General features: G+C 62.3%; 60 protein-coding genes, 1 tRNA gene and 2 pseudogenes (1 of these 63 running past the window's edge). 29 read left to right on the top strand and 34 right to left on the bottom strand.

What is annotated here, in order from left to right; genetic code table 11:
• Window positions 1-84: 84 nt before the first annotated feature.
• The 3 genes from AC0L3O_RS10920 (at window position 85) to AC0L3O_RS10910 (ending at window position 1,191) form a co-directional block, all read left to right on the top strand.
• Window positions 85-336: a hypothetical protein gene (locus tag AC0L3O_RS10920; protein WP_198032772.1), complete on the top strand. Its 252-nt coding sequence runs from the start codon at window positions 85-87 to the stop codon at window positions 334-336.
• Between the two features lie 204 nt (window positions 337-540).
• Window positions 541-867 (top strand): hypothetical protein, encoded by a 327-nt coding sequence (locus AC0L3O_RS10915; RefSeq protein WP_023797104.1) that lies wholly within the window; start codon window positions 541-543, stop codon window positions 865-867.
• Window positions 868-948: 81 nt separating this feature from the next.
• A complete protein-coding gene (locus AC0L3O_RS10910; protein WP_027153471.1) occupies window positions 949-1,191 on the top strand; it encodes a YMGG-like glycine zipper-containing protein in 243 nt (80 codons plus the stop codon).
• Between the two features lie 167 nt (window positions 1,192-1,358).
• On the opposite strand, the gene AC0L3O_RS10905 is transcribed toward AC0L3O_RS10910, so the two are convergent.
• The 4 genes from AC0L3O_RS10905 to xylF form a co-directional block, all read right to left on the bottom strand.
• Complete coding sequence (locus tag AC0L3O_RS10905) at window positions 1,359-3,002, bottom strand: CHASE domain-containing protein (protein WP_023797102.1); 1,644 nt, start codon at window positions 3,000-3,002, stop codon at window positions 1,359-1,361.
• A 113-nt stretch (window positions 3,003-3,115) separates the two neighbouring features.
• On the bottom strand, window positions 3,116-3,910 hold the full coding sequence (locus AC0L3O_RS10900; protein WP_473535680.1) for an ATP-binding cassette domain-containing protein: 795 nt from the start codon (window positions 3,908-3,910) through the stop codon (window positions 3,116-3,118).
• A 93-nt stretch (window positions 3,911-4,003) separates the two neighbouring features.
• A complete protein-coding gene (locus AC0L3O_RS10895; protein ID WP_473535681.1) occupies window positions 4,004-5,323 on the bottom strand; it encodes a sugar ABC transporter permease in 1,320 nt (439 codons plus the stop codon).
• A gap of 141 nt (window positions 5,324-5,464) precedes the next feature.
• Complete coding sequence (gene xylF / locus AC0L3O_RS10890; RefSeq protein WP_473535682.1) at window positions 5,465-6,505, bottom strand: D-xylose ABC transporter substrate-binding protein; 1,041 nt, start codon at window positions 6,503-6,505, stop codon at window positions 5,465-5,467.
• 264 nt (window positions 6,506-6,769) lie between these two features.
• Between xylF and AC0L3O_RS10885 the strand changes: the two genes are divergently transcribed.
• Window positions 6,770-8,017 carry an ROK family protein gene (locus AC0L3O_RS10885; protein ID WP_473535683.1) on the top strand — a complete coding sequence of 416 codons (1,248 nt, stop codon included), beginning with the start codon at window positions 6,770-6,772 and terminating at the stop codon, window positions 8,015-8,017.
• A gap of 269 nt (window positions 8,018-8,286) precedes the next feature.
• On the opposite strand, the gene phoB is transcribed toward AC0L3O_RS10885, so the two are convergent.
• The 6 genes from phoB to AC0L3O_RS10855 form a co-directional block, all read right to left on the bottom strand.
• The gene (phoB, locus tag AC0L3O_RS10880; RefSeq protein WP_031254097.1) at window positions 8,287-8,976 is read right to left on the bottom strand and encodes a phosphate regulon transcriptional regulator PhoB; all 690 of its coding nucleotides are present in this window, start codon (window positions 8,974-8,976) and stop codon (window positions 8,287-8,289) included.
• A gap of 16 nt (window positions 8,977-8,992) precedes the next feature.
• Window positions 8,993-9,700, bottom strand: coding sequence for a phosphate signaling complex protein PhoU (gene phoU / locus AC0L3O_RS10875; protein ID WP_023797095.1), 708 nt, complete (start codon window positions 9,698-9,700; stop codon window positions 8,993-8,995).
• Between the two features lie 35 nt (window positions 9,701-9,735).
• Window positions 9,736-10,551: a phosphate ABC transporter ATP-binding protein PstB gene (gene pstB / locus AC0L3O_RS10870; protein WP_023797094.1), complete on the bottom strand. Its 816-nt coding sequence runs from the start codon at window positions 10,549-10,551 to the stop codon at window positions 9,736-9,738.
• Between the two features lie 12 nt (window positions 10,552-10,563).
• The gene (gene pstA / locus AC0L3O_RS10865; RefSeq protein WP_128175411.1) at window positions 10,564-12,177 is read right to left on the bottom strand and encodes a phosphate ABC transporter permease PstA; all 1,614 of its coding nucleotides are present in this window, start codon (window positions 12,175-12,177) and stop codon (window positions 10,564-10,566) included.
• A complete protein-coding gene (gene pstC, locus AC0L3O_RS10860) occupies window positions 12,170-13,558 on the bottom strand; it encodes a phosphate ABC transporter permease subunit PstC (RefSeq protein WP_473615536.1) in 1,389 nt (462 codons plus the stop codon). Before pstC ends, pstA begins: the two co-directional genes overlap by 8 nt.
• A gap of 119 nt (window positions 13,559-13,677) precedes the next feature.
• Window positions 13,678-14,682 carry a PstS family phosphate ABC transporter substrate-binding protein gene (locus tag AC0L3O_RS10855; protein WP_023797091.1) on the bottom strand — a complete coding sequence of 335 codons (1,005 nt, stop codon included), beginning with the start codon at window positions 14,680-14,682 and terminating at the stop codon, window positions 13,678-13,680.
• A gap of 776 nt (window positions 14,683-15,458) precedes the next feature.
• Between AC0L3O_RS10855 and AC0L3O_RS10850 the strand changes: the two genes are divergently transcribed.
• The 3 genes from AC0L3O_RS10850 to AC0L3O_RS10840 all read left to right on the top strand — a co-directional run bounded on the left by AC0L3O_RS10850 (window position 15,459) and on the right by AC0L3O_RS10840 (window position 17,822).
• A complete protein-coding gene (locus AC0L3O_RS10850) occupies window positions 15,459-15,821 on the top strand; it encodes a hypothetical protein (protein WP_473615534.1) in 363 nt (120 codons plus the stop codon).
• Between the two features lie 332 nt (window positions 15,822-16,153).
• Window positions 16,154-16,411, top strand: a complete 258-nt coding sequence (locus AC0L3O_RS10845; RefSeq protein WP_473535686.1) for a hypothetical protein — start codon at window positions 16,154-16,156, stop codon at window positions 16,409-16,411.
• Between the two features lie 526 nt (window positions 16,412-16,937).
• Entirely contained in the window at window positions 16,938-17,822 is an 885-nt protein-coding gene (locus AC0L3O_RS10840) for a hypothetical protein (protein WP_473615533.1), read from the top strand.
• 463 nt (window positions 17,823-18,285) lie between these two features.
• Here AC0L3O_RS10840 and AC0L3O_RS10835 read toward each other — a convergent pair whose 3' ends face one another.
• From AC0L3O_RS10835 to AC0L3O_RS10805, 7 genes and pseudogenes are all read right to left on the bottom strand, one after another.
• Window positions 18,286-19,194, bottom strand: coding sequence for a glutathione S-transferase family protein (locus tag AC0L3O_RS10835; protein ID WP_473535688.1), 909 nt, complete (start codon window positions 19,192-19,194; stop codon window positions 18,286-18,288).
• Between the two features lie 27 nt (window positions 19,195-19,221).
• Window positions 19,222-19,803 carry a VOC family protein gene (locus AC0L3O_RS10830; protein ID WP_473535689.1) on the bottom strand — a complete coding sequence of 194 codons (582 nt, stop codon included), beginning with the start codon at window positions 19,801-19,803 and terminating at the stop codon, window positions 19,222-19,224.
• 185 nt (window positions 19,804-19,988) lie between these two features.
• Window positions 19,989-20,408: a type II toxin-antitoxin system HicB family antitoxin gene (locus AC0L3O_RS10825; RefSeq protein ID WP_473615532.1), complete on the bottom strand. Its 420-nt coding sequence runs from the start codon at window positions 20,406-20,408 to the stop codon at window positions 19,989-19,991.
• Between the two features lie 5 nt (window positions 20,409-20,413).
• A pseudogene (locus AC0L3O_RS10820) lies at window positions 20,414-20,547 on the bottom strand (type II toxin-antitoxin system HicA family toxin).
• Between the two features lie 94 nt (window positions 20,548-20,641).
• Window positions 20,642-20,716: transfer RNA gene (locus AC0L3O_RS10815), tRNA-Glu, on the bottom strand.
• Window positions 20,717-20,806: 90 nt separating this feature from the next.
• Window positions 20,807-21,213: pseudogene (locus tag AC0L3O_RS10810) on the bottom strand (VOC family protein).
• Complete coding sequence (locus AC0L3O_RS10805; protein ID WP_473615530.1) at window positions 21,210-21,587, bottom strand: fimbrial protein; 378 nt, start codon at window positions 21,585-21,587, stop codon at window positions 21,210-21,212. Before AC0L3O_RS10805 ends, AC0L3O_RS10810 begins: the two are co-directional and overlap by 4 nt.
• A 26-nt stretch (window positions 21,588-21,613) precedes the next feature.
• On the opposite strand from AC0L3O_RS10805, the gene AC0L3O_RS10800 reads away from it, so the two are divergent.
• From AC0L3O_RS10800 to AC0L3O_RS10790, 3 genes are all read left to right on the top strand, one after another.
• Window positions 21,614-22,696 (top strand): RluA family pseudouridine synthase, encoded by a 1,083-nt coding sequence (locus tag AC0L3O_RS10800; protein WP_473615529.1) that lies wholly within the window; start codon window positions 21,614-21,616, stop codon window positions 22,694-22,696.
• A gap of 207 nt (window positions 22,697-22,903) precedes the next feature.
• Entirely contained in the window at window positions 22,904-23,815 is a 912-nt protein-coding gene (gene rpoH / locus AC0L3O_RS10795) for an RNA polymerase sigma factor RpoH (RefSeq protein WP_023797074.1), read from the top strand.
• A gap of 390 nt (window positions 23,816-24,205) precedes the next feature.
• Complete coding sequence (locus AC0L3O_RS10790; protein ID WP_473615528.1) at window positions 24,206-24,613, top strand: hypothetical protein; 408 nt, start codon at window positions 24,206-24,208, stop codon at window positions 24,611-24,613.
• 133 nt (window positions 24,614-24,746) lie between these two features.
• Here the strand turns inward: AC0L3O_RS10790 and AC0L3O_RS10785 are convergent, their stop codons facing one another.
• The 4 genes from AC0L3O_RS10785 to AC0L3O_RS10770 form a co-directional block, all read right to left on the bottom strand.
• Window positions 24,747-25,619: an MBL fold metallo-hydrolase gene (locus AC0L3O_RS10785; RefSeq protein WP_473615526.1), complete on the bottom strand. Its 873-nt coding sequence runs from the start codon at window positions 25,617-25,619 to the stop codon at window positions 24,747-24,749.
• Window positions 25,620-25,764: 145 nt separating this feature from the next.
• The gene (locus AC0L3O_RS10780) at window positions 25,765-26,424 is read right to left on the bottom strand and encodes a peroxiredoxin (protein ID WP_077380501.1); all 660 of its coding nucleotides are present in this window, start codon (window positions 26,422-26,424) and stop codon (window positions 25,765-25,767) included.
• Between the two features lie 211 nt (window positions 26,425-26,635).
• A complete protein-coding gene (locus AC0L3O_RS10775; RefSeq protein WP_128175400.1) occupies window positions 26,636-27,001 on the bottom strand; it encodes a cell division protein ZapA in 366 nt (121 codons plus the stop codon).
• An 11-nt stretch (window positions 27,002-27,012) separates the two neighbouring features.
• Window positions 27,013-27,285 (bottom strand): DUF4164 domain-containing protein, encoded by a 273-nt coding sequence (locus AC0L3O_RS10770; protein ID WP_023797069.1) that lies wholly within the window; start codon window positions 27,283-27,285, stop codon window positions 27,013-27,015.
• 304 nt (window positions 27,286-27,589) lie between these two features.
• On the opposite strand from AC0L3O_RS10770, the gene tkt reads away from it, so the two are divergent.
• The 6 genes from tkt to AC0L3O_RS10740 all read left to right on the top strand — a co-directional run bounded on the left by tkt (window position 27,590) and on the right by AC0L3O_RS10740 (window position 36,248).
• Window positions 27,590-29,581 (top strand): transketolase, encoded by a 1,992-nt coding sequence (gene tkt, locus AC0L3O_RS10765; protein ID WP_473615525.1) that lies wholly within the window; start codon window positions 27,590-27,592, stop codon window positions 29,579-29,581.
• Between the two features lie 157 nt (window positions 29,582-29,738).
• Window positions 29,739-30,749, top strand: coding sequence for a type I glyceraldehyde-3-phosphate dehydrogenase (gene gap / locus AC0L3O_RS10760; protein ID WP_287238264.1), 1,011 nt, complete (start codon window positions 29,739-29,741; stop codon window positions 30,747-30,749).
• 252 nt (window positions 30,750-31,001) lie between these two features.
• Window positions 31,002-32,891, top strand: a complete 1,890-nt coding sequence (locus AC0L3O_RS10755; protein WP_419695009.1) for a potassium/proton antiporter — start codon at window positions 31,002-31,004, stop codon at window positions 32,889-32,891.
• A 109-nt stretch (window positions 32,892-33,000) separates the two neighbouring features.
• Window positions 33,001-34,197, top strand: coding sequence for a phosphoglycerate kinase (locus AC0L3O_RS10750; RefSeq protein WP_473615523.1), 1,197 nt, complete (start codon window positions 33,001-33,003; stop codon window positions 34,195-34,197).
• 160 nt (window positions 34,198-34,357) lie between these two features.
• Window positions 34,358-35,383, top strand: coding sequence for a class I fructose-bisphosphate aldolase (locus AC0L3O_RS10745; protein ID WP_091593288.1), 1,026 nt, complete (start codon window positions 34,358-34,360; stop codon window positions 35,381-35,383).
• A 133-nt stretch (window positions 35,384-35,516) separates the two neighbouring features.
• Entirely contained in the window at window positions 35,517-36,248 is a 732-nt protein-coding gene (locus tag AC0L3O_RS10740; RefSeq protein ID WP_473615522.1) for an SGNH/GDSL hydrolase family protein, read from the top strand.
• Between the two features lie 141 nt (window positions 36,249-36,389).
• Here the strand turns inward: AC0L3O_RS10740 and AC0L3O_RS10735 are convergent, their stop codons facing one another.
• Window positions 36,390-36,551 (bottom strand): hypothetical protein, encoded by a 162-nt coding sequence (locus AC0L3O_RS10735; RefSeq protein ID WP_473615521.1) that lies wholly within the window; start codon window positions 36,549-36,551, stop codon window positions 36,390-36,392.
• A gap of 160 nt (window positions 36,552-36,711) precedes the next feature.
• A complete protein-coding gene (locus AC0L3O_RS10730) occupies window positions 36,712-37,683 on the bottom strand; it encodes a ring-cleaving dioxygenase (RefSeq protein WP_473615519.1) in 972 nt (323 codons plus the stop codon).
• Window positions 37,684-37,940: 257 nt separating this feature from the next.
• On the opposite strand from AC0L3O_RS10730, the gene AC0L3O_RS10725 reads away from it, so the two are divergent.
• From AC0L3O_RS10725 to AC0L3O_RS10705, 5 genes are all read left to right on the top strand, one after another.
• The gene (locus AC0L3O_RS10725) at window positions 37,941-38,108 is read left to right on the top strand and encodes a hypothetical protein (RefSeq protein WP_082982284.1); all 168 of its coding nucleotides are present in this window, start codon (window positions 37,941-37,943) and stop codon (window positions 38,106-38,108) included.
• 83 nt (window positions 38,109-38,191) lie between these two features.
• Window positions 38,192-38,794 (top strand): DJ-1/PfpI family protein, encoded by a 603-nt coding sequence (locus tag AC0L3O_RS10720; RefSeq protein ID WP_473615518.1) that lies wholly within the window; start codon window positions 38,192-38,194, stop codon window positions 38,792-38,794.
• A gap of 53 nt (window positions 38,795-38,847) precedes the next feature.
• Window positions 38,848-39,213, top strand: coding sequence for a VOC family protein (locus tag AC0L3O_RS10715; protein WP_473615517.1), 366 nt, complete (start codon window positions 38,848-38,850; stop codon window positions 39,211-39,213).
• 7 nt (window positions 39,214-39,220) lie between these two features.
• Window positions 39,221-39,631 (top strand): hypothetical protein, encoded by a 411-nt coding sequence (locus AC0L3O_RS10710; protein WP_473615516.1) that lies wholly within the window; start codon window positions 39,221-39,223, stop codon window positions 39,629-39,631.
• Between the two features lie 70 nt (window positions 39,632-39,701).
• Window positions 39,702-40,421, top strand: coding sequence for a helix-turn-helix transcriptional regulator (locus tag AC0L3O_RS10705; RefSeq protein ID WP_023797058.1), 720 nt, complete (start codon window positions 39,702-39,704; stop codon window positions 40,419-40,421).
• Window positions 40,422-40,583: 162 nt separating this feature from the next.
• Here AC0L3O_RS10705 and AC0L3O_RS10700 read toward each other — a convergent pair whose 3' ends face one another.
• Window positions 40,584-41,279 (bottom strand): DUF1013 domain-containing protein, encoded by a 696-nt coding sequence (locus AC0L3O_RS10700; RefSeq protein ID WP_027152980.1) that lies wholly within the window; start codon window positions 41,277-41,279, stop codon window positions 40,584-40,586.
• 345 nt (window positions 41,280-41,624) lie between these two features.
• On the opposite strand from AC0L3O_RS10700, the gene AC0L3O_RS10695 reads away from it, so the two are divergent.
• Window positions 41,625-42,044 carry a LysE family transporter gene (locus tag AC0L3O_RS10695; protein ID WP_473615515.1) on the top strand — a complete coding sequence of 140 codons (420 nt, stop codon included), beginning with the start codon at window positions 41,625-41,627 and terminating at the stop codon, window positions 42,042-42,044.
• A 32-nt stretch (window positions 42,045-42,076) separates the two neighbouring features.
• Entirely contained in the window at window positions 42,077-42,241 is a 165-nt protein-coding gene (locus tag AC0L3O_RS10690; protein WP_473615513.1) for a hypothetical protein, read from the top strand.
• Between the two features lie 35 nt (window positions 42,242-42,276).
• Here the strand turns inward: AC0L3O_RS10690 and AC0L3O_RS10685 are convergent, their stop codons facing one another.
• The 3 genes from AC0L3O_RS10685 to AC0L3O_RS10675 form a co-directional block, all read right to left on the bottom strand.
• The gene (locus AC0L3O_RS10685; RefSeq protein WP_473615512.1) at window positions 42,277-43,380 is read right to left on the bottom strand and encodes a helix-turn-helix transcriptional regulator; all 1,104 of its coding nucleotides are present in this window, start codon (window positions 43,378-43,380) and stop codon (window positions 42,277-42,279) included.
• Between the two features lie 267 nt (window positions 43,381-43,647).
• Window positions 43,648-43,788 carry a DUF1127 domain-containing protein gene (locus AC0L3O_RS10680; protein WP_023797054.1) on the bottom strand — a complete coding sequence of 47 codons (141 nt, stop codon included), beginning with the start codon at window positions 43,786-43,788 and terminating at the stop codon, window positions 43,648-43,650.
• A 132-nt stretch (window positions 43,789-43,920) separates the two neighbouring features.
• Window positions 43,921-44,934, bottom strand: coding sequence for an NAD(P)H-quinone oxidoreductase (locus tag AC0L3O_RS10675; protein ID WP_091593305.1), 1,014 nt, complete (start codon window positions 44,932-44,934; stop codon window positions 43,921-43,923).
• Window positions 44,935-45,128: 194 nt separating this feature from the next.
• Between AC0L3O_RS10675 and AC0L3O_RS10670 the strand changes: the two genes are divergently transcribed.
• The 3 genes from AC0L3O_RS10670 to AC0L3O_RS10660 all read left to right on the top strand — a co-directional run bounded on the left by AC0L3O_RS10670 (window position 45,129) and on the right by AC0L3O_RS10660 (window position 46,974).
• Window positions 45,129-45,323: a DUF1192 domain-containing protein gene (locus AC0L3O_RS10670; protein WP_023797052.1), complete on the top strand. Its 195-nt coding sequence runs from the start codon at window positions 45,129-45,131 to the stop codon at window positions 45,321-45,323.
• Window positions 45,324-45,407: 84 nt separating this feature from the next.
• Window positions 45,408-46,655, top strand: coding sequence for an MFS transporter (locus tag AC0L3O_RS10665; protein WP_023797051.1), 1,248 nt, complete (start codon window positions 45,408-45,410; stop codon window positions 46,653-46,655).
• A gap of 31 nt (window positions 46,656-46,686) precedes the next feature.
• On the top strand, window positions 46,687-46,974 hold the full coding sequence (locus AC0L3O_RS10660; protein ID WP_027152975.1) for an ArsR/SmtB family transcription factor: 288 nt from the start codon (window positions 46,687-46,689) through the stop codon (window positions 46,972-46,974).
• 106 nt (window positions 46,975-47,080) lie between these two features.
• Here the strand turns inward: AC0L3O_RS10660 and AC0L3O_RS10655 are convergent, their stop codons facing one another.
• The 4 genes from AC0L3O_RS10655 to AC0L3O_RS10640 form a co-directional block, all read right to left on the bottom strand.
• Window positions 47,081-47,689: a glutathione S-transferase family protein gene (locus AC0L3O_RS10655; protein ID WP_473615511.1), complete on the bottom strand. Its 609-nt coding sequence runs from the start codon at window positions 47,687-47,689 to the stop codon at window positions 47,081-47,083.
• Window positions 47,689-48,189 carry an SRPBCC family protein gene (locus AC0L3O_RS10650; protein ID WP_287234272.1) on the bottom strand — a complete coding sequence of 167 codons (501 nt, stop codon included), beginning with the start codon at window positions 48,187-48,189 and terminating at the stop codon, window positions 47,689-47,691. The genes AC0L3O_RS10655 and AC0L3O_RS10650 overlap by 1 nt, the downstream gene beginning before the upstream one ends.
• Before the next feature lie 10 nt (window positions 48,190-48,199).
• Window positions 48,200-48,544 (bottom strand): ArsR/SmtB family transcription factor, encoded by a 345-nt coding sequence (locus AC0L3O_RS10645; protein ID WP_027152973.1) that lies wholly within the window; start codon window positions 48,542-48,544, stop codon window positions 48,200-48,202.
• Window positions 48,545-48,858: 314 nt separating this feature from the next.
• Window positions 48,859-49,740: an alpha/beta fold hydrolase gene (locus AC0L3O_RS10640; RefSeq protein WP_473615509.1), complete on the bottom strand. Its 882-nt coding sequence runs from the start codon at window positions 49,738-49,740 to the stop codon at window positions 48,859-48,861.
• 100 nt (window positions 49,741-49,840) lie between these two features.
• Between AC0L3O_RS10640 and AC0L3O_RS10635 the strand changes: the two genes are divergently transcribed.
• Together AC0L3O_RS10635 and AC0L3O_RS10630 are read left to right on the top strand one after the other, a co-directional pair.
• On the top strand, window positions 49,841-50,368 hold the full coding sequence (locus AC0L3O_RS10635) for a winged helix-turn-helix transcriptional regulator (protein ID WP_236368879.1): 528 nt from the start codon (window positions 49,841-49,843) through the stop codon (window positions 50,366-50,368).
• Between the two features lie 79 nt (window positions 50,369-50,447).
• The gene (locus tag AC0L3O_RS10630; RefSeq protein ID WP_023797044.1) at window positions 50,448-50,681 is read left to right on the top strand and encodes a hypothetical protein; all 234 of its coding nucleotides are present in this window, start codon (window positions 50,448-50,450) and stop codon (window positions 50,679-50,681) included.
• Between the two features lie 145 nt (window positions 50,682-50,826).
• Here the strand turns inward: AC0L3O_RS10630 and AC0L3O_RS10625 are convergent, their stop codons facing one another.
• The 3 genes from AC0L3O_RS10625 to AC0L3O_RS10615 form a co-directional block, all read right to left on the bottom strand.
• Window positions 50,827-51,228, bottom strand: a complete 402-nt coding sequence (locus AC0L3O_RS10625; protein ID WP_091593310.1) for a hypothetical protein — start codon at window positions 51,226-51,228, stop codon at window positions 50,827-50,829.
• A gap of 243 nt (window positions 51,229-51,471) precedes the next feature.
• On the bottom strand, window positions 51,472-51,654 hold the full coding sequence (rpmF, locus tag AC0L3O_RS10620) for a 50S ribosomal protein L32 (protein WP_006203806.1): 183 nt from the start codon (window positions 51,652-51,654) through the stop codon (window positions 51,472-51,474).
• Between the two features lie 137 nt (window positions 51,655-51,791).
• Window positions 51,792-52,562: a biosynthetic peptidoglycan transglycosylase gene (locus tag AC0L3O_RS10615; RefSeq protein ID WP_473615508.1), complete on the bottom strand. Its 771-nt coding sequence runs from the start codon at window positions 52,560-52,562 to the stop codon at window positions 51,792-51,794.
• A 79-nt stretch (window positions 52,563-52,641) separates the two neighbouring features.
• Here AC0L3O_RS10615 and AC0L3O_RS10610 point away from each other — a divergent pair, with 79 nt between their 5' ends.
• A protein-coding gene (locus tag AC0L3O_RS10610; protein WP_128170591.1) for a polyprenyl synthetase family protein crosses the window boundary here: on the top strand, window positions 52,642-53,019 show its 5' end (the start). The gene runs 540 nt beyond the window's last position; only the first 378 of its 918 coding nucleotides appear in the window; the start codon lies at window positions 52,642-52,644; the stop codon falls past the right edge of the window.

Raw genomic sequence — 53,019 nt, 5'->3', positions numbered from 1 at the left:
CGGCGGGTGGGGTGTGGGGGCCATGAGGGGTGGGGATTGATACCAGCCGCGCCGGCTTTAACCATCTGTTCACCATAAGGTTCGATGCTGTTTTTCTCAGGCACCACTCCGCACGACGTTTTCGATCGCAGTTTGCTGCGCACTACAGGAGAAATGGCTTTGACGGTTGCCGACATCAACAGGCTGGAACAGGCCGCACGCGTTTCGATGAGCGGGTTTCAGGATATCGAAGCATCCGCAATGCGGTCGCCCCGTGATTCCCTGCCGATTCCCGGCCTCGCCGCAATCGGGCTAGCTGCAGTGGTCGTCCTGGCCGCCGCGTTCCAGTTGGTCTGATGCATTCGCGCAGAAGCAGGCCCCTCGGGCCTGAACCAAGGGTGTGCAGTGGTTTTGCGATAACAATTTTAAGCAAAGCGTCGGACGCAAAGCGGCCGGCGGCTCGTGCTTGCCTGATGTCGGCCTGTTCTCCATGGTCGCGCGGGCCTGTATCGCCGGAACTTTGGCGGATGTGGCCCGTTCTATGGCGGGAGGACCGTCGCCATGGAACATATCGCTGCCGTGCTGCTGGTCATCGGCTGTTCGAACACGATGACCGAGTGCCGCGAACTGCCCGTATCGGTGAGCGTTTTCGAAACCGCTCAGGAGTGCACCGCGGCGCGTCCGTTTGCCATGGGCGATGTGCAGGGTCAGGCTCCGCGCATCATTGCCAAATGCCTTTCCGTCGATCCGGCACTTGAGGATGACTACGACCGGATCGTCTGGAACGTACGCCCGGACGGCACCCTCGACGCTTCCGTGGAGATTTCCGACCTCGAGCTTGCCTCGAGCGGCGCGCGCCCCGAAAAAGATTCTCTTAGCCAACAATGAAATCGAGCAGGGCAAAACACTTTTTCGCGTGATAAATGACGGGCGGAGCTACAAGTGAGGACAAAGGCGAGGAGTGACCCTATGCGGAAGATGATTATTGCCATGGTTGCCGCAATCGCGGTCAGCGGTTGCAGCACCACCGAACAGGATGTCGGCGTCGGCGCCGGTGTCGGCGCTCTGGCCGGCGGCCTGATTGACGGCGGCAAGGGTGCGCTGGTGGGCGCAGCCATCGGTGCCGGTACCGGCCTGCTGGTGCGCAACCTGCGCAATGGCTATTGCCAGTACCGCGACAACCGTGGACGTCTGTTTACGGCGCGCTGCTGATCCGTTTCAAACGCAAGAGGCATTGGAAGCGGAGACCGGACGAGCCGGTCTCTGTTTACTTGGACGCTGTATTTTGGGACGCTGTATTTGGCACGCTGTATTTGGCACGCTGTATTTGGGGCGCTGCATTTGGGCGCCTTTGAAATCGGTCGGTTTGCGGCAGTGTTTCAGTCCGACAGCGGGATCCTGATTTCCACGCTTAGCCCGCTATCGTGAAAATCGCGATTGATCGTACCGCGCAATTCGCGCGTCACGTTCAGATCGATCAGCTTGGTGCCAAAACCTGTTTTGACCGGTGGTTCGAGCTTCTTCTTGCCGGCTTCGCGCCAATTGAGAACCAACGTTCGGTCGCTCCTGTGGCCTTCGACCGACCAGTCGACTTTGAGCGACCAGTCGCCGTTCCTGGTAATGGCCGAATTGCCGGTTTCGCCATATTTTAGCGCGTTCGTCGCCAGTTCGTGAAAGGTCAGGCCGAGCGCTTGCGTCGTCGTCTCGTCGAGCAACACCTCTGGCCCCGACAATATCCCGTCAGGAAGCTCCTTGCCGAACACCTGGCCAAGCTCGATGCGCAAGAGATCGCCAAGATCGGCCTTCTGCCAGCGCGAGCGCGTCAGCATGTCCTGAGAAGCCGCCATCGCTTGCAGCCGGGCCGAAAAAGAAGACGAGAACTCGTGGACGTCGGTGGCATGCGATGCCGTCTGGCGCGCGATCGCCAGCACCCGCGTGATCGAGTTCTTGATGCGGTGCTTCATCTCCTGCAGCATCAGGTCTTTTTCGAGCAGGCTCTTTTCCGTCGTCTCATGAAGCAGCGAGACCGCGTCATAGGCCCGCTCCTGATAGCGGGCCACCAGCGCGATGGTGCCCGCGAGCAGCAGCCCGAACAGGCCGAGCATCACCGGAATGGCGCGCGAGGACGGTTGCGAGAAGGCGCTTGTCGGCCTGAACAGGACGGTCCATGGACGTCCGGCGATGGTGAGTTCGCGAGAAACCAGCAACCTGTCTCCGAAGCCCGACGCCGGCGGCGTTTCCGACTGGAACAAAAGATGGTCGGCATCCACCTTGCCGTCATAGATTTCGATGTTGACCGGCAGCAGCGGCGTCCGGCTGAGCGCGGTCTGGAACAGGTCGCGGGCGCGGAACGCCGCATAAAGCAAGCCTGTTGTCGAGGATCTGGACGCATCGATGCCGTCCGCCGCGGTTTCGATGTTGAGCCGCACGAAGACCAGGAAGCCGGTGAAGGTCTGCGCAGCACCTGTTTCCTGGCCTAGCTGCACGCGCCCGCTCGCGTGCTGCTGGTTGTCGGCCATCGCCCTTTCGATCGCCTCGCGCCGCACCGGTTCGGTGAACATGTCGTAGCCGATGCCGGATTGATTGGAAGGGTCCAGCGGCTCGAACAGCGTGATGGGCGCACGCCATGGCAGCGTCGTCGTGGCCGGATAGATCGCATCGCTGACGCCATAGTCGTGCAGGATAGCACGCTCGACCGCTGCCTCGTCGCCGGCTCTCACCAGCCGGAGAAAGCCGATGCCGCGCAGGCCGGCGAAATTGTCGTTGATACCCAGCGCATCGAAGAACGCCTTGAACTCGCCCCGCGAAATGTCACCATTGCGAGCCTCGAACAGCGCATGTGTCGATCGCAGCAGTGACAGATGCAGGTCGATGCGGCTATCGATCCGGTTGAGGGCGTCGTCCGCCGTCGCCTCGAATTTGATGCGCGCCGCTTCCTGGGTGGCGAAATAGGCGAATCCCGCCATTGTCAGGCTGATCAGCGCGACGGCAATGAACGCGACGATCGGGAAGAACTTCTTCAAATTGCTGCTGCGACCCATGGTTTCCCATCTTATGGGCAAGTCCCCGTGGCAACACAATGGCGCGGCCAAACCATCATGACGGCTGGCATATCACATGACAGGTATTTGACGCTTCAGGCGGCGATCTTCAGCGCGCCTGGTCCCGGAATGGCGCCGGGCGGGCACTTGCCCAGAATGATCATGCCGAGCACCTCGTCCTGAGTCACGTCGCCGGTGCGCGCCGTTCCAACGACCCGGCCATTCTTTATGACGCAGACGCGGTCGGCAAGCTCGAACACATCGTGGATGTCATGGCTGATCAGGAAGATGCCGATGCCGTCGGCCTTGAGCTGCATGACCAGTTCGCCGACCTGCGCCGTTTCCTGCGGTCCCAGTGCCGCCGTCGGCTCATCCATGATCAGGATGCGGGCGTTGAACAGGATGGCGCGCGCGATCGCCACCGACTGCCGCTGGCCGCCCGAAAGCTTGACCACCGGCTCCTTGAAACGCTGGAAGCGGGGATTGAGCCTGCCCATCACCTTGCGCGCCTCGGCCTCCATGGCGCCATCGTCGAGCGTGCCCCAGCCGGTCATCAGCTCGCGGCCGAGGAACAGGTTGGCGGCGGCGTCGACATTGTCGGCGAGCGCCAGCGTCTGGTAGATCGTCTCGATGCCGTATTTCTTGGCGTCGCGCGGATTGGCGATCGAAGCCTCCTCGCCATTGACGAAGATTTGGCCCGAATCGCGCTTGTAGGCGCCGGACAGGATCTTGATCAGGGTCGACTTTCCCGCACCGTTGTGGCCGAGCAGCGCCACGACCTCGCCCGGGAAAAGGTCGATCGACGCATCGTCGACGGCGCGAATGCCGCCGAAGGCAATCGAGATGTTGCGCATGTCGATCAGTGGCGTGGGAGCAGTCGTGTCAGCCATGATCGTTCCTTTCCATGGTTTTGCCGAGCATGATGCTGGACCGAAACGGATGTCCACTTTTCGCTGATTCGGACCTTCGGCTCGGGATCATGCTCAGACCCGCTTGCGGTAGACGGTGTCGAGCCAGACGGCGACGACCAGCACGGCGCCGACGACGACGCTCTGAAGCGGCGAATCGATGCCGAGCAACACCATGCCGGACTGCAGCGACTGCATCAGAAGCGCGCCCAGCATGGCGCCGAGCACCGTGCCGGAGCCGCCGGCCAGCGACGTGCCGCCGATGACGGCTGCTGCGATGACCAAGAGTTCGTCCAGCGTGCCCAGCGCATTGGTCGCCGCATTGAGGCGGGCCGAAGCAATTGCCGCGCTGATCGCGGCCAGAACGCCCATGATCATGAACACTTTCATGGTCACCCAGCGCGTGTTGATGCCGGCGAGTTCCGCCGCTTCCGGGTTGCCGCCGATGGCAAAGACGTAGCGGCCGAAACGGGTGCGCCGGGTGATGAAGGTCATGACGATGCCGACTGCGACCGCGATCAGCACCGGTATGGCGATGCCATGGGCGAGGAACAGCCCGCCTTCGGGGATGGTGATGCCGTTCCGCTGGGCGTATTGGCGAACGATGCCGATCGGCCAGGGGTAGGAATTGGCGATCCAGACGGCGCCGAGGATGGCGGCGCAGGCGACAACACCAAGCAGGCTCTCCGCCCAGACCGGGCGCAACGGAAACTTGAAGCGCTTGCGCTGCGACCGGCCGTTGAGCAGCATCAAGGCGACGGCCACACAGGCGAGAATGCCGACGATCCAGCTCGCGGTCGCCCCGATCGAGCCACGCGGCCCGCCACCCATCAGCTGGAACGTGGCATCGAGCGGCGCGACGGTGCGCCCGCTCGTCATCAGCCACGCCATGCCGCGCCAGATCAGCAGGCCGCCCAGCGTCACGATGAAGGCCGGAACCTCGAGATAGGCGATGATGAAGCCCTGAAGCGCGCCGATCATGAGGCCGAGCGCCACGCCGGCAGCCAGTGCGATGACCCATATCCAGGGATTTCCAAGCTGGAATCCCATGACGCGGATGAGGAATTCTGCCTGCGCAACGCCCATCACCATGCCGATGACGCCTTCGACGGAGCCGACCGAAAGATCGATGTTGCGCATCACGATGACCAGCACCATGCCGGTCGCCATGATCGCGACCGAGGAAGTCTGCACCGACAGGTTCCAGAGATTGCGCGGCGTGAGGAACAGCCCGCCCGACAGGATGTGGATTCCAACCCAGATGATCAGCAGCGCGCCGACCATGCCGAGCATGCGTATGTCGAGCTCGGTCGCCTTGAGGAAGCGGCCGAAGGGGCTGAGCTCGGATTCACGCGCCCGATCAGCAACCGGCGTGTTGGAAGTCGTGTCGGTCATGATGTCCTCCCACCGTTGCCGTCTGCCGCGGATGCCGGAAGCAGCTTAGAAATTACCCGCGAGACGCGGAAAAACAACTCTTTTGAAAAAAACGCCGCGGCGTGAAGCCGCGGCGTTTCAGGTTTTTTTGGCGAAGGCGGATCAGTTGCAGACCGGGACGGTGCCCGCCGCCACGCCGGCGCAGACCTCTTCCTGCTTGATCCAGCCGGCGTCGATGACGACGTTGAGATTGTCCTTGGTGATGGCAACCGGCGTCAGGAACAGCGACTTGACGACATTGCCGCCCGGCGTGGTGAAATCCTTGACGCCGGCAATGTCTGTCATCGGCTTGCCGTCGGCCAGCTGCGAGGCGATCTCGGCGGCGTTCTTGCCGAGCTCGCGCGCGTCTTTCCACACCGATACGGTCTGTGTGCCGAGCGCGATACGGTTCAGCGCGGCATGGTCGCCGTCCTGGCCCGAAACCGGGACGGATCCGGCCAGGCCTTGCGCCGTCAGCGCCGCGACGACGCCACCGGCGGTGCCGTCATTGGCGGCAACCACCGCATCGACCTTGTTGTCGTTGGCGGTCAGGAACTGTTCCATGTTCTTCTGGGCGTTGGCGGGAAGCCAGCCGTCCGTATAAGCCTCGCCGACATTCTTGATCTTGCCGCTGTCGATGGCATCCTTGAGCACTTCCATGGAACCGGCGAACAGGAAATCGGCATTAGGGTCGGCGCCCGAGCCCTTGATGAAGACGTAATTGCCTTCCGGCGCCACCTTGAACACTTCGCGGGCCTGCATGCGGCCGACTTCCTGGTTGTCGAAGGTCAGATAGAAGACGTCCTTGTTCTCGATCAGCCGGTCATAGCCGACGACCGGAATGCCTTCGTCCAGCGCCTTCTGCACCGCCGGACCGATGGCCGAGGCATCCTGCGCAAGGATGATCAGCGCGTTGGCGCCCTGCGAGATCAGGCTTTCGACGTCGGTCAGCTGCTTGCCTGGATTGGACTGTGCGTCAGCGGAGATATATTTGTCGCCGTCGGCCTCGATCGCCGCCTTCATGGCGGCTTCGTCGGTCTTCCAACGCTCTTCCTGGAAGTTCGACCACGAAACGCCAATGACCTTGTCCTTGGCCTGCGCGGCCGACGCGAGCGTCAGCGACATGGCGACCCCCGCCAGAATGGCGGCTGCGAATCTCTTCATGATATTCCTCCCTGCGCCGCGTAGGGCGCGACCAACTGGCCCGAAGGCCGGCACAAAGGCTCTATTTTTTCGAGCCTCGAAAAAATACTGGTCCAACGCCGAAGCACTGTCAACACCAATTCTGATGGATTTTGACGTCCTGTCGGGCTTTTTTTCGAGGCTCGGAATAAATAATGACAGCCCCTTCTGCTTCTGCCAGTATTTGTCCGGCATACCGACGGCTTCCGATTCATGAGCGGCCGCGGCAATGAGGAGGAAAAAAAAATGTCGGTGGGAATCCGTCATGACGATCTGCGCCGGCGCAACCGGGCGATGGTGATTTCGGCCGTGCGCCGGGCAGGCCAGCCGTCGCGGACCGAGATCGCCGCGACCACCGGCCTCAGCCATTCGACCATATCGGCGATCTCTGCCGACCTGATCCAGGAAGGCATCCTGGCCGAGAGCAAGGCGAGCGAGACGGTTTCGTTGAAACGCGGCCGGCCGCAGGTCGGCCTCAGCCTCAATCCGCAAGCCGCTGCGGTGTTGGCCGTCGTGTTGTCGCTGAATTTCCTGTCGGTCGCCGTCATCAATTATGCCGGGCAAGTGGTCGCCGAGGAACAGCGCCGGCTGGACACGCTGACCATGTCGCGTGACGCGCTGATCGACGAATGTGTCGCCATCGTCCGGCGCCGGCTCGAAGATCCCGACCTCGATGTCCAAAGCGTCGCCCGCATCGCGCTGGCGATCCAGGGCATCACCGATTCCCACGCGCGCGCCATGTTGTGGTCGCCGATCACGCCGCAGACGAACATCGCCTTCGCCGACATTCTGGAACGCGAGTTCGGCATCCCTGCCATCATGGAGAACGACTGCAACATGATGGCCGTGGCGCTGCGCTGGCGCCACCCGGATCGCTACCGCGACGATTTCATCGCCATCCTGCTCTCGCACGGCATCGGTATGGGGCTGGTGCTGAAGGGCGAGCTGTTCACCGGCACCCACTCCTCAGGCGGCGAATTCGGCCACATGATCCATCGGCCGGGCGGCGCGCTTTGCCGCTGCGGGCGGCGCGGCTGCGTCGAGGCTTATGCCGGCAACTACGCCATCTGGCGCAACGCAAGGCTGTTGAGCGAGAACGCCGAGCCGGTCGCCGATGTCAGCGACGCCGACATGCGGGCCTTGGCGGCCCGGGCGCGCGAGATGGACGGACCGGAGCGCGAAGCCTACCGCAAGGCCGGCGAGGCGCTCGGCTTCGGGCTCGGCAGCCTGTTTGCGCTGATCGATCCGGCGCCGGTGGCCATGGTCGGCGCCAGCGCTGCCGCCTTCGACCTGATCGAGCCGGCCCTGCGCGAGGCCATCGCCCAGACCGCCGGCGGCCAGCATTCGGGTTCGATTTCCTTCGACACCGAGCCGAACGAGCTGCCGCTGATCCGCGAAGGTTGCGCCATGCGGGCGCTAAGCTTCGTCGACCAGGAGATTTTCGCGCCGAGCATCCAGGCACGAGCCGGCTCGGTCGGAAAGAACGTGGCTTGAAGGATTCCCGGGTCGCGACTTGGGGTGTGTTGAGATTCAGGTCAGGCCGAGTCGAGAATGGTGGGTTCCGAGAACCGGAGCGGAGCGTACTTTTGGGTACGTGAGCCCGCGCATGACCCCGAAATCGAGATCGATTTCGGAAAGGTCGTGCGCAAAATCAAAGTTCTACAGCGTCCTTTGCGTGCCCAACAGGGCGCGCGGCGCTGTAGGTAAGCGCAGGAAGCCGCCGTTCGCAGGCCGGCATCACCTGAATATCAGCACATCCCTAGCTAGTCTTCCCTGATCGCATAGCCGGCGCCGCGGATGGTGCGGATGACATCGGGCATGCGACCATTGTTGACCGCCTTGCGCAACCGGCCGACATGGACGTCCACCGTGCGCTCGTCGATGTAGATCGTCTCGCCCCAGACATTGTCGAGCAACTGACTGCGCGAGAAGACCCGGCCCGGGTGGCGCATCATGAATTCGAGCAGCCGGAATTCGGTCGGCCCGAGCCGGATCTCGCTCTTCTTGCGATAGACCCGGTGCGATTCACGATCGAGCATGATGTCGCCGACCTTGAGCACGCTGGACAGCACTTCCGGCTTGGCGCGGCGCAGCAGCGCCTTGACCCTGGCCATGAATTCCGGTGTCGAGAACGGCTTGACCAGATAGTCGTCGGCTCCGGTCGAAAGGCCGCGCACCCGGTCGCTCTCCTCGCCGCGCGCGGTCAGCATGATGATCGGCAGCCGCTCGGTTTCGGGGCGCACCCGAAGGCGCCGGCAAAGCTCGATGCCGGAAACCGCCGGCACCATCCAGTCGAGCACCAAAAGATCGGGCACGTTTTCCTGCAGCCGGATTTCGGCCTCGTCGCCGCGCGTCACCACCTCGACCTGATAGCCTTCGGATTCAAGATTGTAACGGAGGAGGACGCCCAGCGGCTCTTCATCCTCCACCACCATGATGCGCGGCGCGATCATCGGCCGGTCACTCCTGTCATGTCGCCGGCGCCGACATCGTCGTTTCGTCGAGCTTCGGGCGATCCGCCGGCAATTGCTGCCCGGTCACGACAAAGTAGGCGTTTTCGGCGATGTTGGTGACGTGATCGCCGATACGCTCGAGATTCTTGGCGCAGAACAGAAGGTGCGTGCAGGCGGTGATGTTGCGCGGATCCTCCATCATGTAGGTCAGGAGCTCGCGAAAAACCGCCGTGTATTTCACGTCGATCTTCTGGTCGTCGGCGCGCAGTTCCTTCAACGCGCCGGCATCGCGCGACACATAGTGCTCGACCACGCCGCGCAGCTGCACAAGAACGAGGTCCGCCATCGCGTCGATACCGTGCGACAGATTACGCGGCGTCGCGCTCTGCCCGACTGCGCTGACCCGCTTGGCTATGTTCTTGGCCAGATCGCCGATGCGCTCGAGATCGCCCGCCATGCGGATTGCGCCAACCACGGCGCGCAGATCCTGCGCCATCGGCTGCCGCTTGGCGATCAGCGTGATGGCGCTGTCATCGAGTTCGCGCTGCCGCGCATCCATGATGGCGTCGTCCGAGACGACGCGCTGCGCCATCGCATTGTCCGACGCAAGCAACGCGCGGATCGAGGCCGCGACCATTGCGGCGGCGAGCTCGTCCATGTCGCGGATCAGCCGGTCGATGTGCTCCAGTTCCTCGTCGAAAGATGCGACGGTGTGTTCACCCATGGTGCTGTCCTCGTGTTCGAAATTCGCCGGACCGCTCAGCCGAACCGGCCGGTGATGTAGTCCTGGGTGCGCTTGTCGTCGGGGTTGGTGAACATCTTGTCGGTCGCGCCCTCCTCGACCAGATAGCCGAGATGGAACATCGCCGTGCGTTGCGACACGCGCGCCGCCTGCTGCATCGAATGGGTGACGATGACGATCGTATAGTTCTGGCGCAGTTCGTCGATCAGTTCCTCGACGCGGGCGGTGGCGATCGGATCGAGCGCCGAACAGGGCTCGTCCATCAGGATCACTTCCGGCGACACCGCGATGGCGCGCGCGATGCACAGGCGCTGCTGCTGTCCGCCGGACAGTCCGGTACCCGACTCGAGCAGGCGATCCTTGACCTCGTTGAACAGGCCGGCCTTCTTCAGGCTCGATTCGACGATGCCGTCCAACTCGGCCTTGCTCCTGGCCAGGCCGTGGATGCGCGGACCGTAGGCGACGTTTTCGTAGATCGACTTCGGAAACGGATTCGGCTTCTGGAATACCATGCCGACGCGAGCTCGCAGCTCGACGACATCGATTTTCGGATCGTAGACGTCCTCGCCGTCGAGCGTGATCTTGCCGCTCACCCGCGCGATATCGATGGTGTCGTTCATTCGGTTCAGGCAACGCAGGAACGTCGACTTGCCGCAGCCCGATGGCCCGATCAACGCCGTCACCTGATGCTCGCGGACATCGAGATCGACGTCGAACAGAGCTCGCTTCTCGCCGTAGTGAACAGAGACCTTTTCGCCCTTCATCTTGATCGAAGGGGCGTTGGTTGCGCTGCTCAGTTTCTGCTCGACGCCGGCTTCCGTCATGATGTTCATATCCTCTACTCCTTACCAGCGCCGCTCGAAGCGCCTGCGCAGTATCACCGCGATGGCGTTCATGATGACCAAAAACACCAGCAAAATCAAAATCGCCGCCGAAGTCTTCTGCTGGAACCCCGCTTCCGGGAAATCCGCCCACATGAAAATCTGCACCGGCAGGATCGTCGCGGGATCGGTGAAGCCGCCGGGAATGTCGACGATGAAGGCGACCATGCCGATCATCAGCAACGGCGCGGTTTCGCCGAGCGCATGCGCCATTCCGAGGATGGTGCCGGTCATGATGCCCGGCATCGCCAGTGGCAGGACGTGATGGAATACGGTCTGGACCTTGGACGCTCCGATGCCAAGCGCCGCCTCGCGGATCGAAGGCGGCACGGCGCGCAGCGAAGCGCGCGAGGCGATAATGATGATCGGCAGGGTCATCAGCGCCAGCACCATGCCGCCGACCACCGGGGCTGAGCGCGGCATGCCGAAGAAATTCAGGAATACGGCAAGTCCAAGCAGGCCGAAGACGATCGAAGGCACCGCCGCCAGATTGTTGATATTCACTTCGATCATCGTCGTCAGCCGGTTCTTGGGCGCAAATTCCTCAAGATAGATCGCCGCTGAAACGCCGATCGGGAAGGCGATTGCGAGGGTTACGATCATGGTCAGGAACGATCCGACGACCGCGCCCCAGACACCAGCCAATTCCGGCTCGCGGCTTGCGCCGGTGAAGAAGAAGATCGAGTTGAACCGGCTTTCGATCAGGCCGGCGCTCTTCAGCGTGTCGAGCCAGACGATCACCTTGTCCGAAATCTTTCGCGATGCTTCCGGCGTCTCGATGACGCGCAGGAATGCCTGGCCGCTCGCGGCGGGCGCCGTGCTGTCCAGCGCCTCGATCACCGTGCCTTTTGCGATCACCGTGCCGTTGGCCGCAGACGACAGCGAGGTCAGCTTGACCGTGCCGCCATTGAACGCGACCAGCAGCGACGACGCGCCGCTCGTCAGCGTAAACATGCCGTTTTCGCCCTCGGTCGCACCATGGCCGCGCGCCAGCGCCAGCATGGCATCGTCGCCGAAGGTCAGATCGATGTCGCCGCTGGTTTCCGAAGGCGTGACGCTTGTCGAAATCGCTTCGTCCGAACCGACGTCGGCAAGCAAACCCTTGAGATAGAGGTCGGCAAAATCGTCAACTGGAACCGCATAGTCCACCGTTCCTCCGAGCATCCCCGGATCAGCCGCAATATCCTTGCGCAGGAACACGCCTGTGCCGGTGGAAATCAGCCCGCGCAGCAGGCGCTTGTCCTGGCGGCTCTTCACATCCGGAAATTTTGCCGTAAGCGCTTCCTGAGCGATGGCGTCGTAGTTCACTTCGTCGAGTTTCGCCGGGTCGACCTTGGCCGCTGAAAGATCGATCGGCAGCGTCACATAGTTCTGCCGCAGCGCCGGAATCGCCTGCGTGACGATCGTCGACAGGAGCAGCACAAGGAACAAGCCGGCCAACGCGACAGCTGCGGCGCCGAGCCATTTGAACCATTTTTCCGTGCGGTAGCGGCCCTTCAGCCGCGCCTTCGCGGCATCGTCGGTATGAACGCTGACCGGCCGTCCGACGGCGCCGAATGACGAGATCGCATCAGTCATATTGCTCTCGGTATTTCTGGACGACGCGCAAAGCGACGATGTTGAGGGTAAGCGTGATGCAGAACAGCACCAGGCCGAGTGCGAAGGCTGCAAGCGTCTTGGCGCTGTCGAACTCCTGGTCGCCCACAAGCAGTGTCACGATCTGCACGGTCACGGTGGTGACCGCTTCGAGCGGATTTGCCGTGAGGTTTGCCGCCAGCCCCGCCGCCATGACTACGATCATCGTTTCGCCGATTGCGCGGCTGACGGCAAGCAGCATTGCCGAAACGATGCCCGGAAGGGCAGCGGGAAGGACCACCTTGCGGATGGTTTCCGACTTGGTCGCGCCGAGGCCCGCGGAACCGTCTCTCAGGGATTGCGGAACGGCGTTGATCACATCGTCGGAAAGCGAGGAAACGAAGGGAATGATCATGATACCCATGACCACGCCTGCGGCGAGCGCGGATTCAGACGCGACGTTGAGGCCCAGGCTTTCGCCGATACCGCGGAAGTAGGGCGCAACCGTCAGCGCGGCGAAGAAGCCGTAGACGACGGTCGGAATGCCGGCGAGGATTTCCAGAACCGGCTTTGCGACCGCGCGGACGCTTTTGGAGGCGTAATCCGAAAGGTAGATCGCAGCCATCAGCCCGATAGGCGCAGCCACCAGCATGGCGATGAAGGTGATGAGCAACGTGCCGGCAAAGAGCGGCACCATGCCAAAAATGTTCTCGTTGACCGCCCCGGCCTCCGCTCCCGCGCCGGTGAAGGCGCTCTGCGGCGACCAATGCGTGCCGAACAGGAACTTGTAGAACGGCACCTGTTGGAAGAACCGCAGCGACTCGAAGATCAGCGACAGGACGATGCCGATCGTCGTCAGGATCGCGACCACCGAACAGGCGATCAAGAATGCGCGAAGAACGCGCTCGACCACGTGGCGCGCCCGGTAGGCCTGTGCGATGCGTGAATAGGCCCAGTAAAATCCGGACGCGGAAAGCACGAGCGCGACGGTCCAGATGATCCAGGTGCTGGTCGCATGGACCGATTTGTAGAGCGCGGCGGCCGCCTCTTTCGTTGGATCGGCAAAGCCGACAAGCCCGCCAAAGGCCATCGCGCGAGCGTCGCGGATGAAAGCTTCGACCTGCGGGACGCCCATTCCCGACAACTCGGAGGAGAAGCGGTCGGTAACGATCGACGATTCAATTCCTGGCGTCACCAGCGACCACAACACGATCGCAAGCAGCGCGGGACCGGCAGCAAAAAGCGCCAGAAACATGCCATGCTGGCCAGGCAGCGAATGCAGTCGCGCGACGTTGCCATTGACGCTGGCAATGGCGCGGGTCCGGCCGAGCCAATAGGCAGCAGCGGCCAGAACCACCAGAAGAACAACGAGATAACCGACCATGATTCGGGACGTCCCCTCGACCGCCGGTCATTCACCGGCTCAAAGCACGGGACCTATGGTCCCGCGCTTTGTGCTTTAGGATATGAGGGGTCAGAGCGGTACGCTCGGACCCCCGAACATCAGGAGCCCATGCCCTTCAGGGCCTTGGCGTTTTCGGCCGACTTGGCGCGCTCGGCGTCCGGCAGCGGGATCAGGCCCTTGTCGGCCAGATAACCATCAGGACCCCATGCAGCCTCCGAGGTGTACTCGGCGATGAACTCCTGCATGCCGGGGATGACGCCGACATGCTCTTTTTTGGCATAGACAAAGAGCGAGCGGGAAACGCCGTAATCGCCGGATGCGATGTTCTCGAAAGTCGGCTCGACGCCATCGACCTTGTGGCCCTGCAGCTTGTCGGCGTTCTGGTCAAGGAACGAGAAGCCAAAGACGCCGAAGGCATTGGGGTTGGCTTCCAGCTTCTGGACGATCAGATTGTCGTTTTCGCCGGCCTCGACAAAAGCGCCGTCTTCGCGGATCTCGCCGCAGCCCTTTTCATTAGCCGCCTTCACTTCTTCCTGGCAGGCCGCATCCATGACGAGCTCGACGAATGCATCGCGCGTGCCGGAAGTCGGCGGCGGGCCAAGCACCTCGATCTTTGTCGCGGGAAGCGATGCATCGACATCCGACCAGTTCTTGTAGGGGTTGGGGACGACCTTGCCGTCAACAGCGACGTTCTTGGCGAGCGCCTTGAAAACCTGTTCCTTGGTCAGATCGACGACAGTCCCTGCCTTCGAGTTGGCCAGTACGATGCCGTCGAAGCCCACCTTGATCTCGACCGGCGTCACGCCGTTTGCCTTGCAGGTTTTAAGCTCGCTATCCTTGATGGCGCGCGAGGCATTGGTGAAGTCGGCGGTATTTTCGCCGACGCCCTGGCAAAACAGCTTCATGCCGCCGCCGGTGCCAGTCGACTCGACAACCGGGGTCTTGATCTTTCCGCTCTGGCCGAGCTTTTCAGCGACAGCCGTCGTGAAGGGGAACACTGTGGACGAACCAACGATTTGAATCTGGTCGCGCGCGGCGGCATAACCAGCCGACGCGGCGAGCGCAAGCGCCGCGGCCGACGCCGTAAGGAGGAATTTCTTCATGTGGCCTGCTCCTGTTCGGAAAAATGGTCTCTCGGCGCCATTCCTTCGGCGCCCGCTGAGGCCATAGCCCCCGATTATTACAGTCACATGACAGTTTGATGTCAGCCCGGTAACCGCCGCACAGCCCTGTCAAAAGGAAGGGCCGCGGGTCTCGCCGGTACAGCCGTGGTTTGCCGCTGGAATCAGCAGCTTGCGCGAATTGCGGCCGGCATTTGCCTGGACGGGCGAACAATTGGCGCCGAAAAAGAAAATCCGGGCGGGAGCGCGTTGCATGCGGCCAAGGAGGTCATGGCCGTGCCATCGCCGAAGCAGGTCCGTTGGGGTAAATCTGACCCTGCTTCTTGCCGGCGGTCGCTGCTCCCGCCCGTAACTGGAGGAGCGGAACTCGAATGCGCTCATTGTTCCAACCGGACGCATGCTTTGGTATGGTGCGATCGCACCATAGTCTTGTCGCAACGCGTCGCCGAATCGGCTGGACCCGACAGGCTGACGTGGCTATCCCGCGCGTGGATTTCCCGTCCGCGGACCTTTTCGAGCAAGACGCCGCCTGGGGCTAATGGGCTTAGGGCTGATGGGCTTGGGTAGGCAATCGTCCATGCCCGCCCCCAATCGCGCAAAGTCGCGCCAGGGACGCTGCGGCACTTTGATTTTTGCGCATGATCCCCAGCGAAATCGATTCCGATTCTCCGGGTCATGCGCTAGCCTTGCCCGCAGTGTATTCCGACGGTTGTCGGTAGAACCGAAGCCGCGTTATAGATCCCGCAAGGATGTTGCTGATGTTGCGACGGATCCTGCCTTTTTTCGTGTGCCCGATGCTGCTGCTAGGGAGCGGCTGCTCGCGCAGCTACGACGGCACCGTCGTCATTCCAAGGCCGCTCGATGTCCGGCGGTTCTGGGACCGGCCGCAGCAGCAGGCGCAAGCCGAACAGCCGCAGTTGCTGCAGACCGATGTCTTTCCTGCGGCGCCCGAAACGCCGGAAACAGCGGCGGCCCGCAAAATCGACTCCTCCGTGGCGCCGAGAAGGAAAATCGCCAGGATTGCCAAACAACCACCGACGCCGTCATCCGAGCCGGCGAAACCGCTCACCTGCAGGAACGTCAGCCAACCCGGAAAACGGGTCCGCATGGTCTGCGAATAGCCAGCCGGCATTCAAGCGCTAGCAGCTAAAAAGATGCGCCGCCTTGAAAACGTTGCTGCGCAGCTGCCGCAGCGGTTCGGTCAGACGCGCAGGCCGAGAGCATGAGCCGACCTGGTGGGTTTCGGGCTGCCTGATCGGCGTTACCGCCAGCCGCGTTGAACCTTATCCGGCCTTCGACGTTAAACAGCCATTGCAGCGCCGCGCGTCGCTTTGGACGCACAACACACGCTGTAGCGTTTTGATTTGGCGCATGGTCCTTTCCGAACCGAAGGCAGCGGAGCGGAGATCGATCCCGATCCCTGGGCGCTGGATGGTCAAAGGAGACCGAACACATGTCGATCCACTTCACTGTCTCGGACGTGACCAGAAATCTGTTTCACTTGCCCGGAAATCTGCTTCACTCGCCCAGAAGTCTGTTTCACTCGCTGAGAATGGACCATGAGCGCGCGCCGAGACCTCTCAGTCCTGAGCAAAGTCTTTTGCTGGAATGCTATCTGGCCGGTCAGATTCCGGAATCGGCCTGGAGCGACTACGTCTTCGAGACGCCGGAATTGGCACGCCATGTCAATGCGAGACGCGGGCAACACTGATATCTGGTGAACCGGTCCGATCTCTCAAGGTGACGCCAACAACGCTTGGCTGAATCGGCCCGATCAGCGTGCCGTTGCGCTTGAAGCTGAGGGTGCCCGACGACAATAGCCCTCGAGACAAAAAGGCCGGCACATGGCCGACCTTTCCTTCCACCTCGACCGCGCCAGTACATCCGTGGTCACGGGTTGGAGGTGAATTGCCGACCAGTAGATAGGGATTTGGTTAACGAATCCTTAACCGGCGGGAACTGCTCGTCGACGTGTCGTGGCCAATCTGCGTTGCGTCTTCGTGATCAGTGCAGAAAGTCGTCTTTAAATGCGGCACATATTATTAATCGTTGTACGCCAACGTGTTAGCGTATGAGGCATATCGAAGATGCATGTCGCGCAAAAGCATGCCCTCGGGCCTGACCCGAGGCTGCGCAGCGTTTTTGCGATAACGACATGCATAAAAACAAGAACTTAAGCGCGTCGCATTGGATCCGTTCAGCCGCAACGCGCTTTAGCCTATTCTGGAAGTCGACTTATGGCCGTGCTTGGCGCTCTCCCTCCTGGCGTTCGCTGTCGACCAATTCGCGAAGCAGATTGGGAAGGAGTGGTCGACTGCCTGTGCCGGGGGTTTCCGAAGCGTGACCGGAGTTACTGGATACAGGCGCTGACCCGTTTGTCGCAGCGGCCTCCCGTCGCCGAGTTCCCACAATACGGCTTGGCCTTGGAGAAGGCCGATCGGATCGTCGGCGTTGTGCTGACCCTTTATACCCGTTATCCCGGGCAGGAAGGCGACGAAGTCCGCTGCAACCTTTCAAGCTGGTCCGTCGACGCAGAATTCCGTCCCTATGGCGCCAAATTGGTCACGACGATTCTCAAGCGAAGGGACGTGACCTACACCAATATTTCGCCGGCGCCCGCAACGTTGAAAGCCAACTGGGCGCTCGGCTTTCGGCCCTTCACCACCGGACAATTTGCCTTCTTGCCGGCTTTTAGTTTGGCGCAGCGGTCATGTCGCGTGCTTGAAGCTCGTCCCGATCTTGCGGAAATGGCGATGCTGTCCGACAGCGAGAGATACATACTCTCGGAACACTCAGCACTTCACTGCCGGTCATTGATTTGCATTTGCGACGGAGCAGCGTTTCCTTTCGTATTGATGCCGCGCCGGATATTGCGCGGTCTTATCCCATCCTATCAGATCGTCTATTGCCGCTCTCTCGCGGATTTGAGCCGGTGCGCCGGTGCCATCGGGCGCTTTCTTTTGCGAAGCGGCATCCTGCTTTGCGTCGTCGACGCCAGGGAGCCGATTGGAGGTCTGTTCGGGTGGTACCGCGCCAACAGCGGGCTGAAATATTTTAGGGGTCCCAGACCACCCTCGCTTGGAGATCTGTCGTTCACCGAGCTTGTAATGTTCGGTCCCTGAACGACAAGCGCAGCATCAGTCATGCCGCACCGATTTGCGGCTGAAATGGCAAAAGCGAACCCCGCCTCTCGGGGCGAGGGTTCCTTTTTGAAAACGACGATCTGCTACTGAACAGGGGCTGTCTGAGCTGGCGGGGTTGCGGGTGCCGGCGTCGTCGTGTCGGCTGGAGGTGGCGGCAACTGGCCAGCGGTCGTCGCCTGCGTTCCTCCCGATTGAGTTTGGTCACACGCCGCCAGGGCAGCAAGCGCCAGGCCGAACGCGGCGAATAAGGGTAGTTTGCGGGTCATATATAGTCCTTCCATGGACGCCACCCGCGCTGGCCCCATCATCGGGATCGATGCCCGCAGGTCAACCGTCGCTCCTTCGTCGACGCTTCAAACATTCTTACGTCCGGTAAAAGGCGGCGGGCCCTCGGGCTCGGTTTAGATCGGCCTGGGCAAGCAAAACCGTGAGAGCGAAAGCCTCACGCGCCTGCCTGCGACTTCACATAGGCGATATAGCCGCGCACGTCGGCGGCCGGCTCGGCATAGGCCTTGCCGAGCTTCTTTTCGATCGCCGCCATATACTCCTTCGCCCATTGCGGCAGCGCGTAGTCGATGGCGGCCAGGAATTCGAGCGTCGCCGCCAGGCGGATGTCGGCGATCGACGGGTACTTGCCGCCGATGAACGGCTTGCCGTTCCTGAAGAAGCTGTGAAAGACCTCCAGCGGCTCGGCTATCGCTGCTATAGCGGCCTTCTGGGCTTCCGCCTTCTTGTCGGGATGAGCGTCGCTGTGGCCGACCTCGCCGGCATATTGCGGGAAATTCAGCGCAGGATAGGTGGCGCGCGCCACATAGGGGTAGAGCGTGCCGATCAGATAGAACATGGCGCTGTCGATCATCGCCCGCTTGGCCGGCGCCTTGGGATATAATTTCTCCAGCCCGTGCTTGTTGGCGAGATACTGCATGATGGCGCAGCTTTCCCACAACACGCCCCTGGGCAGGCCCTTGTCCTCGATCATCGGCGTCAGATGGGCCGGGTTTCGCGCCATATACTCGGGCGAGCGCGTGTGGCCCCATACGTCGGTCTCGGAATGGTCGAGCCCGGCCGCGCGCGCAAACACCCGTACGCTCATATTGTTGACGCTCGGCTTCAGCATGCTGAGCGTCAGCGCAGGCTTCTTTCCTGATTTCGCCTTGGTCTTCCGCGCGGATTTCGCGGACGCCTTACCTGCAGCTTTTGCGGCGGCTTTCGCTGCCAGCTCGGCGGAAGCGCCTGACGCCTTGGCCGCAGGCGTTGTCGCCTTGGCCGCAGGCTTTGTCGCCTTGGCAGCTGGTTTCGTAGCGGCCTTGGCGGCCGGCTTCTTCGCACTTTTCGTGGTCGTCTTTGCCATTGTGTTCCTCCCTTTTTTGGCCTGTCGTCAGTATGGATTTTTCGGCGCGCGGTCTTCCGATAAGGTCGCACGGGAGCGCTCGACCAGCGCCTGGATCGCGTCGGCGAGATGCACTTCGGCGATTGCGTAGTCGCCGCGCGCGACGCGAAGCTTGTGCGCCTGCATCAGCACGTCGGCATGGTTGAAGCCCGCCGGCGGCTCGAAACGGTAGGAAGCGAGCTCGATCAGCAGGCCGAGCGGATCCTCGAAATAGATCGAATCCATAAAACCGCGATCCTTGACGCCGCTGTGCTTGATGGCGCGCTCGTCGAGCCGGGCGACCGCCTGCAGGAAGGTGACCCGCGACACCGCAAACGCGATGTGATGGACGCAGCCCGGATCGGTCGGCGTGCGCCGTTTGACCGGCGTGCGGCTCTCGTCGGTGAAGATGGTGATCAGCCGGCCGTCGCCCGGATCGAAATAGAGGTGGCTTTCGCTGGCCTTGTCGAGGTTGGGCTGCTCGAAGATGAAAGGCATGCCAAGCACGCCTTCCCAGAAATCGATCGAGGTCTGGCGCCCGGCGCCGACCAGCGTGATGTGATGGACGCCTTGCGATTGCAGCTTCTGCATTGGCCGTCTCCCTGGCAGCCGGATGTCGTCGTCGTGTTCACCTCGCCCCGGTGCCGCTCGCAGTTGTGCTGCTTGTGCCTGGCACGAGGATTATCAGGAGATGCTAAATCAACCGGCGACGATGCGCCAGAAGCCAGGCCATAGGGACACTTGCATTGGAAGTCCCTGGGTAGCGCAAACGGTAGCTAAGCGCTGCGAGCCTTTCGGCCGCCCTCAAGCTCGATGATTCTTTGAGCCGCCTTCGCGATAAAGCCGGACCGGGTATAACCGGGCGCCTCGGCAAAGGCGTCAATTTGGCTTGGAACATCTTCAGCGAGCGTGATGTTGACGCGGACAGCTTTCTTGGCCTCGGTCTTCACCGCAACCAAGATTGCGACGCGGTCTCGATTATCGGCGTCGGCCATGACATCTTCCAAGCTGGAGGGTTCTGGAATGGCTTCGCCATCTTCCACAAGCCCTTCGATGTGAAGGGCAAGGGCCTCCTCAGCCATAGCACTAGCGTCGTCCAGATCGGTGCCGGCGGTGACAACGCCGGGAAAATCAGGAAAGGCCACACCGAAGTCGCTGCCGGTATCCTTATGGATCAATCCGATATACTGCTTCATTGTATCTACCTCAGCTTTAGACCGGATTGACGTTCGATGCTCCGCAGGGTCCCAAAGGAATATCCCTTTTGGGAACCGTGACTCTACCGGCTTTCTTCTTGTGTTTGAATTGTGCATGGCTTGCGTCCAGCGCCTCCAGACACTCAGGTCCGCCAACATTCGCGGCCGTACATGGTCGCTTATCGACAAACATTCGATGTACAGACCGCAAGCGAGCTAAGCGTTGAAATCCTTGGTACGCCCAAGGGGAATCGAACCCCTGTTCCCGCCGTGAGAGGGCGGTGTCCTGACCGCTAGACGATGGGCGCGTTCAAGAACCGGCGATATAGGCTGACGGCCGGGAAAAAGCAACTGGGCTTCTGGCAGTCAATGATGTCGGGGAAATATCCGTTGCAGGCCTATCGTTTTGGCTCGATCAGTCCCAGAGATTTCCATGGAGATCGGCGAAAACCGCCACAGTGCCATAGGCCTCAACGCGGGGCGCCTCGCGGAATTCAACGCCCTTTTTGAGCATTGCCGCATGGTCGCGGACAAAATCGTCGGTTTCGAGAAACAAAAAGACGCGGCCGCCGGTCTGGTTGCCGATGCTATCCCTTTGCGCATCATCCGACGCTTCGGCCAGCAGCAGCTGCGCGCCTTGTCCGTTCGCCGGCGCCACCGTGACCCAGCGCTTGCCGCCGCCGAGATCGACGTCCTCTGTGAGCAAGAAGCCGAGCTTGTCGACATACCAGGCGATCGCCTCGTCGTAATTGGCGACGACAAGCGCGACGCTGGCGACGCGGCGATGTTCGGCGAAACCAGTCATTTCCTGCGGATCGAAAAGCGACCGATGATGCGGCGCTCGGTGATGTCGTAGACAAAAATGGCGCGGCTGCCGTCGGCAAGCTCCGCATCGATGGAGACGCGGTTGCCGGAAAGCGACTGGCTGATGACCTTGGCGCCGACCGGCAGCACGATGTCGCCGGTCAGCGGCTCGCCTGCCGGCACCCGGATGTCGCCGGCAAGGGATGGGGCTGCCGGTGGCGCGCTGCGCGTTTTGTAGACAAGGGCTGCAATCACCACCATAAGGGCGAGGAACAGCAGGCCGAGATTGATGGCGACGAAGCGGACGAGCTTCTTGCGCACCTTTTCGACTTCGGGGTCGAGCGGCTTTTCCTCGTCTTCATCGGCAGCAGCCATGGCAAACCATTCCGGAACGATTTTCGATGAGCGCTCATAACGAAGAGACCCCGATATTGATAGAGGATGGATTGACGGGCGGATCGCCAAACGGCGGATCGCCAGACGGGGGATCAGTCGTACTGGAAGCAGGCTCCGATGCGGCCGGCCAGCGGCTCGACCAATGGCTGGCGGGCAAGCTCGGCCCGGACATGTCGCGCAGCCGGGTGCAGATGCTGATCCGGCAGGGCGCCGTCAAGGTCGGCGGCCAGCCGGTCAACGAGACCAAACGCAAGATGGCAGCCGGTGACCGCGTAGCGGTCGACATGCCGGAGCCGGAGCCGGCGGAGCCGCAAGGCGAGAACATCCCGCTCGACGTCCTCTATGAAGACAATGAATTGATCGTCATCGACAAGCCGCCGGGGCTGGTCGTCCATCCCGGCGCCGGCAACTGGACCGGCACGCTGGTCAACGCGCTGATCCACCATTGCGGCGACAGTCTTTCCGGCATCGGCGGCGTGCGGCGGCCGGGCATCGTCCACCGCCTGGACAAGGAAACCAGCGGCGTCATGGTCGTGGCAAAAACCGACCGCGCCCATAAATCATTGTCGGAGGCCTTTGCCGACCATGGCCTGACCGGCGATCTCAAACGCGCCTATCTGGCGCTGGTCTGGGGCATTCCGATGCGACCGACAGGCACGGTCGACGAGCCGCTCGGTCGCGCCGCCGACCGCGTGCGCCGTGCCGTGGTGCCACAGGGCCGCGACGATGCCCGCCACGCTGTCACCCATTTCACGGTGGTCGGGCGCTTTGGCGAGCAGCAAAAGGAGTTTGCCACGGCGAGCCTGGTCGAATGCCGGCTCGAGACCGGTCGCACTCATCAGATCCGCGTCCACATGGCTCATATCGGCCATCCCGTCGTCGGCGATCCCGATTACGGCCAGGCCTTTCGCACCAAGGCGAACCGGCTGCCCGAGCCGCTGAAAGGCCGGGTGAAGGCCTTTCCGCGACAGGCATTGCATGCCCGCCTGCTTGAATTTCGGCATCCGACTACCCATTTACCGATGAGGTTCGAGGCGCCGCTACCGAGCGACATGGAGGAACTCGTGGACGGCTTCCGCAGACTCTGAACCGGCTTCATCCATTCAAAGCCAGGTCGGCAAAAACCTGACCCGCGTTGTTCACTTTGGCGTGACACACTGTTTCGTGTTGAACCAAATGCTGTCCTTTCTGGTTTTGTTCCTGTATACATCCGCTGTCGCGAACGAGCCTTTTGGCGTTCGTGACTTATGCCCGCCGCGTTAGGGGGCACCACTCCAAGAGAGAGGGGCGCTATCATGGCCCAGTCACTACCCAGTATCGTTTCCGGCGAAGGCGGCCTCAGCCGCTACCTGGAAGAAATCCGTCGCTTTCCGATGCTTCAGCCGCAGGAAGAGTACATGCTCGCCAAGCGTTACGCTGAGCACGAGGACACCACGGCTGCGCACAAGCTCGTCACCAGCCACCTTCGGCTCGTCGCCAAGATCGCCATGGGCTATCGCGGCTACGGCCTGCCGATCGGCGAAGTGATCTCGGAAGGCAATGTCGGCCTGATGCAGGCCGTCAAGAAATTCGAACCGGAGCGCGGCTTCCGGCTCGCCACCTACGCCATGTGGTGGATCAAGGCCTCGATCCAGGAATACATCTTGCGCTCGTGGAGCCTGGTCAAGATGGGCACCACCGCCAACCAGAAGCGCCTGTTCTTCAACCTGCGCAAGGTGAAGGGCAAGATTCAGGCGCTCGACGACGGCGACTTGAAGCCCGAGCAGATCGCCGAGATCGCCACCCGCCTCAACGTGTCGGAAGCGGAAGTGGTGTCGATGAACCGCCGCCTGTCGGGCGACGCTTCGCTCAACGCGCCGATCCGGGCGAGCGAAGGTGAATCAGGTGAATGGCAGGACTGGCTGGTCGATGACCACGAAAGCCAGGAAGAGGCGCTGATCGAGCAGGACGAACTGGAGAACCGGCGCGGCATGCTGTCCGGCGCTCTTGCCGTGCTCAACGAGCGCGAGCGGCGCATCTTCGAGGCGCGCCGCCTGGCCGAGGAGCCGCTGACGCTGGAAGAGCTGTCGGCCGAGTTCGACATCAGCCGCGAGCGCGTGCGCCAGATCGAGGTGCGCGCCTTCGAGAAGGTGCAGGACGCGGTCAAGGCCGCAGCCAAGCGCCAGATGCAGGCGCTGCGCACCATCGAGGCGCAGCCGGCGGCGTAAAACCTCCGGCGGAAACAAATAGCGGCGGCGCCAGGTAACTGGCGCCGCCTTTTTTGTGGGTCCTCGGTGTGATCAGCCTGGCCGGCTCATAGCGGCATTATAGCAATTTTCCCCAAGCCCTGGAAACCGCAACGCTGCAAATTGTGGCGGCAATGTTCCGGCGCCGACACGGCTTCCGTCGCGAAATTTCACGAGGCGGCGCTTGCGGCAAGCGGGCGCGACAACGGGCCGTCGGGGCTGCGCTGGGCAGTTGAGCTCGCCTGTTTGGAAACCAAAGGCAGTATGACGATGACGATTTCTTCGTTTCTCACCGCTCTCGGATCCGACGGTCCCCCAGCCGACCGAGCGAAAGACATGAACCTGTATGGATGGCTAATTGGAAGCTGGGAAATGGACACGGTCCACTACCGCGATGACGGCACAATCCAGAAATGGGATGGAGAATGCCATTTTGGCTGGGTGCTCGAAGGCCGCGCGATTCAGGACGTCTGGATCAGGCCCAAGCGCCCTGCGCCATCCACGATGTATGGCACGACTTTGCGCATCTTCGATCCTGGGATCGATGGCTGGCACATCATATGGAATGACCCGCTCAACCGAGATCACTCGCGCCAGATCGGGCGGGCCGAGGGTAAAGACATTGTCCAACTCGGCACTGATTCGCGCGGTCTGAAAACTCGATGGCGTTTCACCGAGATCACCGCCAGCAGCTTCCATTGGATCGGCGAGGAAAGATCTTCCGAGTGCGACCCTTGGCAAATCACGTATGAACATTTAGTCCGCCGAACAAAGCCCTGAAGCTAGGCTGGCTGGCCTCTGCGCTGCCCCTCATCCGGCTGCCGCCCCTTCTCCTCGTATAGTGACGGGGAGAAGAGGCAATGAGGGGCGGCGCTGGCTTCCGGAATGCGAAGTTCCGTCTGCCAACGACTGCTCAAAGGCAATCGAGCGGAAATTTCAAATAGCGGCGGCCGTTGGATTCCGGTTCCGGCAAGCGCCCGCCATTCATGTTGACCTGCAGCGCGTGCAGGATCAGCCTCGGCATCGGCAGCGTCCTGTCGCGCGCCTCGCGCAACGCAACGAAATCGGCCTCCGTCCTGCAAGCGGCAACATGGGTATTCCCGGATTTTTGTTCCGCGACCGTGCTCTCCCACAAGGGCTCGCGCCCCTCCGCCTGGTAGTCATGACCGACGAACAGACGTGTCTCGTCCGGCAGCGCGAGGATATTTTGGATCGAGCGCCAGAGTTGCGCGGCACTGCCGCCGGGAAAGTCCGCTCTCGCCGTGCCGCTGTCCGGCATGAACAGCGTATCGTGGATGAAAGCGGCGTCGCCGATCACATAGGTGATCGAGGCCAGCGTGTGGCCCGGCGAAAAAAGCACCTTTGCCGGAATGCCGCCGACCGAAAAGGTCTCGCCGTCGGCAAACAGCCTGTTCCACTGGGATCCGTCGGCAGGAAACCCCGGCCAGTTGTAGATTGCCTTCCACAGTTTCTGGACGTCGACGACCTTCTCGCCGATCGCCGTCGGCGCTCCTGTCTTCGTGCTGAGATAGTGTGCCGCCGAGAAATGGTCGGCATGCGGGTGGGTGTCGAGGATCCATTCGACAACCAGCCGTTGATCTCTAATGAAGTCGAGCAGGGCGTCGGCATTTTTCGTGGCAGTGGCGCCGGACTTCTCATCGAAATCCAAGACCGGATCGATGATTGCGCATCGTCGCGTCTGCGGGTCGGCAACGACATACTGGATGGACCCGCTCGGCTTGTCGTAAAAGCCTGCCACCTGCAGCCTGGCCGATGTCGCGTCCAATCCCGGCTCCCTCAACTCTCACCCGGCAGGAATGGTTTTCCCTGCCGGGGTAAAAGAAGAGCATGGTCATTCGCCAGCGCCACGCCGTCAAGCACCGCATGCTTCGCCGAGGCAAAAAAGCCGAAAATCCTTCCGTGCCGCCTTCTCAGGCGGAGGGCTGCTTGGTCTTCCGAAGATACGGCAGGATCGTCTCGAAGGCGCCGAAACGCTTGACCGCATCCTCGTTGGAAACAGCGGCGGTGATGATGACGTCCTCGCCCTGCTTCCAGTTCGCCGGCGTCGCCACCTGGTGCTTGGCGGTCAACTGTATGGAATCGATCGCACGCAGGATCTCATCGAAGTTACGGCCGGTCGTCATCGGATAGGTGAGAACCAGCTTGATCTTCTTGTCGGGGCCGATGACATAAACTGAACGCACCGTCGCGTTGTCGGCGGGCGTGCGCCCTTCCGAGGTTTCGCCGGCGCCCGCCGGCAGCATCTCGTAAAGCTTGGCGACCTTGAGGTCCTTGTCGCCGATCAGCGGGTAGTTCACCGATTGGCCGGTCGCCTTCTTGATGTCGTCCTGCCATTTGCCATGGCTCTCGACCGGATCGACGGAAATCCCGATGATCTTGACGTTGCGCTTCTTGAACTCGCCTTCCAGCCCGGCCATCGTGCCGAGCTCGGTCGTGCAGACCGGCGTGAAATTCTTCGGATGGCTGAAAAGCACCGCCCAACCATCACCGATCCATTCGTGGAAGTTGATCGTCCCTTGCGTGGTTTCGGCCGTGAAATCCGGCGCGGTGTCATTGATACGAAGGCTCATGATGCGTCCCTACCCTGTGATTGCAGCCGGTATGGACCACCCACCGGCCCTGCTTCCGCCTTTTTACCACTGCGGCGTCATCCTTCATACGCCTGTTGCACCGGTACCGGGGCCGGCGACGACAACTTTTTCGCTTTTTGTCGTAAACAGCAGCATTTCGCGCCCATTGATGCCGGCGCAATAGGGCGTTGGGCGCGACAGCAGTGGAAATCTAGGCCTTGTTCACCGACAGCGTCGTCGCCAGATCTTCCATGCGCTGGGCGAGCGCGCCAAGTGCTTGGGTCAGCACGGAATCGTTCTTGTCGGCCTTGGTCAGCGCATCGTCACGCGTCTTGCGCAGCGTCAGCACTTCGCTTTCCATGCCCTTGACGCGCTTTTGCAGTTCCGAAAGCTCGTCCATAACCATGATGCCGGCCATCACCGTCAGCCGCTGGTCGCCGATTTCGCCGAATGAGTCTTTCAGATGCGAGACATAGCGGTCGAAGCGCTCGGCAAGGTCGATCAGATGCTCTTCCTGGCCCTCGTCGCAAGCCATGCGATACTGCTTGCCATCGATGGAAACCGTGACTTGTGCCATTGGGCCAGCCCCTATCTATCCAACACGGCGCGGATGGTTTCCATGGCGGTCACCAGCCGACGCGACACTTCCTTGTTGGCGTCTTCCAGCCGTTCGGCGCGCGCTTCGGAATTGTCGAGTTCCTGCGCCAGCCGCGAGCGGTCGGCGTTCATGCGCTGCACCTCCGCCTCGGCTTCCGTATAGTCGCGCTCGTGCTCGAGCTTGGCCGCGACGGCGTTTTCCAGCCCCTCGATGGCCTTACCCAGCCTGGCGATGACTTCCTTGAGTGTCGTTTCCCCGGTCATGGCTTTCGTCCTGCGCCCTGCCCATCACCGAATCATCCACGTTCAGAACGCGTTATGTCTGAAACATTACGCGCCGTGTGAAGCCAACGTCAATAAAGCTCTCGCGACTGTCCCCTGCTAACGCTAATTTAGGCCACCAAAGCCCTCCTCGCGCCATCGCAAGACCGGCAAAAGCGCCGGTTTACTGACCAACAAGATCGGCAAAAGTGCGCCGGTTTGTTGACTAAAAAGCCGCGCCTGCTATGTGTCGCGCACCCCTTTCCAGGGCTCTTCCAAGGCCCCGACCCCCCACACTGGAGGAAGCATGACCTCGCGCGAACAACATGACCGGATGGCCAATGCGATCCGTTTTCTTTCCATGGACGCCGTCGAGAAGGCCCAGTCCGGCCACCCCGGCCTGCCCATGGGCTGCGCCGACATCGCCACGGTGCTGTTCACGCGTTTCCTGAAATACGATGCGAAGAACCCACATTGGCCCGATCGCGACCGCTTCATCCTGTCGGCCGGCCACGGTTCGATGCTGCTTTATTCGCTGCTTTATCTGACCGGCTACGAGGACATCACCCTCGACCAGATCAAGCATTTCCGCCAGGTGGGGTCGAGGACGGCAGGCCATCCCGAATATGGCCATGCCGCCGGCATCGAGACGACGACCGGCCCGCTCGGCCAGGGGCTTGCCAATTCGGTCGGTTTCGCGCTCGGCGAGCGCATCATGAATGCCGCGTTCGGCAACGACCTCGTCGACCACTACACCTATGTGCTGGCCGGTGACGGCTGCCTGATGGAGGGCGTTTCCCAGGAAGCCATCGCGCTTGCCGGACATCTCAAGCTGAACAAGCTGATCGTCATTTGGGACAACAACAACATCTCGATCGACGGCCCGGTTTCGCTGGCCGACAACACCGATCAGGTCGCCCGCTTCCAGGCGTCCGGCTGGAACGCCAGCCACATCGACGGCCAGGATCCGGAAGCGATCGCCTATGCCATCGAGGCGGCGCGCCATTCCGACAAACCGACGATGATCGCCTGCAAGACGACGATCGGCTTCGGCGCGCCGACCAAGGCCGGCACCAACAAGGCACACGGTTCGCCGCTCGGCGCCGAGGAAATCGCCGGTGCGAGAAAATTCTTCGGCTGGGATTATCCGCCTTTCGAGCTTCCTGCCGATATCCTCGATGCCTGGCGCGACGCCGGCAAGACCGGCATCAAGGCACGCACCGACTGGGAAGGCCGCCTTGCCAGCGCCGACGCCCAATTGCGCAGCGAATTCGAGCGCCGCATCAGTGGCACGCTGCCGGCGAATTTCGACGCCGTCATCACCGACTACAAGAAGAAGCTCGCCGCGGACAAACCGAAGGTCGCCACCCGAAAATCGTCGGAAATGGCGCTCGAGATCATCAACGGCGCCGTGCCGGAAACCATCGGCGGCTCGGCCGACCTGACCGGCTCCAACAACACCAAGACCAGCCAGACCAAGAACATCACCTCGGACGACTACGGCCAGCGCTACGTTCACTACGGCATCCGCGAGCACGGCATGGCCGCCGCGCTCAACGGACTGACGCTGCATGGCGGCCTCATCGCCTATGGCGGCACGTTCATGTGCTTTTCCGACTATGCCCGTCCGTCGATGCGGCTCGCCTCGCTGATGGCCATCCGCTCGATCTTCGTCATGACCCACGATTCCATCGGTCTCGGTGAAGACGGCCCGACCCATCAGCCGGTCGAGCATCTGGCCGCACTGCGCGCCATTCCGAACCACAATGTCTTCCGTCCGGCCGACGCGGTCGAGACCGCCGAATGCTGGCAGTTGGCCCTCGAGCAGGAAAAGACGCCTTCGACGCTGGCGCTGACCCGGCAGAACCTGGCGGCGGTGCGCAACGACTTCGTTGCGGAAAACCTTTGTCGCCAGGGCGCCTATGAGCTGGCCGCTGCCAGTGGCGATGCGGCGGTGACGATCTTCGCTTCGGGTTCCGAGGTCGAGATTGCGCTGGCGGCGCGCGAGGCATTGGAGAAGCACGGCCATCCGACCCGCGTCGTCTCTGTGCCCTGCTTCGAATTGTTCGACAAGCAAAGTGCTGATTACCGCAACAAGACGATCGGCAACGCGCCGATTAAGATCGCCATCGAAGCCGGCATCCGCCAGGGCTGGGATCATTTCATCGGCATCGACGGCATCTTCATCGGCATGACGGGCTTCGGCGCCTCTGGCACGATTGAACAGCTCTATCCGCATTTCGGCATCACCGCCGAAGCGACAGTGAAGGCGGCGGAAGCACGCCTGCACGGCGAGTAAATATGTTGGTCTCCAGCGAAGCCGCACATGGCGGTTTCGCCGGCAGCCGCGACGTAATGGACTTAAATCCAACCCATCGACGGCTGGATTCTTTGCCAGCCCGCCGTTATGAAGCTGCGGACTTGATCTTCGGCCCCCAACTCCCAGGGAGAGAAAAATGACCGTCAGAGTTGCCATCAACGGATTCGGCCGCATCGGCCGCAACATCCTGCGCGCCATCCACGAATCCGGTCGCAAGGACATCGATGTCGTCGCCGTCAACGACCTCGGCCCGGTCGAGACCAATGCGCATCTGCTGCGCTACGACAGCGTGCATGGCCGCTTCCCGCATGAAGTGACGGTCGACGGTGACCAGATCACCGTCGGCAGCGAAAAATTCAAGGTCACCGCGATCAAGGACCCGACGCAGCTGCCGTGGAAGGATCTCGGCATCGATATCGCGCTCGAATGCACCGGCATCTTCACCGCACGCGACAAGGCCGCCGCGCACCTCGCCGCCGGCGCCAAGCGCGTCCTCGTCTCGGCGCCGGCCGAGGGCGCCGACCTCACCGTCGTCTATGGCATCAACCATGACAAGCTGACCAAGGACCACATCGTCATCTCGAACGCCTCCTGCACCACCAACTGCCTGGCGCCGCTGGCAGCCGTGCTGCATGAGGCCGTCGGCATCGAGAAGGGCATGATGACGACGATCCACTCTTACACCGGCGACCAGCCGACATTGGACACCATGCACAAGGATCTCTACCGCGCCCGCGCCGCAGCACTGTCGCAGATCCCGACCTCGACCGGCGCGGCCAAGGCGATCGGCCTGGTGCTGCCCGATCTGAAGGGCAAGCTCGACGGCATCTCCATCCGCGTGCCGACCCCGAACGTCTCGGTCGTCGATTTCAAGTTCATCGCCAAGCGTTCGACCACGGTGCAGGAAATCAACGAGGCGGTGATCGCCGCCTCCAACGGCAAGCTGAAGGGCGTTCTCGCCGTCACCCGTCATCCGAACGTGTCGATCGACTTCAACCACGACCCGCATTCCTCGATCATGGCGCTCGACCAGACCAAGGTCATGGACGGCAACTTCGTTTCGGTGCTGTCCTGGTACGATAATGAATGGGGTTTTTCCAACCGCATGGCCGACACATCAGTCGCCTTCGGCAAGACCATCGCCTGACCGCAGAACCATCTTCTTGCGACTTGAAACGCCCGGCCTGTCCGGGCGTTTTTCATGAGAGCGCGCAGCGCCCTTTTGAATGCGCAACGACGCTCTAAGGGTTTGTTTGGCAAGACCCGCGCCTTGAGCGCCAAAACACTCGAAAATCAGCGGCATAGGGCAAAAAACCACCCTCACGCCTTGCACCGGTCATGTCTTCGCCTCACTCTCCCGTAAAGCGAGAGGGACACGAATTCGAGGGGCAATTGGCGGATGGAGCATGCGATCTATCTCGTGACGTTGGTCGGCGCCGCTCTCGTCGTTGCCGCCGCGTTTTCGAGCCTGATCGCCTTCCGCTTCGGCGCCCCTCTCTTGCTGCTGTTTCTCTGCATTGGCCTGGCCACGGGAACCGACGGCCTCGGCATCCAGTTCGACAATGCGCGGCTGGCTTATTTTGCCGGCTCACTGGCGCTGGCGGTGATCCTGTTCGATTCCGGTTTCGGCACGCCGCTCAACGCGTTGCGCCAGGCGGCCGGACCGGCGCTGTCGCTGGCGACCATCGGCGTCCTTTTGACCACTGGCCTGTTCGGCGCGGTCGCCCATTATCTGCTCGATCTCAGCTGGCTGGAATCCTTCCTGCTCGGGGCCGCTGTCGCCTCGACCGACGCGGCAGCGGTGTTCTTCCTGTTGCGCGCCGGCGAGATCAATTTGCGCGAACGCGTACGCTCGACGTTAGAGGTGGAGTCCGGCACCAATGACCCGATCGCCATCTTCCTGACCATAAGCCTGGTCGAGATCATCGCCGCCAACGCCAGCCCCGAGGCCAGGGTGCTGGTTACCGACCTTGTCCTCGGCTTCCTTCTCAACATGGGGCTTGGCGCCATCGTCGGCATTTTCGGCGGCCTCGCCATCGTTCGCCTCGTCGACCGGCTCAATCTCGACCACGGGCTGCTGCCGATCTTCGTGCTGACGCTGTCGCTGATGGTGTTCGCCGCCGCCGGCGCCATTGGCGGCTCCGGCTTTCTGGCGGTCTATCTCGCCGGCCTCATTGCCGGCAATTCCGACATCCGCGCCGTCACCATCCTCAAGCGCTTCCAGGACGGCATGTCGTGGCTGGCGCAGATCATCATGTTCCTGATCCTCGGCCTGTTCGCGACGCCCTCGCAATTTCCGGCGATCCTGCTGCCGGCGGTGCTGCTGGGCCTGTTCCTGATATTCGTGGCGCGGCCGATCGCCGTCTGGCTTTGCCTGATGCCGTTTCGTCTGCCGCGCCCGGAAGTCGCCTTCGTCTCATGGGTGGGTCTGCGTGGCGCCGTGTCGATCCTGCTCGCCATCACGCCACTGCTTGGCGGTCTTGAGAATGGCCGCCTCATCTTCAACACCGCCTTCATCGTGGTGTTGGTATCGCTGGTCATCCAGGGATGGACCGTCGGACCGCTGGCGCGCCGGCTCGGTCTGATCGTGCCCGCCCGGCTGGGTCCGTTGGACAAGGTCGAGCTCGAACTGCCTGGCTCCGCCCATCACGAACTGCTCGCCTACCGCGTGGCACCAGGCAGCCCGGTGGCGCGCGGCGAGCGCATTCCGCGCTGGGCGCGGCCGTCGCTCGTGCTGCGCGACGGCCGCTCGATGCGCTTCCAGGACATGGGCAGGCTCGCCGCCGGCGACCATGTCTACATCTTCGTGCCGGATCGCTATCCCGCCCTGCTGGACAAGCTGTTCGCCAGCCGCGCCGTGGTCGATCCCGAGGATGCCGACTTCTTCGGCGCCTTCGCCGTCGATCCGGCACGCTCCGCCGCAGAACTGGAAGCCGCTTACGCGCCGGGCCTGACCGAGGAGGAACGCAAGCTGACCGTCGGCGACCTGGTGACGGCGCGGCTCGGCGGCCATGCCGAATATGCCGACCGCGTGCTGATTGGTCCGATCGAGCTGATCGTCCGCGACGTCGACGACAAGGGCAGGATCACCGGTCTCGGTCTTTCCCTCGAGCCGACCGCGCCGGTGGCGCGGGTGCCGGTGTTCCTGAGTGCCGGCGAGATCGCCGACCGCATCGTTGGCTTTGTTCGCAATTGGCGCAAGCGGACCAAAAAGCCGGGTGCCGAGGCGCCGGACGACGCGGAACCGGCTCCACAGCCAGTGATGGAAAAAACAACCGGCGAGGGCTGACTGCTTGCGACCGAGGCGTGGATCATATTTTCCGTGAACTCCCATGCAGGTCTTGCATCGTCGTTGATGCGGGGTAAGGTCCCCGCGATTTTTCGCGAAAGGGAACAGCATGGCCGGCTTTAAGACACTGGACGACATCGGCAATATCGACGGCAAGCGCGTGCTGGTGCGCGTCGACCTCAACGTTCCCGTCGCCGACGGCAAGGTCACCGACGCCACCCGCATCGAGCGCATCGCGCCGACCATCGCCGAGCTTTCCGGCAAGGGCGCCAAGGTCATCCTGCTTGCCCATTTCGGCCGGCCCAAGGATGGACCTTCGCCCGAATTCTCGCTTGAGCCGATCGCCAGGGCGGCCGCGGAGGTGCTTGGCCGCCCTGTCGGCTTCGCGGCCGATTGCATCGGCGACAAGGCCGCGAGCGCCGTCGCCGCCATGAACAACGGCGACGTGCTGCTGCTCGAAAACACCCGCTTCTACAAGGCCGAGGAGAAGAACGACCCGGCCTTCACCGAAAAGCTCGCCGCCAATGGCGACATCTTCGTCAACGACGCCTTTTCCGCCGCCCACCGCGCCCATTCGTCGACGGAAGGGCTTGGGCACCTGCTGCCGGCCTTCGCCGGCCGTACCATGCAAGCCGAACTCGACGCGCTGGAAAAGGGCCTCGGCAATCCCGTCCGCCCTGTCGTAGCCATCGTCGGCGGCGCCAAGGTCTCGAGCAAGATCGACCTCCTGATGAATCTCGTGAAGAAGGTCGACGCGCTGGTCATCGGCGGCGGCATGGCCAACACCTTCCTCGCCGCGCGCGGCACCGCCGTCGGAAAATCGCTGTGCGAGCATGATCTCGCCAACACCGCCAAGCAGGTCATGATCGAGGCGGCCGAAGCCGGCTGCGCCGTCATCCTCCCGGTCGACGGTGTCGTCGCCAGGGAATTCAAGGCGGGCGCCGCCAGCGAAACCGTCGCCATATCAGAGGTGCCGGCCGACGCCATGATCCTCGATGTCGGCGAAAAGACCGTGAAGACCGTTGCCGACTGGATCGACCGCGCCGCGACGCTGGTCTGGAACGGTCCGCTCGGCGCCTTCGAGATCGAGCCGTTCGACCGGGCGACGGTGGCGGCGGCCAGGCACGCCGCAGCCCGCACCAAGGCCGGCAAATTGATCTCGGTGGCAGGTGGCGGCGACACGGTGGCCGCCCTCAACCATGCCGGCGTCGCCGACGACTTCACCTATGTCTCGACCGCCGGCGGCGCCTTCCTGGAATGGATGGAGGGCAAGCCGTTGCCCGGTGTCGACGTGCTGAAGCGCTGAGGCCCTAGGCACCGGGCAACAGGCGAACAGGGGCGTTTGCGCGTTTCAATCGATTCGAGCTTTCCGCCTGGAATGGTTCGACTTGAACCTGCTTTGCTCTAGTGGTCTGCTAGCCCGGATTTTCACACTGTTTGGAACAACCGGTTCAGGAGGATGCACAATGAGCGAACGTCTCGAGGACATTGCCGCTGCGATGGTGGCCGACGGCAAGGGTCTTTTGGCCGCCGACGAGAGTTCCGGCACCATCAAGAAGCGCTTCGACGTCATCGGCGTCGAATCGACCGCCGACAGCCGCCGCGACTATCGCGAGATGATGTTCCGCGCCAGGGAGGCGATGACCAGATACATCTCCGGCGTCATCCTCTATGACGAGACCATTCGCCAGAAAGCCGCCGACGGCACGCCGCTGGTCGACATCATCAAGGCGACCGGCGCCATTCCAGGCATCAAGGTCGATGCCGGCGCCAAGCCTCTGGCCGGGTACCCCGGCGACACCATCACCGAAGGCCTCGACGGCCTGCGCGAGCGGCTCGCCGACTATTACAAGCTCGGCGCCCGTTTCGCCAAATGGCGTGCAGTGATCGACATCGACGTCGCCAGGGGCGTGCCCTCCGCCACGTCGATCGGCTCGAACGCGCATGCGCTCGCCCGCTATGCGGCGCTCTGCCAGGAGGCCGGCATCGTGCCGATCGTCGAGCCGGAGGTGCTGATGGACGGCGCCCACGACATCGGCACCTGCTACGAGATCAGCAAGGCAACGCTGACGAAACTCTACACCGAGCTCTACGCCGCCCGCGTCGTCCTTGAAGGCACCATTCTGAAGCCGAACATGGTTCTCGCCGGCAAAAAGTCTGGCAACACCAGCAGCCCCGAGGAAGTCGCCGAAAAGACTATAAAACTGTTCCGCGAGACGGTGCCGGCAGCGATTGGCGGCATCGCCTTTCTCTCCGGTGGGCAATCGGATGAGGAGGCGACCGCCAACCTCAACGCCATCAACGCCATCGGCCCGCATCCATGGAAGCTGACCTTCTCCTATGGCCGCGCCTTGCAGGCGGCGCCACAGAAGGCATGGAGCGGCAAGGCGGCCAACGTCGCCGCTGCCCAGGCAGCCTTCGCCCACCGCGCCCACATGAACCACTTGGCAGCGCTTGGCAAATGGCAGCCGGAATTGGAACAGGCCGCCTGACCGGTTTTTCTATCTTCATCCGAACCCGGGCCATGTGCCCGGGTCCCATCTGCTCCAAAATGCTCCAAAAAAATGCGGCGCCGTGTCGGCTTGCGTTGAGCCCGAAAGTCGTTTGCCCCATTAACGGTTTGCGATGCAGCGCTTTCTTGCCCTTCTCACCTGGCTCGCCTTTCCGGTCTATGTCTGGCAGGGGCTCGGCGTGCGCCGTCGCACCAGCCGCATGCTGCCGGCACAAGGTCCGGTCATGCACGAGATTTCGGGCCAGGTGCCGGCGATCTCGCTGCTGATGCTTGGCGATTCCTCCGCCGCCTCGGTCGGCATCGGCAATTCCGAATACGGGCTGGCCGCGCAACTGGCCGAGCTGATCTCGAAACGCACCGGCCGCGCGGTGCGCTGGCGGGCAGCCGGCTTCAACTCGGCGACCTCAGGCCAGATCCGCGATCATGTGCTGCCCAATCTGTCGGCCGATCCCTGGACGCATATCGTGCTCGCCGTCGGCACCAACGACACCAAGAACTTTCACTCGGTGCCACGCTTCAAAAGCGATTTTGGCGGCCTGCTCTACGCGCTGCGCGCCAAATGGCCGGAGGCGCGCGTGGTGTGGTCGCCGGTGCTGGAATTCACCCGCGCACCGGCAATGCCGCCGCTGCTCGGAAAGATCCTGGAAATCCGCGCCGCCGAGATGAACCGGATGGGCGAGCGCCTTTGCCTCGAACGCGGCGCTGTGCCGGCGCCGCGCCTGCCGATCACCGATGCCGAAGCCGGTTTTGCCTCCGACGGATTTCATGCCTCGGAAGCGGGCTACCGGGCCTGGGCGGAACATCTGGTCGATTTGGTGCTGGCCAACGAACCACGCCTCGCGTAGCGGCCCGCCGGCCCTAATGCATGTCGCGCAAAAGCATGCCCTCGGGCTTGAACCGAGGGTGTGCAGCGGTTTTGCGATAACGACATGCATAAAACAACAACCTAAAGCGCGTCGCGTGAGGTCGGTCGAACGCGACGCGTTTTAGGCCCAATGGCCCAGCGCCGCTGTTATCGAGATTGCCGCCATCGCCAGCACCGCCAGCTTCCAAAAATCGCTGCGCCGCTTCAGCCCCGGCCAACCGAGCGGCTTGATCAGCTGGATGACCATCATGGCAATCATAACGAGCGCGAGGAGTTTCGACATGGCCGCTTTTGACTAGCGCATCGGCCCGCAAATCGAAATCGATTTCGGAAAGCACGATGCGTAGAAGGTGCTGTAGCGTCCTTTGCGCGTCAAAAAGGACGCGGCGCTCCGGCATCGCGCTCAGCTGTCGAAGCGCTCCTTTCGCTCCCTCACGGGAGCACTATGCCAGCGGCTTGAGATTGGCCTCGATCGCAGCCCGTTTCGGTTCGAGGAACGGTGGCAAGGCCAGCCTTTCGCCCAGCATTTCCAGCGGCTCGTCGGCCGTGAATCCCGGGCCGTCTGTCGCAATCTCGAATAGTATGCCGTTTGGCTCGCGGAAATAGAGCGAGCGGAAGTAGTATCGCTCGACCTCACCGCTTGACGGAAGGCGGAACTCGGCCAGCCGCGCCGTCCATTGATGCAAAATCTCCTGGTCCGGCGCCCTGAATGCCACGTGGTGGACCGCACCGGCGCCCTGCCGTGCCGGCGCAAGGCCCGGCTGCACGGCGACATGAAGCTCCGCCGCCGGGCCGCCTTCTCCCATCTCGAAGACGTAAACCTGGCCCTGACCATCCGGCGAGGCATAGTCCCGCGCCTTGCGCATGTTCATCACCCTGGTCAGCACGGTTTCAGTGTTGGTGATGTCGGGAACGCTGATGACGATAGGCCCGAGCCCGCGTATCTGGTGCTCGATTGGGACCGGGCTTTGCACCCAGGGGTGACTGTCGCCCTTGCCGCCATCGCTGACGAGACGCAGGCGCTGGCCTTCCGGGTCTTCGAAGTCCAGCGACGGGTAGCCGCCGATATCGCCGATCTCTCCCGTCGCGCCGATCTCTTCCGTCGCGAGGGGCTCGCCGGACAAGTGTTGCTTCCACCAGGCAAGGCTTTCAGGGCTGGCGACCCTCAGGCTGGTCCGCACGATGCTGTTGGTGCCGCGCCGCTCGCGTCCGACCGGCCAATCGAAGAAGGTAAGATCGGTGCCAGGCGTCGCCTCGGCGTCGGCATAGAAAAGGTGATAGGCCGACGTGTCGTCCTGATTGACCGTCTTCTTGACCAGTCGCAGGCCCAGGGTCCTGGTGTAGAAACGAAGGTTTCCGGGTGCATTGGCCGTGATTGCGGTCAGATGGTGAATTCCTGTCAGTTGCAGGCTCATTGTCATCTCCCTGATCTCTGGAAAATTTTTCTCCTTAGATATCAGAACCCCGGCCCTGTCGCTGCTGCGGATTCCGACGGTCCGTCGTTGGCAGATGAAAGACTTGATCCCGGCGACGAGAAAGCCTGCTTCACTCGGGCAAACGGATCAGAACCGGCAAAACCTGGCACGCTCACCAAAGACCGCTCAGCCTCCTGACAGACTGCTGTCAGGAGGGGTGTGCGATAGTGTCTCCATAGAAAGAGAGGAGACCAGCTATGAACGGTTTTACCATTCTGCGTAGCGTTCAGCACTATGTCGGCAAGATCCGGACGATGCGCAACGAGATCCGCACCCGGCGTTTCATGAACGGGTTGCCGCAGAGCATCCGCAAGGACATCGGTTGGCCGGATAATTATGAAGGCCGCCACGGCCGCGGCCATTGAGGCGATTTTTTGCGGCAGCGGTTGCATGCCAACGCCACGCGCCCAGATAAACAGGTCAGGCGGACCGAAAGACGGAGCAGCAAATGTCGGAACAGAAAACTATCGGCGTTCTTTTCATCGATCGCTTCGCCGACTGGGAATACGGGCTGCTGGCGGCTTCGGCGGTCGAATGGTTCGGCGCACGCGCGGTTTCGCTGGCGCCGAACGGCGAACCGGTGACTTCGGCCAGCGGATTTATGCTGACGCCCGACCGCTCCACCGCGGTTGATGAAAACACCGATCTTGACGCCGTCGCGGTCATCGGCTCCGACCAGTGGGTCGATGCTCCGCCTGACGTCTCCGCACTGCTGACAGCGGTCGCAGCGCGCGGCGGTGTGGTCGGCGGCATCTGCGCGGGCACGCTGGCACTGGCGCGTGCCGGCCTGTTCGGCAACGCCAAACACACCAGCAATGGTCGTGACTGGATCAACGAAAAGGAACCGGGCTATCCGGGCGCCCAGAACTATCAGGACGTGCCCTATGCCGTCGCCGACGGTCGCATCGTGTCCGCGCCGGGTTCGGCTCCCGGCACCTTCGCTCTTGCCTATTTAAAGACGCTCTATCCCCAGAGAAGCAGCGATCTCGCTGAGATGCGCACGCTGTTCGCCAAGGAGTATGCAGAAGGGGAATATGCTGAAGCCTCCTGACAGTATGGTGTCAGGAGCGGCGTGCAATAATTCGAAAGTACCAGGAGACAGACATGGCCTTCATCCCTGCAAAACCTTCGGCATGGTTCGAGATTCCCGTCACCGACATGGATCGGGCGCGCGCCTTTTACGGGTCGGTGCTTCAGAACGATCTCATTCTGGAGGAGAGCGGCCCGAACCCGATGGCCATGTTCGCCGCGCAGGACCGAACGGCCTCCGGGCACGTCTACCCCGGGAAACCCGCGGCACCGGGAACCGGCCCGACCATCCATCTGTCGGTTGCCGCACCGATCGAGGACGCGATGGAACGGGTGAGGCAGAACGGCGGGCAGGTCGTCTCGCCGGCAATCTCCATCCCGGCCGGCACATTCGCCTATTGCCTCGACCCCGACGGCAACAGCTTCGGGCTCTTCGTCTAGGTGACGCGTGGTAAAGAGCTGGAACGACAGGCTGAACACGCCGGGCGTCAATGGCATCAAGCCGACGCCGCGCACTGTTGGCGACGTCGTCGAGGGCCAGCCGATACTGGTGCCGACGGCACGGCAGGTCGATGATTTCATCCGCTCCATTCCAAAGGGCGTGGCCATGGATGTCCGCGCGTTGCGCACCGCGCTCCCCATTGAGCACGGCGCCGAAGTGACATGTCCGGTCACCATCGGCTATCATCTGCGCACTGTCGCCGAGGCCGCCAACGAGGATCTGGAACGCGGCATGACGCTGAGCGACATCGCGCCGTTCTGGCGGGTGCTGGATGCAAAGACGCCGACAACAGGGAAGTTGTCCTTCGGCGCGGCATTCGTCGCCGCGCAGCGCAAGCGCGAAGGGCTTGAGCCATAATGCATCGCCCGAAAGTTGGAACCGGTTTGGGGACAACGACAGGCTAAAAACAACATCGAGGGACCGTACGATGCGCCGCGCCGACAGGCTCTTCCAGATCGTGCAGCATCTGCGCGGTGGCCGTCTGGTCACCGCCCAGAAGCTGGGCACGTGGCTCGAGGTTTCCGAGCGAACCATCTACCGCGACATCGCCGACCTGCAGTCGACGGGCGTGCCGATCGACGGCGAGGCCGGCGTCGGCTACATGATGAGGGAGGGTTTCGACCTTCCGCCGCTGATGTTCACGCGTGACGAGATCGTCGCGCTGGTCGCCGGCGCCCGCATGGTGCGCGCATTTGGCGGCGCTGCCATGGCGCGGGCCGCCGACGAGGCGCTGGTCAAGATCGGCGCCGTGCTGCCCGATGCCGAGAAGGACCGCATCGCCCGCACCGAGATCCACACGCCGATGTGGGTGGTGAGCGACGCCGCCCGCGAAGCCATCGACCTGATCGAGCGCGCGGTGGAAAAACGCCAGGTGCTGACCATCGACTACTCCGACGAAGCAGGCCGCAGCACGGTGCGCGACATCAGGCCATTGGGCCTGTGGTTCTGGGGCAAGGTGTGGACGCTGGTCGCCTGGTGCGAGATGCGCGACGACTTTCGCGCTTTCCGCATCGACCGCATTGCTTCAGTGGTCATAGCCGGCCGCGTCTTCAAGCCGGAGCGCGGCAAGCAGCTCGCCGATTTTTACCGTGCGGTGGAGCGCAGCGAGGACTACGGCATGGCGCCGGACCGGGCCGCGCGAACCTAGCCGCGGCGCTTCTTGCCTTCTCCCCTTGTGGGAGAAGGTGGCCGCGAAGCGGCCGGGGTGTTCCAGGGAACGCCGACGCCTCATTTCTTCCAACACCCCTCTTCCGTCTCGGCGCTGCGCGCCGATCCACCTTCTCCCACAAGGGGAGAAGGAAGAGGCGCCTCACTCCTCGTCGTCCTTGTCCTCGTCCTTCGACTTCAGCGCCGAGAGCTTGGCGAAGACGGCGTTGGCGTCGAGTTCCGCATCCTCGTCCCTTGGCTTCTCCGGCGCCGGCACGAGGCGCTCGGTCAATGCCGCCGGCAGCAGCGTGTCGCCGGCCGGCTGTGCCTGTTCGCGGCCACGCGAGGCGCGGTTGACTTCCATGTCGAGGTCGATCTGCGAGGCGAGCCCCAGCGTAACCGGATCCATCGGCTGCAGGTTGGCTGAGTTCCAGTGCTTTCTGTCGCGGATCTGGTCGATCGTCGACTTGGTGGTGCCGACGAGGCGCGCGATCTGCGCGTCCTTCAACTCGGGATGGTTGCGCACCAGCCAGAGGATGGCGTTGGGCCGGTCCTGGCGCTTCGACAGCGGCGTGTAGCGCGGACCCTTGCGCTTGGATTCCGGCACCCGCACCTTGGGGTCTGACAGCTTCAGCCGATGGTTCGGATCCTTCTCGGCGCGTGCGATCTCGTCGCGGCTCAGCTGGCCGGTCATGATCGGGTCCATGCCCTTGATGCCTTGCGCCGATTCGCCGTCGGCGATCGCCTTGACCTCGAGCGGATGCAGTCCGCAGAACTGCGCGATCTGCTCGAAGGACAGCGCGGTGTTGTCGACCAGCCAGACGGCGGTCGCCTTGGGCATCAGCAGCGTATTGGCCATTGCAAATATCCTTCTCGTTCGCCCGCGTTCCCGCGCGGGCGGTGGTTTTAGAGCCACCAAAATGGGAAAATCGCGGTTTATATAGCCGCTCCGTTGCCGTTCCGCAACGTTTTTGGAAGGTAGTCGCGAGATGGGGGGAGATATCGAACCTGTCAAGGCAGCCTTATCGGCTTCAGCATCGCGCCTTCGGTGAGCCGCTCAGCGGCCGCGGCCGCTAGCCCGGCAACAAAACGTCCTTCTGTCGGCATTTGCCGACTGTTAGTGGGAACATGTTTCATCCACATTTCGCTTCGGTAGCGGCGAGCTGCTTTGGGAGGGCAAGCCGCCGCCGATGTGGGCTAATCGATGTTGGAAACCGGGCACGCTGTCGCGGCGGGGTTGTTTCCGTTCGCCATTTCCTATGCGCTTCTGGCAATGCTGCCGGGCGCCAATTTTGCTGTCGTCGCGCAGGCCGGGCTAACTGCTTCGCGTGCCACAGCACTTTCGGCCGCCGCCGGCATTGCCCTAGGCGCGAGTTCGCTGGCGATGGTCATCGCGACGGGCGCTGCAGCGCTGCCGCCGGGGGGCATTGCGCACCAGATAGCCGCCAGCCTTTACGGCGCAATGCTGGTCTTCATCGGCTGGAATTCGATGCGGCGGGCGCTGTCGATCACGATCGGCGCCGACGAGCCGAAGCCGCTTCCCATCGTTCGGTACTTCCGGCTGGGGTTTGTTACGGCGGCGGCAAATCCGGCCACCGCATTGTTTTTGCATCCTCTGCGCTGAGCTTGAATACGCGCGGGCCAATCCAGATATCCGTGATAGCGCTGGTTTTTGCCATTGCAATCGCCTGGTTTGGCCTTGTCGGCCTGGCTATTTCCCAGCCAGCCATGCGCGAATTCTACAACCGTTTCCGCAAGCACGTGGACATCGTGCTGGGAGGCGCCTTGATAGCGATTGGTTTTGCCGCGCTTGGCCATTGAAGCAATAGGCGGTCTTCCACAGATTTGGCCGATCGTCATCTGCGATTGAGCGGTTCTGTGCTCTTGAGCAAGGCGACGAGTTGGCTTTGCTGACTTGTCCCGGTCTTGGCGAAAATCCGTTCGAGATAGGTCCGGCCGGTCTTCACGGTGATCTTCAAGTCGGATGCCGCATGTTTCAAGGGTCGTCCCTGCGAAAGCACGGCGGCCAGACGAGCCTCGGAGGGCGTCAGGTCGAACAGGCCCGCGAGGAGGGTTGGTGAAGGCACGACGGAACTGGCGCTTACCGCCGTCGCCGCGACCAGGATGTCCGCGCCGGAGAAAATATCATGTGCGGCGCGGCGCAGCGGCAAAAGATGGATGACCAGAGCCGGCCGGCTTTCGTTCGCAGCAACCGGAATGGATCGGATCGCGAAATCGTTGCGGTTCTCGAGAATGGCCCGCTGGAAAAGCGCATTGGCGGAGGCATTGGCGATCGCCATGCCGCCATAGGCGGTTGGCAGAAACATCTCGGTCATTTCTTCCAGCAGGCTGTTGGCCGTCAGCACGCGTCCCGATGCAGCCATGACCGCGGCCGGCAGCCCGATGGTCTCGAGTGCCGAGACGGTCGCCCTGGCCTGTTCCAACCCCAATCGCGCCGAGACCATGCCGGCCCGCGCGAAATGCGGGCGAAGCTGGTCCAGCCGATCGACCGACGCCCGATCGTAGGTGCCATCCTTCATCCACCGTTGAAAGACGAAAGTGTCGAGCTCGCCACTCGGCATCGCGACTGCCGAACAAACATGTGCGCCGATACCGGCCGCTCTCAGCTGTATCCGTACCGGATCACGTTCGACCTCTTCGGCTGTCAGGAAATCTTCGACCTGAACGAAGCTCGCCGGCTGCATGCTGCACATACGCTGAACGGCGTCAGAGAATTTCCAGCCGTCGCTGGCGACAAATTCATCAAACACGGATCGCAGCGAGTTGCCGTGAACCGGAGAAACGTCACTCAATCTGCCGCGGACCGGAGAATCGGCACTGAACAGGAAGATGGCGCCGGTGGCCGAACCAGAAAGACTGCCGGCAGCTTCGAGCGCATCGCCCCAAAGTTCCGGCACGAAAGCCGCCTCGTAGATCTTGTCCGTCAGATCGTCGAACATGGACGCAAGCCTGTTTCAGAGTCAGCACGCTACTGGCCCGGATCAGCGCTCCCACCCTCTGACCTAGTCCCGCGCGATCAAAATGCCCACGCTAAAACTGGAGTCAACCGCAGATTGCGGTCGAGTTGTATTCGGTTCTGGATAGTGGCCATCATAGCAGCCGCTGCTGTTGCCTCGGACTTCAAAACGACAAAACCCGCCGGACTGGTCCAGCGGGCTCGGAACCGGCGGCGGGAAATCCGCCTGCCTCGGCTCTTGCTTGGCGGATCAAAGCGTCTTGCGGGCGATCCTCTCGATGTCACCACGGTTGATGCCGAGGTCGTTTAGCTCGCGGGCGTTCAGGCGGTTCAGTTCGCGCACGGTTTCATTGTACATGCGCCAGTTACGGAAAGCACGGATCGGGTTCATGGTAGTCCTCCATCGTTTCGATGCCGCTCAAATAGGCACCGTTGATGAAAAGTTGAACAGACGCTTTTGCATGGCGGCAATGCGTTTGTTGCATTGCGCAATTAAGGTTTTGTTCAGCTTGCTTGCCGACCGTCAGCCGACATCGAGCACGATCTTGCCGATGTGGTCGCCGTCCTCCATCCGCTCATGCGCCCGCCACGCTTCCCTGAGCGGAAAGATCATGTCCATGACCGGTGCTACCTTGCGGGTGCCGAGCAGCGGCCACACCTGCGCCTCCAGAGCTGCGGCGATCGCCGCCTTGAATTCGACGGTGCGCGGCCGCAGCATCGAGCCGGTGTGGGTGAGCCGCTTGGCCATCATCTTCGAGAAGTCGGTGCTTGCCACCGCCCCGCTCTGCGTGGCGATCTGGACGATGCGGCCTTCCACCGCCGCGGCCTCGTAGTTTCGCACCACATAGTCGCCGCCGACCATGTCGAGGATGACGTTGGCGCCCTTGCCGCCGGTCGCGTCCTTGACCGCCGCGACGAAGTCCTCCTCGCGGTAGTTGATCGCCCGGTCGGCGCCGAGCTTCAGACAGGCGTCACACTTCTCCTGGCTGCCGGCAGTGGTAATGACATGAGCGCCGAAGGCCGAGGCGAGCTGGATCGCCGTGGTGCCGATCCCGGACGAGCCGCCATGCACGAGCAGCGTCTCGCCGCTCTTTAGAGCGCCGCGTTCGAAGACATTATGCCAGACGGTGAAGTAGTTTTCCGGTACCGCCGCCGCTTCGGTGTGGGTAAAGCCGGCCGGCAGCGGCAGCACGCTGCCGGCATGGACCTTGACGTATTCGGCATAGCCGCCGCCGGGCGTCAGCGCGCAGACCCGGTCGCCGACGCGCCAGCGCGATATCTCGTCGCCAAGAGCGGCAACTTCGCCTGACGCTTCGAGGCCCGGCAGGTCCGACGCACCAGGCGGCGGCGGGTAGACGCCCTTGCGTTGCTGCACATCCGGCCGGTTGATACCGGCGGCGCGCACCCGGATCAGGATTTCGCCAGGTCCGGGCACGGGCACGTCGCGCGTTTCCGGTTTCAGAACCCGCGGTCCGCCGGGTTCCGAGATCGCGATGGCCGTCATCTTCGCCGGAATCTTGTCCTGTCCACTCGCCATGAATTTTTCCCGTCTCGCTTCGCCGGTTTCTTGCCGACTTGCCGGTTTTATTGCCGACTGTTTGCATCCATGCCCTTGCCCTATGTATGCTGATTGCCAAATCAGGCAAATGGCCACTGCAGCGCCGGGCGTGCGATTGGACGCGCCAAGGACGCTGTAGCCGTTTAATTTTGACGCATGAGCGAGGAGCGACGATGGCGATCTTCGACGACGAACCCAAAAAGAAAGCGCGCCCGCATGAGATTGGGCAGGATCTGTCGCTGCTTTCCGTCGATGAACTGTCCGAGCGGATCGGCATCTTGCGCGACGAGATCGCCCGGCTCGAAGCCGAACTCAAGACCAAGAGCACCACCAAATCAGCGGCCGAGGCGCTGTTTCGCCGCGGATAGTTTCCAGAGCCGAAGCGCCCGCCGCCGAAAAGCTCGAATGCGACTGTCTTCAGACCCTCCCCAAATTCCAGCCGGATCAGCTAAATGTTTGCAAGCTACCGACCGATCCTTTCGCTGCTTCGCGGCACCGCTTTCCTGCTTGCGGCAACCGGACTGCACGGGCTGTTGTTGCCGCTGCGCGGCCAGTTGGAGGGTTTCTCGACCGCATCGCTCGGCCTGATGGGCACGGCCTGGGCCGGCGGCTTCGTCACCGGCTGCTTCTTTGCGCCGCGCCTGGTGCGCCGCGCCGGTCACGTACGCGCTTTTGGCGCCTTTGCGGCATCGGGAGCCATCGTCGCACTGCTCACCGGCCTGATCATCGACGAATATATCTGGATCCTGCTGCGCGCCTTCACCGGCTTCACCATGGCCGGCGCCTTCATGATCATCGAAAGCTGGCTCAACGAGAAGTCCACCAACGAGAACCGCGGCGCCGTCTTCGGCCTTTACATGATGGTCACCTATGCCTCGATCATGGGCGGCCAGATGATCGTTGCCGGCGGTGATGTGAAGTCGGCCTCGCTGTTCATGATCACCGGTATCCTGTTCTGCCTGTCGCTCATTCCGACCGCAGTGTCGACGGCTTCGCATCCCAAGCCGCTGCAGGACGTCTCGCTCGACGTCAAGGGGCTCTATGTCAATTCGCCGGTGTCGGCGATCGCCTGCGTTCTGATCGGCGTCGCCAACGGCGCCTGGGGCACGCTTGGCGCCGTCTATGGCGCCCGCATCGGCATTTCCACGGCGGAGATCGCGCTGATGATGAGCCTGGTGGTCGTCGCCGGCGCCGCCATGCAACTTCCGGCCGGGCGTCTCTCCGACAAGACTGACCGCCGCTTTGTGCTGGCGGGCCTGGCATTCGGCGCGGCGCTGTTCGCCATCGCGCTGTTCCTGTTCGAGCCGCGCTCCGGCGTCTTCGTCATCGTCTGCACCGCTGCCTACGGGGCCTTTGCCTACACGCTTTATTCGATCGCCGTGGCCCATGCCAACGACCACGCCCGGGCGGAGGATTTTGTCAAAGTGTCCGGCGGCTTGCTGCTGCTCTATGGTTTCGGCACGATGATCGGGCCGCTGCTGGCCGCCGGCCTGATGGGCTGGATGCGTCCGGAAAGCCTGTTCCTTGCAACGGCACTCGCGCATCTTTGCCTGGCAGGCTATACGCTGCTGCGCATCAGCCGGCGCGCACCGGTGCCAATCGAAGACCGCGACGCCTTCAAGACGCAACCGGCCGAGCGCTCGATCACGCCGGAAGCCTTGCGGCTCGATCCGCGCAGAAAGCCTGAAACCAACGGTTGAGATTTGGAAAACTTTGCCTCACAAATAAGCCATGATGTTTTCCGACGCCTTCATGGCGATTGCCGATCCCAACCGGCGCTATCTCTTGGAAGAGCTTCGGCGCGGCCCGAAGACCGTCAACGAACTGGCCGCCGGGTTGCCGGTCTCGCGCCCGGCGGTTTCGCAGCATCTGAAAGTGCTGCTCGACGCCGGGCTGGTCAACGCCAAGCCGGAAGGGACAAGGCGCGTCTATACGGTCAGCAGTGCCGGCTTCCTGAAGCTCAACATCTGGCTCGACCAGTTCTGGGAAGCCGAGCAGCTTGGCTCGCCCGGAAGCTGAGGTGCGCCGTCGCATCTTTGCCAGTAGACAGGCATGGCGAAGCTCCTCTGGATCCAGGTGCTGGCGCTGAGCCTCACATCTCATTGAAACAATGTCAGACACCGGCCTAAGCGTTCCAGCTTGGACGTTTCTGAACGCGGTCGAGCCAATGATGGACATTGACGAGCGAGTCCGGGATGTCGGCTCCGAAGAAGGCGCCAAGCCACGCTGCGACGCCGGCGGTGATGTCGGCGACGGAGTACTGGTCGCCCGCGATGAACGGGCGGCCATCGGCGATCTCGCGGTCAAGCCACGCCCACTTTGCCGGAACGGCTTCGCGCTGGGTTTCGGCGAAAGCCGGGAACTGCACAAGCCGCTCCGCAAACATGGGATCGGAATGCAGCGCAATGCTGCCGATCGTTCCGAAGATCTCGATCTCGGCGCGGCGGTTCCACATCTCGACCTTGCCTTGGCTGACCGCGTCCGAGCCGAACAGTGCCGGCGTTGGATGAAGCGCCTCCAGATAGCGGCAGATGGCGATGCTTTCGGTGATCACCGTCCCGTCATCGAGCACGAGCACGGGAATCTGGCCGAGTGAGTTGAGGTCAAGGAATTGCGGGGTTTTGTGCTCGCCTTTTGTCAGATCGACATCAACCCGCGGAACGTCGATGCCTTTCTCAGCCATGAAGATGCGGACGCGGTAGGAATTCGGACCGATGCCGCAGTAGAGTTTCATCATATCCTCCCGATTCTGCTGGTCTTTGGCTCAGGCTGGGGCGCTCGCGCGCATTCCACCCGCAGGTTGTCGAGCATCTGGCTCCAGCCAGCCTGATGGTTTTTGGGCTGATCATGGCCGTCAAGAAAGGCGCCTTGTTCGGTCATCAGCAGCCGGCAGCCTGTGCCTTCTGGACTGAATTCAACCGTCAGCAGGCCGACAAACAATCGCTGGCCGCTGCTGGTCATGCCACCAGCCGAGACGATGCGCTGGTCGCGCACGATGTCGAGGTAGCGCGTCTCGTTCACATAACTCTCGCCATCCTTGGGTCCAAAACGGCTGAGCGCAATGCCGCCCACTTGGAACTCGAAGCATTCAATGCTGCTTTCCCAACCCTCGCCGGGCGAGCCCCAGCGCTGCAATGCGGCGGGATCGGACCAAGCGGCGAACACCCTCGCCGGCGAAGCGTCGTAGCTGCGTTCGAGCACTATGGTCGAATGGATGACGGAGCGTTCGCTCATGTTGGCATCCTCAATTTCCTTCGGTTTCGTCTTTGGTTTCCGCAAGAAAGCCCCCGAGCCGGTCGAGCCGCTGTTCCCAACTCAGGCGCCGTTCGTTGATCCAGTGTTCGGCGGTCCTCAGCGCCCTCGGCTCGAGCTGGCAGGTGCGCACCCGGCCGAGCTTTTCGGTGCGGACGAGACCGCTCGCCTCGAGCACGTTCAGGTGCTGGACGACCGCCGACAGCGACATCGCCAGCGGCTCGGCCAACTGGCTGACCGATGCGGGGCCGCACGACAGCCGCTCCACCATGTGCCGCCGCGCCGGGTCGGCGAGCGCCTGGAACATCAGGTCGAGCTGGGCGGTATCGTGCAGCATCGGCTTAACCGTTGTTGTAGGGGAAAGTTTCAAATAGGGCTGCGCTTCCTCGATCACTCGGGCGACCGACGGCCGCAGCAGCAGCCGGTCGTGGTAGCGCGCGACTGTTCATTGCCGACAGATGTGAACAGCGTTCCGTTTTCATAGTGCGATCAGCGGCTTCCAGCAGAAGGAGGCGAGCGGATGGAGATGCATCGTCAAGGACACTGCTTTGCTCGTTCCCTTGGTGGTTCGCCGCTGCATGGTTTACGGAGCTAAACACTGAAGTGATTCCTTAACTATTGCCGATGGTGTGTCAAGGTCCGGCTCCGCACTTACCTGGCTTGGCTATGGGCGACGATGGCATCAACGATCGCGGCCCAATCGTCGGGATGGAGTTCGTGGCCGCCGCCTTCAATGCGGACAAGCCTCGCGCCGGCAACTGCTTCGGCCAGAGCGGCGCCATGCTCGACCGGAAAGATCGGATCCGCGGTGCCGTGGATGACGAGGAGCGGAACCTTCAAGTCGTGCAGGCGACCCTTGCAATCCTCGCAGCCCCGATCCTCGCCGCCCCGATCCTCGCCGCCCCGATCTTCACCGCTCTCAAGCATGAAATGATTGGTCGCGCTTAGAAAACCGCCGGACCGGTCGTAGTCCTGTTCGACGAAGGCCCTCGTCCGCTTCCCGTCGAATGGATGCGCGGTGCCGGCGATCGCGTGCGCGTCCTTGACGATGTAGTCGATCACCTGGGCTCGGTCCGACCAATCGACCTTGGCGCCTTCGGCCGAATGCTTCATATAGGCTTCGCTCGTCCTTGGCAGGTGCGAGGTGTCGATCCCGATTGGCGAAGTGCTGATCGCCGTAAGCGAGATGATCCGCGACGGATATTTCAACGCCACGAGTTGCGCGATCATGCCGCCCATCGACATGCCGACGACATGCGCTTTCGCGATGCCATGATTGTCGAGGACGCGAATGGCGTCGTCCACCATGGCGTCGAAAGTGTAAGGCGGTTCGCCCGGCGCATATTTGGTCGAACGGCCGGTATCGCGATTGTCATAGCGGATCACGAACAGGCCCTTGCCGGCCAGTTTCCGGCAGAACGCCTCAGGCCACCAAAGCATCGAAGCCATCGCGCCCATGATCAGCAGCATCGGCGGATGCGCGGGATCGCCAAACGTCTGCGACACGATTTCGGGTTCCGCTGCCTTGGTCATGGTCGCCGTCTCCTCTCTGCAAAACCGATTGCATTTCGCAATCAGTTGCACGATGATATAACTGATATGATAATGCAACCAGTTTCTGTCGGAGATTCGCATGAGCATCGATCATCGTTCTGGGTGCCCGATCAACCTGTCGCTTGAAGTGTTCGGCGACCGGTGGAGCCTGATCATCCTCCGCGACATGATTTTCGGCGGCAAACGCCACTTTCGCGACTTGCTCAACGGCTCATTGGAACGCATCGCTTCCAACATCCTCGCCGATCGGCTGAAGCGACTGATGGAACTCGGCATGCTGACCAGGGCTGACGATCCCACCCACAAGCAGAAGGCGATCTACAGCCTGACCGAAATGGCGATAACGCTGGTGCCGATCCTGGCGCATCTCGGCGCCTGGGGTCGCGTCTGGCTGCCGGTCAGCGAGGAGCTCTCGATCCGCGCCGAGCTTCTGGAAAAGGGCGGCCCGCCGATGTGGGAAAAGTTCATGGACGAACTGCGCCACGAACATCTGGGCACGCCTTCCGACACGCCGCCGGATGCCACCGTGCGTGCGACGTTGCAGGCCGGATACGAGGCGGTTGTAGCCCGAAAGGCGCCGGGCGCCGGGTGCGATGCCGGCGCCTGACCAACTTATTTCCCCCATTGCAGGGCGGCTCTGCTATTAAAGCCATTGAAAACTATAATTTACGGGATTGGAAAAGCCCTTGGTTGAGAACTCTAAGGATACTGCCCGCGCGCGGGCCGATTTGCGTTTCAAGAAGCAGGAAGAGGCAGCCACGGTTCGTCAGAAGGCGATGGCGGAATATGTCGCTGAGAGCGATGCCCGCCAGATAAAGACCAACAAGCTGAGGGCGCTCCGCCTTGCCAAGGAAGCGGAAGACCTCGCCAATGCGCCGGCTGCTCCGGTGAAGAAGCCGACACGCGCCAAGAAAAAATAGCGGTCCGGCGTGTCGGGCGGGCCTGTCCTGCCGTCGGCAGGTGATGACAACGAGGCGGCTGCTTCACCGCCTTTTATGCATGTCGTTACAGCAAAACCGCTGCGCACCCTCGTTCAAGCCCGAGGCATGCTTTGCGCGACATGCATTAGCTCATGGTTATGTCGCGGCTGGCTGCTCGCATCGATACTGAGAAGCCGGCCAGGACATCGACCAGTGCGATGACCATCAAAATGAAGAAAACCGAGTGCGCCGCGCCCTTCACCAGCAGGAACTCGACCAGGAACGCCACGAAGACGAAGGTCGACAACAGGTGGTCCATGATCGAGGCGCTCGTCGTGCGCGTCGATTTCAAGATTTCGACGAAGAAGAGAAGCAGCCCGATCAGCACGATCAGATCGCCGAGCGTCATCGAGAACACTCCGCCCGACATCATGCGGATCGAGAACATTTGGATTGCCCAAGGATCGTCGCCGCCGCCGAATATTCCCAGAAGCCCAAGATTATAGAGGACGAAGGGTACGATCAGCAGCGGGATGGCACCGAACATCAGAAGGCTCCGGTTGGACAGCCTTCTCTAGTATGCGCTCGGCGTTCGCCGTCAAGAATTTTCGCATGCGACCGCGAACACGGACAAAGACCGTGCGAAATAACAGTACCAGCCGGTACGGCTGCATCCGGTACGGCTGCTGGCATATTTGACAACAATTCGAGGGGCGATCATCTGCGCAAAACGCAGAAAGACCGGCGCGATGGCCGGTCCTTCGATAGTCCCAAACCGTCGAAAGCGTTCTCAGCTTTCCTTCGGCTCCAGAACCTGGCGACCGCGATACATGCCGGTCTTCAGGTCGATATGGTGCGGGCGGCGCATCTCGCCGGAATTCTTGTCCTCGACATAGGTCGGGGCCTTCAGCGCATCGGCCGAGCGGCGCATGCCGCGCTTCGACGGGGAGGTTTTTCGTTTCGGTACGGCCATGGATATGCTCCACTACATGGTCAAAATGCCCCGGCTGCCCTCGTGAAAGGGCCGCGTCAGGGCCGGAATCTGAGAAAGTTGGGTGCCTATACACGCCCTGCGCCGTTTTGGCCAGCGCCGTCGCCAATTTTTTTAAGCTATCGCAGACAGCCGACATAGGCGCCGGACCGACCGGCGCGCCGCTCGATCAGCGAGGCCAGCCGTCTCAGCCCCGGCCCGGGCTTCGCCGGGTTGCGGGCGATCGGGTTCGGCAGGGTGACGGCAAGCAGCGCCGCCTGGCGACGCGACAATCGTTTTGCCGAAACCCCGAAATGATGCTGGGCGGCGGCCTCGATGCCATAGATGCCCGGCCCCCATTCGGCGATATTGAGATAGATTTCCATGATGCGCCGTTTCGACATCACCATGTCAACATAGACAGCCAGCGGCAGCTCGACGACTTTCCGGACCGAGCCCAGCGGCCGCGACCACAGATAGAGGTTCTTGACGCTCTGCATGGTGATGGTCGAGGCGCCGCGCGTCATCTCGCCGGCCAGCGCGTCGTCGACGACGCCCCTCAACTCGCCAAGGTCGATGCCGCGATGGAAACAGAACTGCCCGTCCTCCGACATGATGACCGAATGCGCCAACGCCGGCGCCACATCGTCGATCGAGACCCAGCGCCGGTCATAGCCGGAAAACGTCGCCAGATCCTTCAGCATCAGTGTCGATACCGGATGCACGAACGGCGGCAGGTACAGAAAGGTCAACACCAGCGGCATCAGCGCCAGCACCACGGCGATGGTGATACAGCGCCGGACCCAGTGCCGAGGCCAGCGTTTGAGACCGATGCGATTGCCGCGTTTCGGCCTCACCATGTCCAGCCCTTGGGTTTCGTGATCGACGATCGGTTCCGACAAGCCGCTCAATCCATGCTGCTCCCTGCCCCCGGCATAATGGCGCTTGGCTTCTTGCGCAACGTCTGAGTGTCGGCTACCCGTCCCCGGCATGGCGAAAGACGATCAAATACCGTTCGAGGCAGCGCTTCTCGCACGCACAGGGCCGATCGAGGCGCTGCTCAGGCGGTTGCTCGACGACCGCCCGCTTTCAGGCGAGATCGCGCGGCCGCAGCGTCTGATGGAGGCGATGCGCCACGGCGTGCTGAATGGCGGCAAGCGCCTGCGCCCTTTCCTGGTCATGGAAAGCGCCGCGCTGTTTTCCGCCGACGGCGAGGCGGCGCTGCGCGTGGCGGCGGCGCTCGAATGCGTGCATTGCTATTCGCTGATCCATGACGATCTGCCGGCCATGGACGACGACGATCTGCGCCGAGGCCAGCCGACCGTTCACAAGGCCTTCGACGAGGCGACCGCCATCCTCGCCGGCGAC

The organism is Mesorhizobium sp. WSM4810, assembly GCF_055811235.1.
The sequence above is the reverse complement of the archived record's forward strand: the minus strand, read 5'-3'. Positions and strand labels throughout refer to the sequence as shown.

Coding starts and splice junctions, on each gene's coding strand:
- AC0L3O_RS10910 (WP_027153471.1), top strand. CDS start 949: ATGCGGAAGATGATTATTGCCATGGTTGCCGCAATCGCGGTCAGCGGT.
- AC0L3O_RS10705 (WP_023797058.1), top strand. CDS start 39,702: ATGCGCCGCGCCGACAGGCTCTTCCAGATCGTGCAGCATCTGCGCGGT.
- AC0L3O_RS10725 (WP_082982284.1), top strand. CDS start 37,941: ATGAACGGTTTTACCATTCTGCGTAGCGTTCAGCACTATGTCGGCAAG.
- pstA (WP_128175411.1), bottom strand. CDS start 12,177: ATGACTGATGCGATCTCGTCATTCGGCGCCGTCGGACGGCCGGTCAGC.
- AC0L3O_RS10700 (WP_027152980.1), bottom strand. CDS start 41,279: ATGGCCAATACGCTGCTGATGCCCAAGGCGACCGCCGTCTGGCTGGTC.
- AC0L3O_RS10665 (WP_023797051.1), top strand. CDS start 45,408: ATGTTTGCAAGCTACCGACCGATCCTTTCGCTGCTTCGCGGCACCGCT.
- xylF (WP_473535682.1), bottom strand. CDS start 6,505: ATGAAGAGATTCGCAGCCGCCATTCTGGCGGGGGTCGCCATGTCGCTG.
- AC0L3O_RS10790 (WP_473615528.1), top strand. CDS start 24,206: ATGGACACGGTCCACTACCGCGATGACGGCACAATCCAGAAATGGGAT.
- AC0L3O_RS10650 (WP_287234272.1), bottom strand. CDS start 48,189: ATGAGCGAACGCTCCGTCATCCATTCGACCATAGTGCTCGAACGCAGC.
- tkt (WP_473615525.1), top strand. CDS start 27,590: ATGACCTCGCGCGAACAACATGACCGGATGGCCAATGCGATCCGTTTT.
- AC0L3O_RS10745 (WP_091593288.1), top strand. CDS start 34,358: ATGAGCGAACGTCTCGAGGACATTGCCGCTGCGATGGTGGCCGACGGC.
- AC0L3O_RS10855 (WP_023797091.1), bottom strand. CDS start 14,682: ATGAAGAAATTCCTCCTTACGGCGTCGGCCGCGGCGCTTGCGCTCGCC.
- AC0L3O_RS10895 (WP_473535681.1), bottom strand. CDS start 5,323: ATGACCGACACGACTTCCAACACGCCGGTTGCTGATCGGGCGCGTGAA.
- phoB (WP_031254097.1), bottom strand. CDS start 8,976: ATGATCGCGCCGCGCATCATGGTGGTGGAGGATGAAGAGCCGCTGGGC.
- AC0L3O_RS10730 (WP_473615519.1), bottom strand. CDS start 37,683: ATGAGCCTGCAACTGACAGGAATTCACCATCTGACCGCAATCACGGCC.
- AC0L3O_RS10850 (WP_473615534.1), top strand. CDS start 15,459: ATGTTGCGACGGATCCTGCCTTTTTTCGTGTGCCCGATGCTGCTGCTA.
- AC0L3O_RS10780 (WP_077380501.1), bottom strand. CDS start 26,424: ATGAGCCTTCGTATCAATGACACCGCGCCGGATTTCACGGCCGAAACC.
- AC0L3O_RS10660 (WP_027152975.1), top strand. CDS start 46,687: ATGATGTTTTCCGACGCCTTCATGGCGATTGCCGATCCCAACCGGCGC.
- AC0L3O_RS10645 (WP_027152973.1), bottom strand. CDS start 48,544: ATGCTGCACGATACCGCCCAGCTCGACCTGATGTTCCAGGCGCTCGCC.
- AC0L3O_RS10655 (WP_473615511.1), bottom strand. CDS start 47,689: ATGAAACTCTACTGCGGCATCGGTCCGAATTCCTACCGCGTCCGCATC.
- AC0L3O_RS10920 (WP_198032772.1), top strand. CDS start 85: ATGCTGTTTTTCTCAGGCACCACTCCGCACGACGTTTTCGATCGCAGT.
- AC0L3O_RS10680 (WP_023797054.1), bottom strand. CDS start 43,788: ATGAACCCGATCCGTGCTTTCCGTAACTGGCGCATGTACAATGAAACC.
- AC0L3O_RS10885 (WP_473535683.1), top strand. CDS start 6,770: ATGTCGGTGGGAATCCGTCATGACGATCTGCGCCGGCGCAACCGGGCG.
- AC0L3O_RS10840 (WP_473615533.1), top strand. CDS start 16,938: ATGGCCGTGCTTGGCGCTCTCCCTCCTGGCGTTCGCTGTCGACCAATT.
- AC0L3O_RS10715 (WP_473615517.1), top strand. CDS start 38,848: ATGGCCTTCATCCCTGCAAAACCTTCGGCATGGTTCGAGATTCCCGTC.
- AC0L3O_RS10735 (WP_473615521.1), bottom strand. CDS start 36,551: ATGTCGAAACTCCTCGCGCTCGTTATGATTGCCATGATGGTCATCCAG.
- AC0L3O_RS10635 (WP_236368879.1), top strand. CDS start 49,841: ATGAGCATCGATCATCGTTCTGGGTGCCCGATCAACCTGTCGCTTGAA.
- rpoH (WP_023797074.1), top strand. CDS start 22,904: ATGGCCCAGTCACTACCCAGTATCGTTTCCGGCGAAGGCGGCCTCAGC.
- AC0L3O_RS10670 (WP_023797052.1), top strand. CDS start 45,129: ATGGCGATCTTCGACGACGAACCCAAAAAGAAAGCGCGCCCGCATGAG.
- AC0L3O_RS10805 (WP_473615530.1), bottom strand. CDS start 21,587: ATGGCTGCTGCCGATGAAGACGAGGAAAAGCCGCTCGACCCCGAAGTC.
- AC0L3O_RS10830 (WP_473535689.1), bottom strand. CDS start 19,803: ATGCAGAAGCTGCAATCGCAAGGCGTCCATCACATCACGCTGGTCGGC.
- gap (WP_287238264.1), top strand. CDS start 29,739: ATGACCGTCAGAGTTGCCATCAACGGATTCGGCCGCATCGGCCGCAAC.
- AC0L3O_RS10800 (WP_473615529.1), top strand. CDS start 21,614: ATGAGCGCTCATAACGAAGAGACCCCGATATTGATAGAGGATGGATTG.
- pstC (WP_473615536.1), bottom strand. CDS start 13,558: ATGGTCGGTTATCTCGTTGTTCTTCTGGTGGTTCTGGCCGCTGCTGCC.
- AC0L3O_RS10640 (WP_473615509.1), bottom strand. CDS start 49,740: ATGACCAAGGCAGCGGAACCCGAAATCGTGTCGCAGACGTTTGGCGAT.
- AC0L3O_RS10750 (WP_473615523.1), top strand. CDS start 33,001: ATGGCCGGCTTTAAGACACTGGACGACATCGGCAATATCGACGGCAAG.
- AC0L3O_RS10720 (WP_473615518.1), top strand. CDS start 38,192: ATGTCGGAACAGAAAACTATCGGCGTTCTTTTCATCGATCGCTTCGCC.
- pstB (WP_023797094.1), bottom strand. CDS start 10,551: ATGAACATCATGACGGAAGCCGGCGTCGAGCAGAAACTGAGCAGCGCA.
- AC0L3O_RS10900 (WP_473535680.1), bottom strand. CDS start 3,910: ATGGCTGACACGACTGCTCCCACGCCACTGATCGACATGCGCAACATC.
- AC0L3O_RS10755 (WP_419695009.1), top strand. CDS start 31,002: ATGGAGCATGCGATCTATCTCGTGACGTTGGTCGGCGCCGCTCTCGTC.
- phoU (WP_023797095.1), bottom strand. CDS start 9,700: ATGGGTGAACACACCGTCGCATCTTTCGACGAGGAACTGGAGCACATC.
- AC0L3O_RS10835 (WP_473535688.1), bottom strand. CDS start 19,194: ATGGCAAAGACGACCACGAAAAGTGCGAAGAAGCCGGCCGCCAAGGCC.
- AC0L3O_RS10770 (WP_023797069.1), bottom strand. CDS start 27,285: ATGACCGGGGAAACGACACTCAAGGAAGTCATCGCCAGGCTGGGTAAG.
- AC0L3O_RS10675 (WP_091593305.1), bottom strand. CDS start 44,934: ATGGCGAGTGGACAGGACAAGATTCCGGCGAAGATGACGGCCATCGCG.
- AC0L3O_RS10775 (WP_128175400.1), bottom strand. CDS start 27,001: ATGGCACAAGTCACGGTTTCCATCGATGGCAAGCAGTATCGCATGGCT.
- rpmF (WP_006203806.1), bottom strand. CDS start 51,654: ATGGCCGTACCGAAACGAAAAACCTCCCCGTCGAAGCGCGGCATGCGC.
- AC0L3O_RS10845 (WP_473535686.1), top strand. CDS start 16,154: ATGTCGATCCACTTCACTGTCTCGGACGTGACCAGAAATCTGTTTCAC.
- AC0L3O_RS10695 (WP_473615515.1), top strand. CDS start 41,625: ATGTTGGAAACCGGGCACGCTGTCGCGGCGGGGTTGTTTCCGTTCGCC.
- AC0L3O_RS10625 (WP_091593310.1), bottom strand. CDS start 51,228: ATGTTCGGTGCCATCCCGCTGCTGATCGTACCCTTCGTCCTCTATAAT.
- AC0L3O_RS10740 (WP_473615522.1), top strand. CDS start 35,517: ATGCAGCGCTTTCTTGCCCTTCTCACCTGGCTCGCCTTTCCGGTCTAT.
- AC0L3O_RS10685 (WP_473615512.1), bottom strand. CDS start 43,380: ATGTTCGACGATCTGACGGACAAGATCTACGAGGCGGCTTTCGTGCCG.
- AC0L3O_RS10825 (WP_473615532.1), bottom strand. CDS start 20,408: ATGAAGCAGTATATCGGATTGATCCATAAGGATACCGGCAGCGACTTC.
- AC0L3O_RS10915 (WP_023797104.1), top strand. CDS start 541: ATGGAACATATCGCTGCCGTGCTGCTGGTCATCGGCTGTTCGAACACG.